56 protein-coding genes and 4 tRNA genes (2 of these 60 running past the window's edge) are annotated in these 56,880 nt (G+C 64.9%); 46 read left to right on the top strand and 14 right to left on the bottom strand.

What is annotated here, in order from left to right; genetic code table 11:
- The 5 genes from IFT55_RS11035 to IFT55_RS11055 all read right to left on the bottom strand — a co-directional run.
- On the bottom strand, positions 1 to 1,554 hold the 5' portion of the coding sequence (locus IFT55_RS11035; RefSeq protein WP_192091952.1) for a hypothetical protein. The gene continues 507 nt to the left of window position 1, outside the view; only the first 1,554 of its 2,061 coding nucleotides appear in the window; the start codon lies at positions 1,552 to 1,554; its stop codon lies beyond the left edge, outside the window.
- A 47-nt stretch (positions 1,555 to 1,601) separates the two neighbouring features.
- A tRNA-Pro gene (locus tag IFT55_RS11040) sits at positions 1,602 to 1,678 on the bottom strand.
- Positions 1,679 to 1,722: 44 nt separating this feature from the next.
- A tRNA-Ile gene (locus tag IFT55_RS11045) sits at positions 1,723 to 1,798 on the bottom strand.
- Between the two features lie 194 nt (positions 1,799 to 1,992).
- A complete protein-coding gene (locus IFT55_RS11050) occupies positions 1,993 to 2,241 on the bottom strand; it encodes a hypothetical protein (protein ID WP_192091954.1) in 249 nt (82 codons plus the stop codon).
- Positions 2,242 to 2,382: 141 nt separating this feature from the next.
- On the bottom strand, positions 2,383 to 3,750 hold the full coding sequence (locus IFT55_RS11055; RefSeq protein ID WP_192091956.1) for a M20/M25/M40 family metallo-hydrolase: 1,368 nt from the start codon (positions 3,748 to 3,750) through the stop codon (positions 2,383 to 2,385).
- Positions 3,751 to 3,913: 163 nt separating this feature from the next.
- Here IFT55_RS11055 and ettA point away from each other — a divergent pair, with 163 nt between their 5' ends.
- Complete coding sequence (ettA, locus tag IFT55_RS11060; protein ID WP_192091958.1) at positions 3,914 to 5,593, top strand: energy-dependent translational throttle protein EttA; 1,680 nt, start codon at positions 3,914 to 3,916, stop codon at positions 5,591 to 5,593.
- A gap of 25 nt (positions 5,594 to 5,618) precedes the next feature.
- Positions 5,619 to 6,050, top strand: coding sequence for a ribose-phosphate pyrophosphokinase (locus IFT55_RS11065; RefSeq protein WP_249403764.1), 432 nt, complete (start codon positions 5,619 to 5,621; stop codon positions 6,048 to 6,050).
- Here IFT55_RS11065 and IFT55_RS11070 read toward each other — a convergent pair.
- The 5 genes from IFT55_RS11070 to IFT55_RS11090 all read right to left on the bottom strand — a co-directional run bounded on the left by IFT55_RS11070 (position 6,037) and on the right by IFT55_RS11090 (position 11,882).
- Positions 6,037 to 6,813 carry an NYN domain-containing protein gene (locus IFT55_RS11070; protein WP_192091959.1) on the bottom strand — a complete coding sequence of 259 codons (777 nt, stop codon included), beginning with the start codon at positions 6,811 to 6,813 and terminating at the stop codon, positions 6,037 to 6,039. The genes IFT55_RS11065 and IFT55_RS11070 overlap by 14 nt on opposite strands.
- A 167-nt stretch (positions 6,814 to 6,980) precedes the next feature.
- Positions 6,981 to 7,526: a hypothetical protein gene (locus IFT55_RS11075; RefSeq protein ID WP_192091961.1), complete on the bottom strand. Its 546-nt coding sequence runs from the start codon at positions 7,524 to 7,526 to the stop codon at positions 6,981 to 6,983.
- 135 nt (positions 7,527 to 7,661) lie between these two features.
- A complete protein-coding gene (ybaL, locus tag IFT55_RS11080; protein WP_192091963.1) occupies positions 7,662 to 9,311 on the bottom strand; it encodes a YbaL family putative K(+) efflux transporter in 1,650 nt (549 codons plus the stop codon).
- Between the two features lie 58 nt (positions 9,312 to 9,369).
- Positions 9,370 to 9,852 (bottom strand): transcription elongation factor GreB, encoded by a 483-nt coding sequence (gene greB / locus IFT55_RS11085; RefSeq protein WP_192091964.1) that lies wholly within the window; start codon positions 9,850 to 9,852, stop codon positions 9,370 to 9,372.
- Positions 9,849 to 11,882: a lytic transglycosylase domain-containing protein gene (locus IFT55_RS11090; protein ID WP_192092114.1), complete on the bottom strand. Its 2,034-nt coding sequence runs from the start codon at positions 11,880 to 11,882 to the stop codon at positions 9,849 to 9,851. Before IFT55_RS11090 ends, greB begins: the two co-directional genes overlap by 4 nt.
- A gap of 76 nt (positions 11,883 to 11,958) precedes the next feature.
- Between IFT55_RS11090 and dapA the strand changes: the two genes are divergently transcribed.
- The 14 genes from dapA (at position 11,959) to IFT55_RS11160 (ending at position 27,160) form a co-directional block, all read left to right on the top strand.
- Positions 11,959 to 12,843, top strand: a complete 885-nt coding sequence (gene dapA / locus IFT55_RS11095; RefSeq protein WP_192091965.1) for a 4-hydroxy-tetrahydrodipicolinate synthase — start codon at positions 11,959 to 11,961, stop codon at positions 12,841 to 12,843.
- Positions 12,844 to 12,855: 12 nt separating this feature from the next.
- Positions 12,856 to 15,468 carry an ATP-binding protein gene (locus IFT55_RS11100; RefSeq protein ID WP_192091966.1) on the top strand — a complete coding sequence of 871 codons (2,613 nt, stop codon included), beginning with the start codon at positions 12,856 to 12,858 and terminating at the stop codon, positions 15,466 to 15,468.
- A gap of 103 nt (positions 15,469 to 15,571) precedes the next feature.
- Complete coding sequence (smpB, locus tag IFT55_RS11105; RefSeq protein ID WP_192091970.1) at positions 15,572 to 16,054, top strand: SsrA-binding protein SmpB; 483 nt, start codon at positions 15,572 to 15,574, stop codon at positions 16,052 to 16,054.
- Between the two features lie 76 nt (positions 16,055 to 16,130).
- Positions 16,131 to 16,616 carry a DUF2062 domain-containing protein gene (locus IFT55_RS11110; protein WP_192092115.1) on the top strand — a complete coding sequence of 162 codons (486 nt, stop codon included), beginning with the start codon at positions 16,131 to 16,133 and terminating at the stop codon, positions 16,614 to 16,616.
- A gap of 58 nt (positions 16,617 to 16,674) precedes the next feature.
- Positions 16,675 to 18,744, top strand: a complete 2,070-nt coding sequence (locus IFT55_RS11115; RefSeq protein ID WP_192091972.1) for a M13 family metallopeptidase — start codon at positions 16,675 to 16,677, stop codon at positions 18,742 to 18,744.
- 221 nt (positions 18,745 to 18,965) lie between these two features.
- Positions 18,966 to 21,350 (top strand): hybrid sensor histidine kinase/response regulator, encoded by a 2,385-nt coding sequence (locus IFT55_RS11120; RefSeq protein WP_192091974.1) that lies wholly within the window; start codon positions 18,966 to 18,968, stop codon positions 21,348 to 21,350.
- Between the two features lie 56 nt (positions 21,351 to 21,406).
- Positions 21,407 to 21,760 (top strand): response regulator, encoded by a 354-nt coding sequence (locus IFT55_RS11125; RefSeq protein WP_192091976.1) that lies wholly within the window; start codon positions 21,407 to 21,409, stop codon positions 21,758 to 21,760.
- A gap of 116 nt (positions 21,761 to 21,876) precedes the next feature.
- The gene (gene recA, locus IFT55_RS11130) at positions 21,877 to 22,962 is read left to right on the top strand and encodes a recombinase RecA (protein WP_192091978.1); all 1,086 of its coding nucleotides are present in this window, start codon (positions 21,877 to 21,879) and stop codon (positions 22,960 to 22,962) included.
- 186 nt (positions 22,963 to 23,148) lie between these two features.
- Positions 23,149 to 23,793 (top strand): glutathione S-transferase family protein, encoded by a 645-nt coding sequence (locus IFT55_RS11135; RefSeq protein ID WP_192091980.1) that lies wholly within the window; start codon positions 23,149 to 23,151, stop codon positions 23,791 to 23,793.
- Between the two features lie 50 nt (positions 23,794 to 23,843).
- Positions 23,844 to 24,581 carry a histidine phosphatase family protein gene (locus IFT55_RS11140; protein ID WP_192091982.1) on the top strand — a complete coding sequence of 246 codons (738 nt, stop codon included), beginning with the start codon at positions 23,844 to 23,846 and terminating at the stop codon, positions 24,579 to 24,581.
- Positions 24,578 to 25,453, top strand: coding sequence for an NAD(P)H-hydrate dehydratase (locus tag IFT55_RS11145; RefSeq protein WP_192091984.1), 876 nt, complete (start codon positions 24,578 to 24,580; stop codon positions 25,451 to 25,453). Before IFT55_RS11140 ends, IFT55_RS11145 begins: the two co-directional genes overlap by 4 nt.
- 233 nt (positions 25,454 to 25,686) lie before the next feature.
- Entirely contained in the window at positions 25,687 to 26,850 is a 1,164-nt protein-coding gene (locus IFT55_RS11150; RefSeq protein ID WP_192092116.1) for an AI-2E family transporter, read from the top strand.
- A 21-nt stretch (positions 26,851 to 26,871) separates the two neighbouring features.
- Positions 26,872 to 26,948: transfer RNA gene (locus IFT55_RS11155), tRNA-Asp, on the top strand.
- Positions 26,949 to 27,083: 135 nt separating this feature from the next.
- Positions 27,084 to 27,160 (top strand) — tRNA-Asp (locus tag IFT55_RS11160).
- Position 27,161: 1 nt separating this feature from the next.
- Here IFT55_RS11160 and IFT55_RS11165 read toward each other — a convergent pair.
- The 4 genes from IFT55_RS11165 to IFT55_RS11180 form a co-directional block, all read right to left on the bottom strand.
- Positions 27,162 to 27,386 carry a DUF2842 domain-containing protein gene (locus IFT55_RS11165; RefSeq protein ID WP_192091986.1) on the bottom strand — a complete coding sequence of 75 codons (225 nt, stop codon included), beginning with the start codon at positions 27,384 to 27,386 and terminating at the stop codon, positions 27,162 to 27,164.
- A gap of 13 nt (positions 27,387 to 27,399) precedes the next feature.
- On the bottom strand, positions 27,400 to 27,936 hold the full coding sequence (locus IFT55_RS11170; protein WP_192091988.1) for a 5-formyltetrahydrofolate cyclo-ligase: 537 nt from the start codon (positions 27,934 to 27,936) through the stop codon (positions 27,400 to 27,402).
- A gap of 185 nt (positions 27,937 to 28,121) precedes the next feature.
- Complete coding sequence (locus tag IFT55_RS11175) at positions 28,122 to 28,421, bottom strand: cell division protein ZapA (RefSeq protein ID WP_192091990.1); 300 nt, start codon at positions 28,419 to 28,421, stop codon at positions 28,122 to 28,124.
- A complete protein-coding gene (locus IFT55_RS11180; protein WP_192091991.1) occupies positions 28,421 to 28,609 on the bottom strand; it encodes a hypothetical protein in 189 nt (62 codons plus the stop codon). Before IFT55_RS11180 ends, IFT55_RS11175 begins: the two co-directional genes overlap by 1 nt.
- 112 nt (positions 28,610 to 28,721) lie before the next feature.
- On the opposite strand from IFT55_RS11180, the gene tkt reads away from it, so the two are divergent.
- From tkt to IFT55_RS11330, 30 genes are all read left to right on the top strand, one after another.
- Positions 28,722 to 30,701: a transketolase gene (tkt, locus tag IFT55_RS11185; RefSeq protein ID WP_192091993.1), complete on the top strand. Its 1,980-nt coding sequence runs from the start codon at positions 28,722 to 28,724 to the stop codon at positions 30,699 to 30,701.
- Positions 30,702 to 30,715: 14 nt separating this feature from the next.
- On the top strand, positions 30,716 to 31,723 hold the full coding sequence (gene gap, locus IFT55_RS11190; RefSeq protein ID WP_192091997.1) for a type I glyceraldehyde-3-phosphate dehydrogenase: 1,008 nt from the start codon (positions 30,716 to 30,718) through the stop codon (positions 31,721 to 31,723).
- 5 nt (positions 31,724 to 31,728) lie between these two features.
- Positions 31,729 to 32,190: an MOSC domain-containing protein gene (locus IFT55_RS11195; RefSeq protein ID WP_192091999.1), complete on the top strand. Its 462-nt coding sequence runs from the start codon at positions 31,729 to 31,731 to the stop codon at positions 32,188 to 32,190.
- A gap of 88 nt (positions 32,191 to 32,278) precedes the next feature.
- Entirely contained in the window at positions 32,279 to 33,469 is a 1,191-nt protein-coding gene (locus tag IFT55_RS11200; protein WP_192092001.1) for a phosphoglycerate kinase, read from the top strand.
- A 145-nt stretch (positions 33,470 to 33,614) separates the two neighbouring features.
- Positions 33,615 to 33,851, top strand: a complete 237-nt coding sequence (locus IFT55_RS11205; protein ID WP_192092003.1) for a ribbon-helix-helix protein, CopG family — start codon at positions 33,615 to 33,617, stop codon at positions 33,849 to 33,851.
- Positions 33,852 to 33,859: 8 nt separating this feature from the next.
- Complete coding sequence (locus IFT55_RS11210; protein WP_197976420.1) at positions 33,860 to 34,174, top strand: type II toxin-antitoxin system PemK/MazF family toxin; 315 nt, start codon at positions 33,860 to 33,862, stop codon at positions 34,172 to 34,174.
- Between the two features lie 25 nt (positions 34,175 to 34,199).
- Positions 34,200 to 35,105 carry a fructose bisphosphate aldolase gene (locus IFT55_RS11215; RefSeq protein WP_192092005.1) on the top strand — a complete coding sequence of 302 codons (906 nt, stop codon included), beginning with the start codon at positions 34,200 to 34,202 and terminating at the stop codon, positions 35,103 to 35,105.
- Between the two features lie 992 nt (positions 35,106 to 36,097).
- Positions 36,098 to 36,784 carry a thiamine phosphate synthase gene (thiE, locus tag IFT55_RS11220; protein ID WP_192092007.1) on the top strand — a complete coding sequence of 229 codons (687 nt, stop codon included), beginning with the start codon at positions 36,098 to 36,100 and terminating at the stop codon, positions 36,782 to 36,784.
- A 67-nt stretch (positions 36,785 to 36,851) separates the two neighbouring features.
- Positions 36,852 to 37,841 (top strand): L,D-transpeptidase family protein, encoded by a 990-nt coding sequence (locus tag IFT55_RS11225; protein ID WP_192092009.1) that lies wholly within the window; start codon positions 36,852 to 36,854, stop codon positions 37,839 to 37,841.
- A 1-nt stretch (position 37,842) separates the two neighbouring features.
- A complete protein-coding gene (locus IFT55_RS11230) occupies positions 37,843 to 38,433 on the top strand; it encodes a M23 family metallopeptidase (RefSeq protein WP_192092011.1) in 591 nt (196 codons plus the stop codon).
- Positions 38,434 to 38,469: 36 nt separating this feature from the next.
- The gene (gene efp / locus IFT55_RS11235) at positions 38,470 to 39,033 is read left to right on the top strand and encodes an elongation factor P (RefSeq protein WP_192092013.1); all 564 of its coding nucleotides are present in this window, start codon (positions 38,470 to 38,472) and stop codon (positions 39,031 to 39,033) included.
- 127 nt (positions 39,034 to 39,160) lie between these two features.
- The gene (locus IFT55_RS11240) at positions 39,161 to 39,976 is read left to right on the top strand and encodes an inositol monophosphatase family protein (protein ID WP_192092015.1); all 816 of its coding nucleotides are present in this window, start codon (positions 39,161 to 39,163) and stop codon (positions 39,974 to 39,976) included.
- Between the two features lie 188 nt (positions 39,977 to 40,164).
- Positions 40,165 to 40,539: an NADH-quinone oxidoreductase subunit A gene (ndhC, locus tag IFT55_RS11245; RefSeq protein ID WP_192092017.1), complete on the top strand. Its 375-nt coding sequence runs from the start codon at positions 40,165 to 40,167 to the stop codon at positions 40,537 to 40,539.
- Complete coding sequence (locus IFT55_RS11250) at positions 40,530 to 41,099, top strand: NuoB/complex I 20 kDa subunit family protein (protein WP_192092019.1); 570 nt, start codon at positions 40,530 to 40,532, stop codon at positions 41,097 to 41,099. The genes ndhC and IFT55_RS11250 overlap by 10 nt, the downstream gene beginning before the upstream one ends.
- Positions 41,096 to 41,941: an NADH-quinone oxidoreductase subunit C gene (locus IFT55_RS11255; RefSeq protein WP_192092021.1), complete on the top strand. Its 846-nt coding sequence runs from the start codon at positions 41,096 to 41,098 to the stop codon at positions 41,939 to 41,941. Before IFT55_RS11250 ends, IFT55_RS11255 begins: the two co-directional genes overlap by 4 nt.
- A 24-nt stretch (positions 41,942 to 41,965) precedes the next feature.
- Positions 41,966 to 43,186, top strand: a complete 1,221-nt coding sequence (locus IFT55_RS11260) for an NADH-quinone oxidoreductase subunit D (RefSeq protein WP_192092023.1) — start codon at positions 41,966 to 41,968, stop codon at positions 43,184 to 43,186.
- Entirely contained in the window at positions 43,183 to 43,515 is a 333-nt protein-coding gene (locus IFT55_RS11265) for a nuclear transport factor 2 family protein (RefSeq protein WP_342029292.1), read from the top strand. The genes IFT55_RS11260 and IFT55_RS11265 overlap by 4 nt, the downstream gene beginning before the upstream one ends.
- Positions 43,515 to 44,195: a complex I 24 kDa subunit family protein gene (locus tag IFT55_RS11270; RefSeq protein WP_192092025.1), complete on the top strand. Its 681-nt coding sequence runs from the start codon at positions 43,515 to 43,517 to the stop codon at positions 44,193 to 44,195. The genes IFT55_RS11265 and IFT55_RS11270 overlap by 1 nt, the downstream gene beginning before the upstream one ends.
- Complete coding sequence (locus IFT55_RS11275; RefSeq protein WP_192092122.1) at positions 44,192 to 44,362, top strand: hypothetical protein; 171 nt, start codon at positions 44,192 to 44,194, stop codon at positions 44,360 to 44,362. The genes IFT55_RS11270 and IFT55_RS11275 overlap by 4 nt, the downstream gene beginning before the upstream one ends.
- Positions 44,363 to 44,364: 2 nt before the next feature.
- Positions 44,365 to 45,669 carry an NADH-quinone oxidoreductase subunit NuoF gene (gene nuoF / locus IFT55_RS11280; RefSeq protein WP_192092027.1) on the top strand — a complete coding sequence of 435 codons (1,305 nt, stop codon included), beginning with the start codon at positions 44,365 to 44,367 and terminating at the stop codon, positions 45,667 to 45,669.
- 111 nt (positions 45,670 to 45,780) lie between these two features.
- Complete coding sequence (gene nuoG / locus IFT55_RS11285; RefSeq protein WP_192092029.1) at positions 45,781 to 47,796, top strand: NADH-quinone oxidoreductase subunit NuoG; 2,016 nt, start codon at positions 45,781 to 45,783, stop codon at positions 47,794 to 47,796.
- A 26-nt stretch (positions 47,797 to 47,822) separates the two neighbouring features.
- Entirely contained in the window at positions 47,823 to 48,929 is a 1,107-nt protein-coding gene (nuoH, locus tag IFT55_RS11290; protein ID WP_197976433.1) for an NADH-quinone oxidoreductase subunit NuoH, read from the top strand.
- Positions 48,926 to 49,411 carry an NADH-quinone oxidoreductase subunit NuoI gene (nuoI, locus tag IFT55_RS11295; protein ID WP_192092033.1) on the top strand — a complete coding sequence of 162 codons (486 nt, stop codon included), beginning with the start codon at positions 48,926 to 48,928 and terminating at the stop codon, positions 49,409 to 49,411. Before nuoH ends, nuoI begins: the two co-directional genes overlap by 4 nt.
- A gap of 115 nt (positions 49,412 to 49,526) precedes the next feature.
- Complete coding sequence (locus IFT55_RS11300; RefSeq protein ID WP_192092035.1) at positions 49,527 to 50,138, top strand: NADH-quinone oxidoreductase subunit J; 612 nt, start codon at positions 49,527 to 49,529, stop codon at positions 50,136 to 50,138.
- Complete coding sequence (gene nuoK, locus IFT55_RS11305; protein ID WP_192092037.1) at positions 50,135 to 50,440, top strand: NADH-quinone oxidoreductase subunit NuoK; 306 nt, start codon at positions 50,135 to 50,137, stop codon at positions 50,438 to 50,440. Before IFT55_RS11300 ends, nuoK begins: the two co-directional genes overlap by 4 nt.
- A gap of 34 nt (positions 50,441 to 50,474) precedes the next feature.
- Positions 50,475 to 52,577, top strand: a complete 2,103-nt coding sequence (gene nuoL, locus IFT55_RS11310) for an NADH-quinone oxidoreductase subunit L (protein WP_192092039.1) — start codon at positions 50,475 to 50,477, stop codon at positions 52,575 to 52,577.
- Between the two features lie 37 nt (positions 52,578 to 52,614).
- Complete coding sequence (locus IFT55_RS11315; protein WP_192092041.1) at positions 52,615 to 54,183, top strand: NADH-quinone oxidoreductase subunit M; 1,569 nt, start codon at positions 52,615 to 52,617, stop codon at positions 54,181 to 54,183.
- The gene (gene nuoN / locus IFT55_RS11320; RefSeq protein WP_192092043.1) at positions 54,183 to 55,628 is read left to right on the top strand and encodes an NADH-quinone oxidoreductase subunit NuoN; all 1,446 of its coding nucleotides are present in this window, start codon (positions 54,183 to 54,185) and stop codon (positions 55,626 to 55,628) included. Before IFT55_RS11315 ends, nuoN begins: the two co-directional genes overlap by 1 nt.
- Entirely contained in the window at positions 55,595 to 56,326 is a 732-nt protein-coding gene (locus IFT55_RS11325; protein ID WP_192092044.1) for a biotin--[acetyl-CoA-carboxylase] ligase, read from the top strand. The genes nuoN and IFT55_RS11325 overlap by 34 nt, the downstream gene beginning before the upstream one ends.
- A gap of 72 nt (positions 56,327 to 56,398) precedes the next feature.
- Positions 56,399 to 56,880: the 5' portion of a type III pantothenate kinase gene (locus IFT55_RS11330; RefSeq protein WP_192092046.1), read on the top strand. 307 nt of this gene lie beyond the right edge of the window; only the first 482 of its 789 coding nucleotides appear in the window; its start codon is at positions 56,399 to 56,401; its stop codon lies beyond the right edge, outside the window.

The raw sequence follows: 56,880 nt of genomic DNA on the forward strand, positions 1-56,880 counted from the left end.
AATGTTCTTGAGCGCGCGATCTTCGGTATAGTCGATCAGGAAGTAGGGGATCGGTTCCAGTTCGTGCACCTCCGCCAGCCCCAATCCGGCGAGTTCCGAACTGCGACCGCCATACAAGGGCAGCATGAGCGGCATCCAGTACCAGGCGTCGTGAATGATCTCGGTGCCCGGTTTCAGGCGGCGGTCGATCCCTGCCGCGCCTGTCCAGACCGGTGCGGACAAAAGCTCGGCGACCTCCTGTATCGTCCAATTGGCTCGCTTGTCGCGATCTCGTTTTTTTGCCTTGCGCGATGTCTTGCCTATGCCGGCTCGTGCCACCGTGAAAGAAAGCGGCTTCGCCGGCCGATGGGCTTCCGGATCGTCATCCTCGCCTGCCGCATGGGCGAGAACGGCCGTGACCCATGTCAGGTGCTTGTTGATGGTCGCTTGGCTGATGCCGATATCGGTCGGTGGCATGGTTGCCGCCCGCATCAAGCTGGCAGCGATGCCGCCGGCTTGCTCTTCGCGGGTGCGGCCCCAGCGATTCGGCAACGACCGACACAGGGTCGTGAAAGAGCGGAGGTGCGACTGCTCCAAGTCTTCGATGTAGATGCCGCTGCCGCAGGCATGATCGAACAGCCGCAATGCTGTGCGCACCTGCTTCATCGAGTCCGCGTCCCAGGCGCCGGCTTTCTGATAGGCCGTGACGCATTCCTCGGCCGCGTCGAGCAGGCGCTTCTTCGGGCGCTTCAGAGCCGGTGATGGGGGCGCCTCATTAATGTCGACAGCTTCCCGTGCCGTCGGCGCGGATTGCTCTGGGTTCAATGCAGTCGACGAAACGGGTCGTCGCTCGGCTTGTTCGAAGGCGAATGGCGTATCATCGACCAATGCCTCGTCGATCCATTGCGCCATGTCGTCGTCGCCAACGGGGAGGCGGGCAGTTGCCTCGCGGCATGCCGACGCACGAGCCGAGCAGATCGTCCGCGCCATCCGCGCGAGGTTGTCCCGCGTGGAGGCGATGCCGAATGCCTCACTGTAGCTGTCGAGCTGCGCCTTCGAAACCGGATTACCGTTCTGGAGATCGAACACGAGATCCGCCACTGCCTTCGCGCGCTCCTCGCTCCAGCCGGCATCGATCAATCGGTCATGCTCGTCTGGTGTCCAGCGTGCTTCGACGCCCTTGTGCCCAGGGAACGCCCAGGCTTCAGCATAGATGGAATTGATCGTGGCGTGATCTTCCGACCGGGCGGGGCTGCCGACCTGATCCTGCTCGATACGCTGCAACTGCCAGCGCAGGGCATCGCTGAACACCCGCTTCAGCTGATCGGGGGTCAGCCCCGTCGATTGACCATAGGCCACACGCAAACTCTCGACCGTCGCACCAAGTCTGTCTGCCATACACCGGGCGCGTTGATAATTCCCTGTGCCGAGCGACAGGGATAGCGGCACCGCCGCGCCGGCCACGGTGATCTTCCTGCGCCAGTGATAGCTGCCACCGCGCAGCTTGAGGTTCGGTAAGCCCAATCCATCGCCCCCAATGGGTACAACGATGGGTACAGTCGTGGGTACAACCATTCCCGATCGCCATGTTAGCGACGAGAAATCAATTACTTAGCGGATGATGGTCGGGGAGACAGGATTCGAACCTGCGACATCCTGCTCCCAAAGCAGGCGCGCTACCAGACTGCGCCACTCCCCGACGATGTTCGTGCCCTAGGCGCAATGGCGACGCGGCACAAGCGCTGGTGGGCCCGGCAGGACTCGAACCCGCAACCTAGCCGTTATGAGCGGCCAGCTCTAACCATTGAGCTACAGGCCCCGCCAGCCGCGAACCGATAGCGTCGGCGTCCCGCAATGCGCAAGTGTCTTGATCGTCGCCGCATTCATGCCATGTTCGCGCCTCCGGTCGGGCAGTTCGCATACGCAGCATGACGACACGAAAAAGGGCGCCCCGTTGCCGGGACGCCCTGATCGTTATTCCATGTCCGGTGCCGTTCGGCACCGGACATGGAATTACATGCCGTTGTGCTCGCCGGCGTTCTCGATCGCATCCGATGCGTCTTCGGCGTTTTCCGAAGCGTTGATCAGGTCGGCAGCAACTGCCTCGTTCGAGGTGTTCTCAGCGAGTGCTTCGAGGTTGTCGGCCTGCATTTCCAGGTTGTCCGAAGCGGCGTCGGCTGCGTTGTCGGCCGGGGTGTTCTTGCAAGCGGCAACCGACAGCAGGGCAGCGGCAGCAGCGGCGACGAGGGCGATCTTCTTCATGCGGGTAGCTCCCAGATAGTGAACCATTTCGCGTCCAACCGGCGTCACCGCCGTCGCGAAGTTGCCGCAATAGCGTACGCTGCGCTGCCGTCAACGTCCAATTGTGGCAGGAATGCGGCTTTGCGACGGGTGGTGAAGCGTTCACGGGGTGCGACGAACTGGTCCGATATCCTCTGGCGCGTTGGCGACGACGGCCAGCATCGCGGTCCATGCCGCTACGTTTTGCTGGAGTTGCACCGGATCGATCTTGTCCAGCGTATCGTCGGGAGTGTGGTGCAGATCGAAATAGCGCAGGCCCGATTGCGCCAGATCGACCGCCGCCACGCCGGTTGCCAGCGTCGGCCCGATATCGGTCCCGTCGCCCGCGAACGCCGACCCGCGCGCAATGCCGAGCGGGGCGAGGGCCGTGCCGAGTCGGTCGGCGATCGCTCCCGCCGACTCGGGCAGCGCGACGTCGAACTTCCAGATGCGGTCGGCACCGAAGTCGCTTTCGGCGGCCAACGCGTGGCGTTCGCCCTTGTGCGCCAGCGCATAGGCGGTGCCGCCGAACCCGCCGACTTCCTCCGCACCGAACCATACGACGCGGATCGTGCGTCGTGGCCGGCCGGCATCCATGATCCGCTTCGCGGCGGCGGCGGTGATGGCGACCCCGGCGGCATCGTCGAACGCGCCGGTGCCCAGATCCCAGCTGTCGAGATGTCCGCCGACCAGCACGATTCCGGCCGACGGGTCACGCCCCGGCACCTCCCCCACGACATTGCCCGATTCGCGCATGCCGATCTGGCGTGGCGTCAGCACCAGCCGCAACCGCACCGGCTTGCCGCGCTTCAACACGCGTTCGAGCTGTTCGGCATCGGGGATCGACAGCGCGCCCGCCGGGATCGGCGTGACGCCGGCCGGGAACGACGTGCCCCCGGCATGCGGGTTGCGATGATAGTCGGTCCCGATCGACCGGATGACGATCGCCGCCGCGCCCTTTTGCGCCGCGATGCCGGGACCGGCGCGACGGACCTGTCCGAACGGACCATAGCTCGATCCGTCCTGCGTCGCGGTCATCGCATGGCTGACGAACGCGATCTTGCCCCTCAAGCTACCCGCAGGCACGGCCTTCAGGTCGTCCAGCGTCGGGAAATAGACGATCTCCGCCTCGATCCCGGCAGCGGGCGTCGCGCCCGAATTGCCCAGCGCGGTCACGGCGAGGTTCTGCGGGAAGGGGGCGACGATGCTGGCGGTCTCCGCCCCGCGCACCCATACCGGCATCTGATAGGGTTCGATGCGCACGTTTTTGAAGCCAAGTGCCTTCATCTTCGCCACCGCCCATGTCCGGGCGCGCGCTTCGTCCGGCGTGCCGGCCAGCCGCGCGCCGATTTCGGTCGTCAGCCCTTCGGTGATGTCCCACGCGACCTGATCGGTCAGCGCGGCGTCGCGCAGACGGGCAACCTCCGCGGGGGAGGATTGCGCCAGCGCTGGCAGGGGAAGGGCGAGGGCAGCGAGAAGCAAGGCGCGCATCGGGTTCTCCGGTTGGGTGTACGCCACGTGCCCCAGCCGGATTCTTCCTGCAACGCAAAGATGCATGCGGCCATGACGCAGCGGCGTCCGCGTTGCCAATCCGCCGGGTGATCGCTACATCGCGGCGGACTTTCTTCCAGACGATCGAACGGAGCCTTCGGCAATGGCCGTGCAGTACAGCTATGTGATGAAGGGTTTGTCCAAGACCTTTCCCGGCGCGAACAAGCCGGTGCTCAACAACATCCACCTGCAGTTCCTGCCCGACGCGAAGATCGCGATCATCGGGCCGAACGGCGCGGGTAAATCCACGCTGATGAAGATCATGGCCGGCATGGATACCGAGTTCGTCGGAGAGGCGTGGGCGGCCGAGGGGGTCAAGGTCGGCTATCTGGCGCAGGAGCCGAAGCTCGATCCGACCAAGAACGTGATCGACAACGTCAAGGACGGGGTGCGCCCGGTCGCCGATCTGGTCGATCGCTTCAACGCCATTTCGGCGGAGATGGGCGATCCGCAGGACGACACCGATTTCGACAAGCTGCTCGAAGAGATGGGCGAGCTTCAGGCGAAGATCGATGCGGTCGACGGCTGGAGCCTCGACAACCAGCTTGAAATCGCGATGGAAGCGCTGCGCTGCCCGCCGGGCGATGCGTCGGTCGAAAACCTGTCGGGTGGTGAGAAGCGTCGCGTGGCGCTGTGCAAGCTGCTGCTCGAAAAGCCGCAGATCCTGCTGCTCGACGAACCGACCAACCATCTCGACGCCGAAAGTGTCGGCTGGCTCGAAAACTATCTCAAGGAATATACCGGTAACGTCATTCTCGTGACGCACGACCGCTACTTCCTCGACAACGTCGTCAACTGGGTGCTCGAACTCGATCGCGGGCGGTATTACACCTACGAATCCAACTATTCCGGCTATCTGGAAAAGAAGGCCAAGCGGCTGGAGCAGGAAGAGCGCGAGGAGCAGGGCAAGGCCAAGGCGATCCAGGACGAGCTGGCGTGGATGCGTCAGACGCCCAAGGCGCGCCAGACCAAGTCCAAGGCCCGCATCCGTGCGTTCGACGAACTGGTCAAGAACCAGGAAAACCGCGCGGTCGGCAAGGCGCAGATCCTGATCCAGATTCCCGAGCGACTGGGTGGCAAGGTGATCGAGGCCGAAGGGCTGACGAAATCCTATGGCGACAAGCTGTTGTTCGAGAATCTTGACTTCAACCTGCCGCCGGGCGGCATCGTCGGCGTGATCGGCCCCAACGGCGCTGGTAAATCGACGCTGTTCAAGCTCATCACCGGGCAGGAACAGCCCGATGGCGGCAAGATCGAGATCGGTCAGACGGTCAAGCTGGGCTATGTCGACCAGTCGCGCGACGACCTCGATCCCAACAAGAACGTGTGGGAAGAAGTGTCGGACGGGCTGGATATCTTCCGCTTCGGCAAGCAGGAACTGGGCACGCGGGCGTATGTCGGCGCGTTCAATTTCAAGGGGCAGGACCAGCAGAAGAAGGTCGGTCAATTGTCGGGCGGTGAACGCAACCGCGTCCACATCGCCAAGATGCTGAAGGAGGGCGGCAACGTCCTGCTGCTCGACGAACCGACCAACGATCTGGACGTCGAGACGCTGCGCGCACTGGAGGAGGCGCTGGAATCCTTCGCTGGTTGCGCGGTGGTCATCAGCCATGACCGCTTCTTCCTCGATCGCCTCTGCACGCACATCCTCGCGTTCGAGGGCGACAGCCACGTCGAGTGGTTCGAAGGCAATTTCGAAGCCTATGAGGAAGACAAGCGTCGCCGTATGGGCGCCGCCGCCGACCGCCCGACACGGCTGGCGTACAAGAAGCTTACCCGCTGATGCGGCCCCGCCCGGTCCGTGCCGCATGATCGATGCGGACGGACCGGGCGCGATCGCCGACGTCGAACGGGTGCGGGGTCTGCTGGTCGACGCCGCCCGCGATGCGCGGGCGATGACCTATTCCGAACTGCTGCTGGCGCTCGGCCACCGCTTTACCCGGCCGAAGATGCGCGCGCTGTGCCGGACGCTGGACGCGATCGATGCGGCGGGGGAAGCGCGGGGCGAGCCGGGCCTTGCGGTACTGGTCGTGCGTCAATCCGACAGTCTGCCGGGGCAGGGCTGGTGGATCGATACCGGCGTGCGGGACGCCTATGCCGGCGCGTGGACCGGCAGCGAGGCCGCCACGTTCGTCCGGCAACGGCAGGCCGCCGCATTCCGATACTGGCAGGATCGTCGGGGCGACGACCGGACAGCCGATCCGCCGCCCGGAACTTCGCCCTCCGTCAGATCCGCTTGACGAAAATCCCGGTGTCGCGGCGCTCGACGTCGAATTCCTTCACCTGTTCGATCAGGTCGGACAACCGCTTGAACCCATAGTTGCGCGTGTCGAAGCTCGACCGGTTCGCGGCGCGCTGTCCGACCTCGCCGAGGCTGGCGAAACCGCGCTTGTCGACCCGCGATGCGTCATACGCATCCGACAGCAGTTTCACGAACGCCGCATCGACCTTCTGCTTAGTGCGTGCCGGGGCGGGGGTGGGCTTGACCGGAACCGCCGCGACCGGAGCCGTCCCGCCGATGATCGGCGGCGGCAGCGGCATGTTCGCGACATCCTCGACGTCGAGCGACTGCACGTCGATGAAGCGGGTGCAGCTTTCGCGGAACCCTTCGGGCGTGCGGTCGGTGCCGAAGCCATAGACCGGAACGCCTTCCTGCCGGATGCGCTGCGCCAGCGGCATGAAGTCGCTGTCCGAGGACATGATGCCGAACCCGGTGATCCGCCCGCGCAGCAACAGGTCCATTGCGTCGATGGTCATGCGCATGTCGGTCGCGTTCTTGCCCTTGGTGATGTCGAACTGCTGGAACGGTTCGATGCCGTGGCGCATCAACAGCGCCTTCCAGCTTTTCAGCCCCGGCTTCTCCCAGTTGCCATAGGCGCGACGGACGTTGACCGTGCCGAATTCGGCGAGGACGGTCAGCACCGAATCGAGGTAGGCGGCGCCGGCATTGTCGGCATCGATGAGCAACGCGACGTTGCCGGTGGGAGCGGAATGATTGGACATGCACCCGTCTATCGCCTCGCCGAACGATAGGCGACCAAAACCGTCAGTCCATATCATTGCGACGATGATGCCTTTACGTCATGCGTGTCCGTACAGCACCGGCCGGTGCAATTGTGCGGGTCGGCACAACAGGCGGAATGACCACAGCACCGGAAACACGCCGCGTCTCAACACTTGCTGGGTGCAGCCATCGTTCGGTCGGGCATGGCGGACGGAGCATAGACGACGGCTTCGGTCATTGCCTTTCGCCAGTCGGACTCAGCCGACGGCGGACATGGTTCGGCGATCTGCTGTAACAGTGTCGGGGAGCCGACCGTTACGTTCAGGCGCAGCAATGGCTGCCCACCCTCCGGTCGGGCAACCTCCATCGATGCCTTTCCCATAGCACCGATCCGCATTCTCGGCATCGATACGGGTATCCATCGTCCGTTCTCTTCGGCGAACAACTCCATCGCGACGTCCGCTACGATACGACCGGCAACGGCCGTCCGTGTCAGTACGACGCGCATCGAATATCCGTGGACCCGATCGACCGAGATGATCGCCGGCCGGTCATACATCAGGCTAAGGTGCGGCGTACCAAGGGTACGTTCCTTGTACACGATGTCGATCTGCACCGGAACGGCAACGGTCGGCGGCGGGTCCAACTGCGATGCATGCGACGACGCGCTGACAAGGACGGTAACGGCAAGTATCGCGAAATATCGTCTCATAAGTATGAAGATATTCACTGCCTGATCCCCCATGTCGAACATGACGGGATCAAGGATATATTGCTGCAACGGCAGGGCCGCCAGTTACGACAGCGTAACCAGCCTATCGTATGATCGAACGTCCGCCCCGCACCTTCACGCCGGAGCCTGCCGTTGCTCCCCCGCCATCCGCAACATGGTACGCGCCAGTTCTTCCTCGCCCAGCACGACCTGGTCGACCCCGTGGCCCTTCAGATACTCGACCTCGTCCGCCGAATGCGCGCGCGACAGGATGTAGAGCGTCGGGTTCATTGCGCGCGCGTGGCGGACGATCGCGCCCGCTTCGAACCCGCCCGGGATCGCGACCAGCAGCTTGGTCGCCCGCGCCACCCCCGCCTCGCGCAGCACATCGGGGTCCAGCGCATTGCCCAGCACCACGCTCCAACCATGACCGGTCGCGGCGCGCGCGGTGTCAGGCTGGTCCTCGATCACGACGAACGCGCGACCGGCATCGCGGCACCCCTCCGCGATCAGCCGACCGACCCGGCCCGCCCCGATCAGCACGACGTGATCGACCCGTGCCTCCTCGCGCGCTTCCTCACGCGCGACCGCTGCCGGTGCGCGGTCCTTGCCCCGGCCCGCGACCGCCGAGAACAGGAACGGATTGACCATGATCGACAGGATCGCGCCGGCAAGGATCAGGTCGCGCGCCGCAGCGGGCAACACGCCCAAACCCGCGCCCAGCCCGGCGAGGATGAAGGAAAACTCCCCGATCTGCGCCAGACTGGCGGCGATGGTCAGCGCGGTGCGGTTGGGATGACCGAACGCGCGCACGATCACCCATGCCGCCACCGATTTACCGACGACGATCGTCGCGACCGTTGCCAACAGGGGCAGGGGCTGTTCGACCACGACCATCGGATTGAACAACATGCCGACCGATACGAAGAACAGCACCGCGAACGCATCGCGCAACGGCAGGGTTTCCTGCGCGGCGCGGCGGCTCAGTTCGGTTTCGCCGAGGATCATGCCGGCGAAGAACGCGCCCAGCGCGAACGATACCCCGAACGCCAGCGCCGCACCGAACGCGACGCCCAGCGCAATGGCCAGCACCGCCAGCCGGAACAGTTCGCGCGATCCGGTATGCACGACCCAGTGGAGCGTCCACGGAATCACCCGCCGCCCGACGACCAGCATCAGCGTGACGAAGCCCGTGACCCGCAGCAGCGTCGTCAGCACCGCGCCGATCACCGCGCCCGCGCCGACGGCTGCGTCGGGATCGGATGCGGTGACGATCACCGGCAACAGCACCAGCGACAGGACCATCACCAGATCCTCGACCACCAGCCACCCGATCGCGATCCGCCCGCGTTCGGTCTGGACGAGGTTGCGTCCCTCCAGCGCGCGCAGCAGCACGACGGTACTGGCGACCGACAGCGCCAGTCCGAAGAATATCCCCGCGATCGTCGGCCAGCCGAGCAGCCAGCTCAACCCCATGCCCATCGCCGTCGCCGCCGCGATCTGCACGATCGCACCGGGCACCGCGATCCGCCACACCGACAACAGGTCTTTCAGCGAGAAGTGCAGCCCGACCCCGAACATGAGCAGGATCACGCCGATTTCGGCCAGTTCGTTGGCGATGCCCGAATGCGCGACGAATCCCGGCGTGAATGGCCCGATCAACACGCCGCCCAACAGATATCCGGCGATCGGCGACACCCGAAGACGCTGCGCCAGCGCCCCCAGCAGAAACGCCACGACCAGTGCGGCGACGATCGTCCCTACCAACGGGGTATAATGCGGCATCCGGTCTCCTTTTCGATGGGGTCGTCCAGAAAACGTTCGGAGAGCAATGGGTTGCCCGTCACGGGTAACTGATTGCGATAACTTCGTATTCCTTCGGTCCGGCGGGCAACTGCACCGTCCGCAGGTCGCCGATCGCCGCCCCGCGCAGCGCGCGCGCCATCGGCGAATTCCATCCGATCCGGCCCGCCCCGGCGTCGGTTTCGTCGTCGCCGACCAGTTCGACGGTGCGGTGACGGTCGTCTTCATCGGCGACGGTGACGATCGCGCCGAACCATGCCCGCCCGCGTTCGACCTGCGCCGCCGGATCGACGACGCGCGCCGCCTTCATCCGTTTGGCAAGGAACCCCAGCCGCCGGTCGATCTCGCGCAACCGCTTGCGACCATAGATATAGTCGCCATTCTCCGACCGGTCGCCATTGCCCGCCGCCCACGCGATGACGTCGAGCAGCTTCGGACGTTCCTCGCGCAGCAACTGGTCATATTCGGCCTTCAACACGCCATAGCCCGCCGGGGTAATGTAATTGGGACGCGGCTCGTTCATCCCGGACGATTCTTCCCCAGATACCAGCTCAGATTGTTCGGCCCGCGCGATCGTGCCTTGTCGGCATGGATCAGGTCGTACACCACGGCATTTTCCAGCACGCGCTGCACATAGCCACGCGTTTCCGACAACGGAATCTTCTCGATCCATTCGATCACGTCGACACCGGGCAGGCGCGGATCGCCATTCGCGCGGATGAACTTGTTCACATTGCCCGGCCCGGCATTGTACGCCGCAATCGCCAGCGGATAGCTGCCCCCGTAATAATCGAGCATCCGTTGGATATAGGTCGATCCGAGCTGGAGGTTGTAGGTCGGATCGTTCAGCGACGCGGGGTCGTAGGACAGGCCGATCTTGCCCGCCGTCTCGCGCGCGGTGCCGGGCATCAGCTGCATCAGCCCGCGTGCGCCGGCCCGGCTGACGGCGGTACGATCGAACTGGCTTTCCTGTCGCGCAATGGCGTGGATCAGCGTGAATTGCGGCTGATGCGGTCCCGGCACGCTGACCGACGGATATCCCGCCAGCGTATAGTCGCTATGTCCGTTCAGCAACGCGCTGCGGCCGACCATCACCGCCAGATCGGGCCGGTTGATCGTCTTGGCCAATTCGACCGCCAGCGCATGGTCCGTATCACTGCGCGCATCTTCCGCAATCTTGCGGACGAACAGCCCCTGGTCGGAATATTGCCCGGTCTGCCCCAGATAGCGTGTCGCCCGCGCGACCTCGCCGTTCATATAGGCGGCACGGACGTCCGGTGCGATCGTCGCCGTTCCGGCGACCGGTGCCCGCAGCGCGCGCCCGATCCGCTCGCTGGCCAACTGGCCATAGAACAGCTCGGACAGGTCGGCTGCCTGCGCATACCACCGATCGGCGGTCGCGCGGTCGCCGGCCGCCTCCGCGGCGCGACCCGCCCAGTAATAGCCCTTGCTGCGCACCGTCGGCGTACGCGATCCGCTGGCATAGCGCGCGAACATGCCCACCGCATCGGTCGGGCGGTTCAGGTTCTGCAGCGCCGTCGTCCCGGCCAGCCACGCGAGGCTGGTATAGTCGTCCCGCTCGCCATAGGCCCCATCGGCGATGACCGTACCGGCGGGGAAGGCGTCGTCGATCTGCGACGCGATCTGATAGGCAAGGGAATATTGCCCGTCGGCCTGCGCCGCGCGAGCATTGGTCAGCAGGACCTCCAGCCAGCGTTCGGCATTGCCGGGCGTGCCCGACAACCGGCGCGGCTGCGCCAGATACGCACGCGCCGCCGCCGACTGGCCGGCGGTGCGCAACCATGCGGCGCGATCGGCGATGTACCCCGGATCGGCACGATCGACGCCCGGCTGTTCGCCGCGCACCGTCGCGTCGGCCCCTCCGCCGCGATACGACAGGCGCGCATCGAAGGTCGGCCGGCGCGCGGGCGACACGAAGCCGAACTGGCGCTGCGCCGCCGTCACCGCGCCCTGCCACAACAGCCGGTCCATCCGTACGTCGTGATCCTCGGGCCGTAGCGCGGCAGCGAAGCGCGAAAACAGCCGCGATTCGTCGGCGGTGCGCAGTGCTCCCTTGCGCCACGCGGCGCGCGCCGCCTCCTGCGCCTCGACCGGACGGCCGCTGGTCGCCAGCGCTTCGGCAAGGCGCAACTGACCGGACGAAGTGATCGGCGGGAACCGCGTGAAGTATCGCAGCGTCAGCGCCGCATCCTGTCCGCCATCGGCAAGGATCGTTTCCGCCGCCGCGCGTCGGCTGGTTTCCCCCGGAAAGCCCGGATGCGCCAGCAGGAACCGGGCATAGTCGCCGAACGGATAGCTGTCGGACTGTTGCAACCGCTTCCAGTCCGCCAGCACCGGCACGATCGGGTCATAGGCGACCGGAGTCGGCGGCGTTGGCGCACGATAGGGTGTCCCCGGCACCGGCTGGACGATCGGGGTGGCGGGAAGCGGGGCGGGCGCCGGGCGGGGGGACTGGCGCAACGCGCCCGTCGCCAAAGCGGCGCTCGCCACGCCGGCGAGCAGGAACGCGCTCTTGAACACGGTGGTCAGCATACTGGACATGATATGGAACGCCGCCCTATCTGTCGCCACCCTTTCTTACCCCTGTCGCCCACGGAGCGCGTATCTCATGTTCAGCGGATCGATTCCCGCGCTCGTCACCCCGTTCGCCGACGGCCGTTTCGACGAAGCCTCGTTCCGCGCGCTGGTGGACTGGCAGATCGAAAGCGGATCGTCGGCGCTGGTCCCGTGCGGCACGACCGGCGAAGCGGCGACGATGACGATCGAGGAACACGACCATGTCGTGCGCGTCTGCGTCGATCAGGCGGGCGGGCGCGTACCGGTGATTGCCGGGTGCGGGTCGAACGACACCGCAGTGGCGCTGCATCATATCCATGCGGCGAAGGCTGCGGGCGCGACGGCGGCACTGCTGGTCCCGCCCTATTACAACCGCCCGAATCAGGAAGGCGTGTTCCGGCATTTCGAGGTGCTGGCGCGCGACGGCGGGCTGCCGATCATACTGTACAACGTCCCCGCACGCACCGTGACCGACATCGCGGTCGAAACCGTCGAACGGATCGTCGCAGCGTTTCCGGGCGTCGTCGTCGGGATCAAGGACGCGACCGGACAGATGACCCGCGTCGCCGAACACCGCGCGCGGTGCGGCACCGGCTTTGCGCAACTGTCGGGCAACGACGACATGACGCTGGCATTCATGGCGATGGGCGGAGTCGGTGCGATTTCGGTCACGGCCAACGTCGCGCCCGCGATGTGCGCCGAATTTCAGGACGCGTGCGCTGCTGGCGATCATGCGCGCGCGCTGCTGTTGCAGGATCAGCTCTATCCGTTGCACGCCGCGCTGTTCAGCGACGCATCGCCCGGTCCGGTCAAATACGCGCTGGGGCGGGTGCGCCCGGGCTTTCCGACCACGCTGCGCCTGCCGATGACGCCGCCGTCCGCCGCATCGTGCGCGGTGGTCGACGCAGCACTCGCACATGCGGGGCTGATCGGGTAAACCCCCCGCGTTATGCCGAACGGACCTATTTCGATTCAGACAGTTACCGGCGCGGAGATCGCGGAGCGCGATTGGTCGACGACCCCGTTGGGGCCGATCGCGACATGGCCGGTATCGCTGCGCACGACGCTGGCCACGATGCTGGCCTGTCCCACCCCGATGTTCCTGGCGTGGGGTCCGGAACTGCGCTGTTTCTACAACGACGCCTATCGCCCGATTCTGGGCCACCGGGTCGAACATGCGCTGGGCGAGCGGTTCGACGTGGTGTGGGCGCACATCTGGGACGAACTGCTGCCGCTGGTCGAACGGACGCTGGCGGGCGGCAACGTCGTCGCGACCGACATGCAGCTCGACCTGCGCCGCGGCGGCGTGCCCGAGGAAAGCTGGTGGAGCTTTTCCTACTCCCCCGCCTTCGACGATGACGGCAAGGTGGCGGGGCTGCTCAACGTCACCGGAGAGACGACGGCGCGCGTCGTGGCGGAGCGCGAACGCGCGGCATCGGACGAACGGTTGCAACAGGCGCTCTCGGCCGGCAGGAATATCGGATCATGGGACTGGGACGTCGTCGCCGACACCGTCCGCGCCGATAACCGGTTCGCGCTGCTGTACGGCGTCGACCCGAACGTGGCGAGCGAAGGCGCGCCGATCGACGTGTTCTTTCGGGGGGTCCATCCCGACGACCTGCGCGATGCGCAACGGTCGATCGAACGGGCGATGGACCCGAACGGGGACGGCACGTTCATCGCCGAATACCGGTTGCTGGGCGCGGACGGCACCTGTCGCTGGGTATCGGCGCAGGGGCGTTGCGTGTTCGACGACCGTGGACGCCCGGTGCGCTTTCCCGGCGTCAGCTACGATATCGACGACCGCAAGCAGGCCGAGCTGGCGGCGCTGGCGGCAAAGGCGGAACGCGACTTCGTCCTCGCGCTCAGCGCACGGCAGCGCGCGGCCACCGATGCCGAGGCAATCCTGCGCTTCACCGCCCGTGCGGTCGGCGAACGGTTGGGCATCAATCGGACCTGCTTCGCGCGCGTGACGGGCCTGCGGATGCGCTATGTTCCAGGCTGGAACGACGGCACGCTGTCGGTGCTGACCGGCGAGGAGTCGCTGGAACGGTTCGGGCGGATCGGCGCGGGGCGGCTGCGCAGCGGATATGCCGTCGTCGCACCCGATATCCGTGCCGGATCGACGTTCGACGATGCCGCCACCGCCAGCCACGGTGCGCTGTCGGGGATCGTCGTGCCGTTGCTACGCGACGGTCGGCTCGAAGCGGTGCTGATCCTCGATCACGGCGAACGCCGGCAATGGACGCCCGGCGAAGTTGCGCTGGTCAACGAGATCGCGGAGATCACGTGGGTCGCGGTGCAGCGCGCCGACGCTCTGGCCCAGCTGGAGGCGACCGTCGGGCGACAGGGTGCACAGCTTGAGCGCGTTGCCACCGAACTGCACGACGTGGCGTCGGCACGCGCTGCGGCGGAAACGCAGGTGCGCCAGTTGCAGAAGATGGAGGCGGTCGGCCAGCTGACCGGCGGCATCGCGCATGATTTCAACAATATGCTGGCGGTCGTGATCGGCGGTCTCGACATGATCGATCGCCGGCTGGCGCGCGGCGAGATCGACGTGGCGCGGTATCTGGAGGCCGCTCGCGAAGGTGCCTCGCGTGCCGCGTCGCTGACGCAGCGTCTTCTCGCCTTCTCGCGGCAGTCGCCGCTGTCGCCCGAACCGGTCGAAGGCAATCGTCTGATCGCCGACCTGACCGACCTGCTGGCCCGCACGCTGGGCGAAGGCATCGCGGTCGAAACGGTGCTGGGTGCGGGACTGTGGCGCGCGGAGGCGGATCGCGGTCAATTGGAGAATGCGATCGTCAACCTAGCGGTCAACGCACGCGACGCGATGCCCGATGGCGGGCGGCTGACGATCGAAACCGGTAACGCGCATGTCGGCGACGATTATGCGCGCGAGGCGGATATGGCGGCGGGGCAATATGTCCTGATCGCCGTCACCGATACCGGCACCGGCATGACCCCGGACGTGCTGGCCAAGGCGTTCGATCCGTTCTTCACCACCAAGCCGGTCGGCAAGGGCACCGGGCTGGGCCTCAGTCAGGTGTTCGGCTTTGTCCGTCAGTCGCGCGGGCATGTCCGTATCTATTCGGAACCCGACGTGGGGACGACGGTGCGACTGTATCTGCCGCGCTTCTACGGCGAAGCGCCGACGCCGCGCCAGCGTGCGGCCCTGCCGCCCGTCCGTGGCGGCGAACCGCACGAAATCATTCTCGTGGTCGAGGACGAGGCCCGGGTGCGCAACTTCTCGGTCGAGGTGCTGCGCGATCTTGGCTACACCGTGGTCCACGCCGACAGCGGGCCTTCCGCACTGGAGATGCTCGACGCGGGACAGGCCGTGACGCTGTTGTTCACCGACGTGGTGATGCCCGGCATGACGGGCCGCGAACTCGCGGATCGCGCCGCGACGATGCTGCCCCATCTGAAGATCCTGTACACGACCGGCTATACCCGCAACGCCGTGGTCCATAACGGCGTACTCGATCCGGGGACCAGGCTGTTGTCGAAACCGTTCGGCGTCGACGACCTTGCCCGCAAGGTTCGCGACGTGCTGGATCACTGACGGCTCACGTAGCGCGGGGTGACGGCGATTGCGGGACGTCGCGTCGCGTGCGCTTGTCAGAGTACCGCTTTCGTTTCGCGGTGCGACCCCCTATGTCCCGCGCATGAGCCGTCCGCGTCCCCCATTGTTCGACAAGAAAAAGATCGTCGCCGAAAACCGGCGCGCCCGGTTCGATTACGAGGTCGATACCGTGTTCGAAGCCGGGATCGCGCTGACCGGCAGCGAAGTGAAATCGCTGCGCGGGGGCGAGGGGTCGATCGTCGAGAGCTATGCCGAAGTGAAGGACTGGCAGGTCTGGCTGGTCAATTCTAACATCCCCGAATTCAGCCACGCCAATCGTTTCAATCACGAACCGAAGCGTCCCCGCAAGCTGCTGCTGCACGAACGTGAGATCAACAAGATGCATGGTGCGGTCGCGCGCGATGGCATGACGCTGATCGCGCTGTCGGTCTATTTCAACAGCAAGGGGCGGGCGAAGGTCGAACTGGCACTGGCGAAGGGCCGCAAGAACCACGACAAGCGCGAGCATATCAAAGAGCGCGAGTGGAAGCGTGAGGCGGGACGGATTCTGCGCGACCGTGGCTGAACCCGCTGGCAACGACCGGCGGCTGGGTGCCCGCGCGCTGCGCTGGGTGCAAGCCAACCTGCCGACGCGCGAATCGATGGAGGCGAACCGCTTCCTTCGCCCCATCGCCCACCGCGTGCTGGCGCCCGAATTGTGGCGCTTCACCCGCCGGTCGGTGCCGCGCGGCGTCGCGCTCGGCATGTTCACCGGCATTCTGATTCCGCTTGGACAGATCCCGGCGTCGGCCGTTCTCGCGCTGCCGCTGCGGGCCAATGTGCCTGCCGCCGCGCTAACGACGTTCTTCACCAACCCGATCACGACCCCGCTGCTGTTCATCCTGTATTATCAGGTCGGTAGCTGGATGCTGCGGCTGGACACGTCGGTGCCCGGCCGGCCGTTGGGTGATGCCGTAGCGGCGCAGCCGGACTGGTTGCACTGGCTGATCGCGGATGTCGGACCGGCGACCGCCGTCGGCATGGTCGCCTGCGCGGTCATTGGCGCCGTGCTCGGCTATGCGCTGTCGGCACTGGGTTGGCGGCTGTGGATCGCGGCGAAGTGGAAACGGCGGCACGGTAGAGATTGACTATCGATATGCCATCGGTGCAGCATCGTCGTATCTCCTGATACGAAGAGGCTTTCCGATGCGGCGTAGTTTCGTCCTTACCACCCTGATGGCCTGCACCGCGCTGGCCGCGTGCTCCGTGGCGGAGCGCCCGGCGTTCAACGGCACGCCGCTTGCCGCCGCTACGCCGGAACTGCCGCCCGCGCCTGCACCCAAGCCGGAAATCGGCACGTTCGGCTTCGACGCCGCCGGCATGGATCGTTCGGTCCAGCCGGGCGACAATTTTTATAAATACGCCAACGGCACGTGGGAACGCATCACGCCGATCCCGGCCGACAAGTCCAGCTTCGGCATGTTCACCACGCTCGACGACCTGTCGAAGACCCGGACCCGCGAACTGCTCGACGCGGCGAAGGCCGATCCGGCTTCGAAGATCGGCGTCGCCTATGCGAGCTTCCTCGACGATGCGGCGATCGAGGCGAAGGGGCTGGCCCCGATCCAGCCATGGCTGACCGAGATCAAGGGCCTGTCGTCGAAGGCCGGCTATGCCGCGCTTGCGGCAAAGGCGTCGCAGGCGGGCGTGGGCACGCCGTTCGGTGCCTATGTCGGTCCCGACGACAAGCAGCCCGACGTGTACGCGCTGCAGACGTCGCAGTCGGGCCTCGGCCTGCCCGACCGTGACTATTACCTGTCGACCGACGCGAAGATGGTGGAACAGCGCAAGGCGTATGAAGCGCATCTGGCAAAGCTGCTGACGCTGGCCGGCGAGCCGGATGCCGCCGCCCGCGCCCGTGCCGTGATGGCGTTCGAAACGCAGATCGCCCGGGCGCACTGGACGCGTATCCAGAGCCGCGACGCGAACAAGACCTATAACAAGATGACGGTCGCCGATCTGGCGCGCCGCGCTCCGGGCTTCGACTTCGCGAGCTATTTCCGTGGGATCGGCGCGGACACCACGACCGTGATCGTCGCACAGCCGACCGCGTTCACCGGGATGGCGAAGGTGATCGGTGCCGCCCGGCTGCCGGTGCTCAAGGACCAGTTGCTGCTCCGCTCGCTCGACGGCTTCGCCAGCGTGCTGCCCAAGGCGTTCGATGCAGAGAGTTTCGCGTTCTACGGCACGGTCCTGTCGGGCACGCCGCAGCAGGAGGAACGCTGGAAGCGCGGCGTCACCTTCACGTCGGACGCATTGGCCGACGACGTCAGTCAGGCCTATGTCGCCAAATATTTCCCGCCCGCGACCAAGGCTGCGGCCGACGAACTGGTCCGCAACGTGACCGAGGCAATGGGCCGCCGCATCGATCAACTCGACTGGATGGCCCCCGAAACCAAGGCGAAGGCGCGGGCCAAGCTGGCCGCTTTCACGCCCAAGATCGGCTATCCCGACCGGTGGCGCGATATGACCAACCTGACGATCACGCCGGGGGACGCATTCGGCAACATGCTGCGCGCGAACCAGTGGCAGCAGCGTGACAACGTGCAGCATCTGGGCAAGCCGATCCAGAAATGGGAATGGTTCATGACCCCCATGACCGTGAACGCCTATGCGAACCCGGTGATGAACGAGATCGTGTTTCCCGCCGCGATCCTGCAACCGCCGTTCTTCGACCCGGCGGCCGATCCGGCGGTCAATTACGGCGCGATCGGCGCAGTGATCGGGCACGAGATCAGCCATCATTTCGACGATCAGGGGCGCAAGTACGACGTCAACGGCAGCCTGACCGACTGGTGGACGCCGGAAGACGTGAAGCGTTTCGACGAACGGACCGCAGCACTGGTCAAACAGTACGACGCCTACGAACCGCTGCCCGGCGTGCATGTGAAGGGCGAACTGACGCTGGGCGAGAACATCGCCGATCTGGCCGGGCTGACCGTGGCGTACGACGCCTACACCCACGCCTATCCCGGACCGCAGCCGGAGATCGAAGGGTTCACCGCCGAACAGCGTTTCTATCTCGGCTGGGCACAGGTGTGGCGTCGCACCTATCGCGAGGCGAACCTGCGCCAGCGGCTGGTGACCGACTCCCACTCGCCGTCCGAACAACGGGCGTGGGTCGTCCGTAATCTTGACCCGTGGTACGCCGGCTACAAGCCGGGCGAGACGCAGCGGCTGTATCTTGCCCCTGCGCAGCGCGTCCGTATCTGGTGACGGCCACCCCCTGCCTCGCCGAGGGTGGGGCAGGGGGGCGGCACGGGCGGTATACGCGCCGCCCGTCGTGACGCCGGGTCCTGCGTCGCGATCCGCGAGACGCGCCGCAACCGGCCGCATGCCGCTCCGCATGGCCCTCTTGCCGTGACGCCCGCGCCTGCTGCGACGGATCGCGCAGGCGCGGCTTGACGCGGGGGTGCGAACCACCGCAACAGCCGGGAATGGCGTCGCTTCCTTCCCGGTCTCCGTCCTCGTCGATCCCTGCGGCCATTGCCGGTGCCACCGGGCTGGCGGCGGGCGGGATCATGTTATGGACGCTCGATAACCTGTTGATCGCGGGTGCTTTCGTGGCGACGGCGTTGGTTCTTGCCGGCGCGATGCTGGCATGGCGTCGGATCGGTCCTTCGCGCGACAGCGGCGAAGCGACGATCGACTGGTCGGTCGCGCAGGCGCTTGCCGCCGCCAGTCCGCTCGCCTTGGCCGTGACCGACCGCGCGGGTCGGCTGATCTGCGCCAACGATCGCTATGCGCAGTTGTTCGGCGGCTACCATACCCCGCCCGGCGTCGTTGCCGAAGGCGTCGATACCGCCACGCTTTCCGGCGCGGCGCGGGCGGCGTGGCGCGACGGTACGGCGACGGCGGCGCTGCGTCAGGGCGACGCGCCGCTGGCCGCCACCCTGACCCGTGCCGGTGACGCCATGATGGTCTGGCGGTTCGAGGGCGGACAGGCGGCGGCGCAGGCGGCGGACATGCGGGCGATGATCGCGGGCGATCCGGGCGAACGGCTGGGATCGGTCGGCATCATGATCGCGCTGCTCGGTCCCGACGGCCGTATCCGCGCCGCCAATCGCGTTCTGCGCGCCCGTGCGATGGGCAGCGAGGATGCCGGGATCGAGGGGCGGGACTTCGCGCGCTTCCTCGTCACCGACAACCGTGGTCTCGTCCGTTTCGAGCGTGAGGGGATGGGCGGCGATCCGCTGCGGATACTCCAGATTCCGTTCGCCGACGATCCCGCCGGGCCGATGCTGGTCGCGATGCTGGACGAGGAGGAAGCGCCCGCCGGCCTGTTGCCGATGGCATCCCCCGGCGCATCGGGACAGGCGCGCGCACTGATCTCGCTGCTGCCGGTCGGCATGGCGCTGGTCGATCGCGACGGGCGTTTCCTGCACATGAACGAAGCCTTCGTCCGCGCGACCGGGGTCAACGCCGTCGCACCGCCACTTTATCCCGGCGACCTCGTCGTGCGCGAGGACAAGGCGGCGCTGGCCGACGCCGTCCGGCGTTTTGCGGGTGGTGCGCAGCACAGCGCCGACATGGCCGTCCGCCTAGCCGATCGTCCCGACGAACCGATCGCGCTGTCGATCGGCGGCGCGCGTGGGCTGGGCGATGCCGCCGTCCTGCTGTCGCTGCGCGATACGGGGGAAGAGGGCAAGCTCAAGCGGCAGGTGGCGCAGGCGACGAAGATGCAGGCGGTCGGCCAGTTGGCTGGCGGCGTCGCGCATGATTTCAACAACATCCTGACCGCGATCATCGGCCATTGCGATCTGATGCTGATGCGCCATTCGCCCGGCGACAGCGATTATGACGACATTCAGCAGATTCGTGCGAATTCCAACCGCGCCGCCGCACTGACGCGCCAGTTGCTCGCCTTTTCCCGGCAACAGACGCTGCGGCCGCAGGTATTGCAGCTGCCCGACGTGATTTCGGAAGTTTCGAACCTGTTGAAGCGCTTGCTGGGTGAAACGGTGCAACTGGTCGTCAATCATGGCCGCGGGCTTGGATCGGTTCGCGCCGATCCGGGGCAGCTCGAACAGGTAATCGTCAACCTTGCGGTCAATGCCCGCGACGCGATGGTGTCGCGCTCACCCAATGGCGGCGGCACGCTGACGATCGAGACGCTGTCGACCAGCGCGCAACAGGTGCGGGCGATGCACGACGATGTGCTGCCGGTCGGCGACTATGTCACGCTCAGGGTGTGCGATACCGGCACCGGCATTCCGGCCGATATCCTGCCCAAGATTTTCGAGCCGTTCTTCACGACGAAGGAAGTGGGGAAGGGCACCGGTCTGGGCCTGTCGACGGTCTATGGCATCATCAAGCAGTCCGGCGGCTACATCTTCGCCGAATCGCGTGCCGGCCGTGGATCGGTGTTCACCATCCATCTGCCGGTGCACGCCGATGCGCCCAAGGCCGATGTCGCGCTGCCCCGGGCAAAGCCCGAACCGACCGAGCCGGCATGGGGGTCGGGCACGATCCTGCTGGTCGAGGACGAGGACATGGTCCGTGCCATCGCCGAACGCGCGCTGACGCGGCAGGGCTACACCGTGCTCACCGCCGAACATGGTGAAGCCGCACTCGAACTACTTGCCGATCGCCCGCATATCGATCTGCTCATCTCCGACGTCGTCATGCCGACGATGGACGGACCGACTATGGTCCGGCACGTCCGTGACGCCTATCCGACGTTGCCGATCCTGTTCATGTCCGGTTATGCCGAGGAACAATTGCGCCGTTCGATTGATCTCGATCAAGTATCGTTTCTGCCCAAGCCGTTTTCCGTGCTACAACTGGCGACCGCAGCACGTGATGCACTGGCACAGTCGTAGCCGGTCGGCGAAAATGGTTGCGGCGTTCCCGCTTTGACCGCTAAGGGCGATATCGTATGACTTCGCCAGCGCGCATTCTCGTCGTTGAGGACGAGCCCCTGATCGCCATGATGCTTGAGGATTTCCTCGACATTCTTGGCAAGTCCGTTGCCGGGTCGGCGGACAGCGTCGCGACCGCCCTGGCCGCTATCGATGCGGGCGGGATCGATGCGGCGATTCTCGACGTCCATCTGCGCGGCGGTGAAAAGAGCTGGCCCGTCGCGGATCGCCTGACGCAGGCGGGCATACCCTTCGTGCTTGCGACCGGTGGGTCGGGCGACATGATAGAATCGACCCATCGCGACCGTCCGGTCCTGTCCAAACCGTTCACGATGGACGGCGTGGAAAAGGCGCTCGACGCGCTGGGCTGAGGTCTGCCATCAATCTTGATGTTCCGCTCTTGTTCCACGGGAACAAATGGCATACATGCCGTTCGACAGACGCGCGTTGAACCCTCGACGCGGTTGCTCTACGCGGGAGGCTGAACATGGCGGCAAACCTCAAGGTAATCGATAGCAAGATGGCGGCATCCAACGACAAGGCTGCGGGCGAACGGCAAAAGGCGCTCGACGCGGCACTGGCACAGATCGATCGGGCGTTCGGCAAGGGTTCGGCGATGAAGCTGGGCCAGAAGCAATCGATGGAGGTCGAGGTCATTTCGACCGGATCGCTTGGACTGGACATCGCGCTGGGCGTCGGCGGCTTGCCGCGCGGGCGCGTGATCGAGGTCTATGGTCCTGAATCTTCGGGCAAGACCACGCTGGCACTGCATGTGCTGGCAGAAGCGCAGAAGGGTGGCGGCACGGTCGCCTTCGTCGACGCCGAACATGCGCTCGACCCGGTCTATGCGAAGAAGCTGGGCGTCAATATCGACGAACTGATCGTGTCGCAGCCCGATACCGGCGAACAGGCGCTGGAAATCGTCGATACGCTGGTCCGGTCGAACGCGATCGACGTTCTGGTGGTCGATTCGGTCGCGGCATTGGTGCCGCGTGCCGAGATCGAGGGCGAGATGGGCGACAGCCATGTCGGGCTTCAGGCGCGACTCATGTCGCAGTCGCTGCGCAAGCTGACCGGATCGATCAGCCGTTCGCGCTGCATGGTGATCTTCATCAACCAGCTGCGGATGAAGATCGGCGTGATGTACGGCAACCCCGAAACCACGACCGGCGGCAATGCGCTGAAATTCTACGCCTCGGTCCGTCTCGACATCCGTCGCATCGGCGCGATCAAGGACCGGGACGAAGTGATCGGCAACTCGACCCGCGTGAAGGTGGTCAAGAACAAGGTCGCACCGCCGTTCAAGCAGGTCGAATTCGACATCATGTACGGACAGGGCATCTCGAAGATCGGTGAAATGATCGATCTGGGGGTCAAGGCCGGGCTGGTCGAGAAATCGGGCGCATGGTTCAGCTATGACAGCGTGCGGATCGGGCAGGGGCGTGAGAACGCCAAGACCTTCCTGAACGAGCATCCCGAACTGCGCGACAAGCTTGAGGCCGCGATCCGATCGCGCACCGAAAAGGTCGCGGAAGAGATGATGGTCGGTCCCGACGCCGAGGACGATCTGTAGGATCGTCCGGTTTGGTCGGGGCGAACGTTCAGGGTCCGTCGGCATCGTGCCGTCGGACCCTTCGCCGTTATACGGCGTTGCGGATGCATCGGGTTACCCGGAACGGTGCGGTCCGCACAGGTCGGCGAGTGTGACTTTCGTGACCTTTGGCCTGTTCCATGCCGCCAATCGATCGCAGGGGTTCGCATGATCGTCGTCCATCACCTTGAAAACTCACGATCCCAGCGCGTGCTTTGGCTGCTGGAAGAACTGGGGCTGCCCTACGCCGTCAAGCGGTACGAACGGGACAAGACGACGATGCTGGCACCGCCCGAGCTTCGACGCATCCACCCGCTGGGCAAATCGCCCGTGATCGAGGACCCCTCGGCAGGAACGGGCAATGGATCGCTGGTCGTCGCCGAGACCGGCGCGATCGTCGAATATCTGGTGGACAAGGGCGACGGCCGGCTGGGCGTGCCGGGCCACCGGCGGATGGCGCTGCATTACCGGCATTTCCTGCACTATGCCGAAGGCTCGCTGATGCCGCCGCTGCTGGTGAAACTGGTGCTGGGACGCGTGCCGCTGCTGGGCAAGGCGGCCCAGAAAAAGGTCCAGCCGATGATCGACGTGCATCTCGATTATGTCGAGGCGCATCTGGCGAGCAATGACTGGTTCGCAGGCGACGCGATCACCGCCGCCGACGTCATGATGAGCTTTCCGCTGGAAGTGGCGCGCAGCCGGGCCGGTCTGGACGCATCGCGACCCTATACCATCGCGTGGCTCGACCGTATCCATGCTCGCCCCGCCTATCGTGCGGCGCTCGCGGCGGGTGGCAGCTATGCCTATGCATAACAACGATCTTTTTATGCAACCGTGACGATGGCGGCCGCGTTCGACGACGTATGACTACTTGGCCTGCCACAATGTGGATCGTCCGGCATGGCGAGAGCGCCGGCAACGTCGCGCGCGACGCGGCGCACGCCAGCGGTGCCGATCGCATCGAACTTTCGGCCCGCGACGTCGATATCCCCTTGTCACCGCTGGGTAAGGAACAGGCGTCGGCCCTGGGCAACTGGTTTGCGGCACAGCGACCAAGCGAGCGACCCGAACTGATCCTGTCGTCGCCCTATGTCCGCGCGCAAGACACCGCCCGGACGATCGCGGCGGCGCTCGGCGATCTGCCGCTGCGGATCGACGAACGGCTGCGCGAGAAGGAATTCGGCATCCTCGACGGCCTGACGACGCAGGGTGTCGCCGCATTGCAGCCGGATCAGGCAGAATTTCGCAGGCTGCTCGGCAAATTCTATCATCGCCCGCCCGGTGGCGAGAGCTGGTGCGACGTGGTGTTCCGCCTCCGCTCGATCCTCGACACGATCGCACTCCACCATGGCGGCCGTCGCGTCCTTATCGTCGCGCATCAGGTGGTGGTGCTGTGTCTGCGCTACGTGATCGAGGAATTGAGCGAGGCGGAGATACTCGCGATCGATCGCGAGGGCGACGTCGCGAACTGCTCGGTCACGGAATACCGTACCGATCCCGGGGGTCAGCCGCGCCTTGTCGGCTACAACGTCACCGCGCCGCTGGCTGGAGAAGCGGCGGTGACCACCGAAACTGCCGAACCAAAGGGAGTGCGCGGATGACCGATCCGATCGCGATCGACAGCGCATGGCTGGCTGCGAACCCGTTGCCGGTACATGGCGATGGCACCACGAAAGACAGCCGAGGCCGCGTGCTGATCGTCGGCGGATCGCGTTCGGTCCCGGGGGCAGTACGCCTTACCGCCGAAGCGGCGTTGCGCGCCGGGGCCGGAAAGGTCCGTGTCGCGACGATCGCGGAAGCATCCACGCTGTTGGGACTGCTAGTCCCGGAAGCAGGGATCGTCCCGCTGCCCGCCGGTCCCGATGGCGACATCGCCGGCGATGCGGCGGACGAACTGGCGCAGATTGCGGAAGGCGTCGATGCCGTGGTGATCGGTCCGGGGATCGTCGACGAAGACGTTGCCGCACGTCTGATCGACGCGATCGGTCGACGCATGTCGTCGGACGGCATGCTGTTGATCGATGCGGCGGCGATCGCCGCACTGGCGCGACTCGATACCGCTTCGATCCGTGCTCGATTGATCGTGACGCCGCATCATGGCGAAATGGCCGCGTTGACCGGCCAGTCGCTCGAAACGATCGTCGCCGATCCGATCGGGATCGCCACGCGTACTGCGGAAGAGCGACACGCAGTGGTCGCGCTGAAGGGTAGCACGACGATCGTCGCCGCGCCGGGACAGGCCGCGCTCCGTTTCGGTGGCGGTGGGATCGGCATGGCGACCGGCGGATCGGGCGACGTACTGGCGGGTGCCATCGCGGCGCTGAGCGCCCGGGGCACCGATGCAGCGGTCGCGGCGGGGTGGGGCGTATGGCTCCACGGTCAGGCGGGCCGCCGCGCCGCGACGACGCACGGCCCGATCGGCTTTCTGGCGCGCGAGTTGTCGGCCGAGCTTCCCCGGTTGCTGCCGCAATAGCGATCGGTATCGATCGCGGCCTAACTCCCTGCGAATACATCCAGACCCGATATCAGGCAGTTGGATGAATCGATCCGCTGTTCCATATTTGTCCCATGGCGCCCGGAAGCGCGACGGGCTACGTCGATGGCATGGCAGATTCCGCGCACGATCCACATGCTCCCGACCCATCCGTCCGGCGTGAGGGCGCATCCGGTACTGCTGCCGAAGCGCCGTCCGACCCGGTCGACGCGATGGTCGATGCCGCGACGGAAGAACTGCGGCGCGACCGGTTGCTGGCATCGCTGACGCTGATCGCGGGGGCGGGGCTGGTGCTGGCGCTGCCGTTCGCGTTGCAGGCGGGTGCGCGGTTCTTCCTGCCGCTCACCGCCGCCGTCGTCATCGCGATCGCGCTGGTGCCGTTGCTGGAGTGGCAGGAGCGGCATCGCGTGCCCGCGCCGCTGGCAGCGTTCTTCTGCGTGATGCTGTTCCTGATCGTCGCCAATGGTGCGCTGGCGTCGATCGTGGTGCCGGCATGGGGGTGGGCGCAGATCCTGCCCGACCGGATCGATCGGGTGCAGCAGAATATCGCCCCGCTGATCGACTTTTACGCCAGTCTCGAAAAATTCGTGAACGGCCTGATCGCGGGCGTCGCCACCGCGCCGACGCGACAGACGACCAGCAGCGTGGCGCCGCCGACGTCGCTGCTCGACCTGTTCACCACCTCCGCACCGTCCGCGCTGCTCGAGATGTTCTTCGCGATCCTTGTCATCTATTTCTTCCTTGCCGGCTGGACCAACCTGCGGCGCGCGGCGATCACCGGCCGCACCAGCTTCGGCGGAGCGATGGCGACCGCGCGGGTGATCCAGAACGTCGTCGACGATACGTCGGCCTATCTGGGCACGATCACGCTGATCAACCTGATGCTGGGCATCATCGTCGCCATCGCCTTGTGGTTCATCGGCATGCCGACGCCGCTGATGTGGGGCGGACTGGTCGCGCTGCTCAACTATGTTCCGTATCTGGGGCCGATCTTCGCGGCGCTGTTGCTGGCGCTGGGCGGGCTGATGACCTTTACCGACGTGTGGTGGGCGCTGTTGCCTGCCGCGATCATGGTCGGGGCGCATCTCGTTGAAGCGAACGTCATCACGCCGCTGGTCGTCGGTCACCGGTTGACGATCAACCCCCTGATGATCCTGATTACGCTCAGCTTCTGGGGATGGGTGTGGGGCACGCCGGGCGCATTGCTGGCCGTGCCGCTGCTCATCATCATCCAGACCGTGTTGAAAGGTGCTGGCAAGCCCGACATCGCCGGGTTCCTGTTCGAGCACGGAACGCTCATCCAGGATATGCCTGCGCCGCAACGAAATGCTCCGCCGCCCAACAGCGGCGTTGACAGCCCCGGAACGGCTCCGTAAAGCCCGCCTCCTCGCTAGAGAGCGGGTGTAGCTCAGTTGGTTAGAGCGCCGGCCTGTCACGCCGGAGGTCGCGGGTTCGAGCCCCGTCACTCGCGCCACGACGCATCATATGGATGCGTCGCTCGCGAACAATCCCATCGCTGTCACGTTTTCCCGCTGCCGGATAATTGTCACGACAGGATCGTTGACAGCCCCGAATCCGTCACCTAAAGCCCGCCTCCTCGCTTGAGAGAGCGGGTGTAGCTCAGTTGGTTAGAGCGCCGGCCTGTCACGCCGGAGGTCGCGGGTTCGAGCCCCGTCACTCGCGCCACTCATGGCATGCGCCGCCAGCGGCCCGTCTCCATCCAGCGCAGCATCGGCCGCATCGGTAGCACCCATAGCCACGCGATCCCGGCGATCAGATAGAATGCGAGTTGCGCCAGCCAGTGCCAGCCGCCGACCGTGCCCGACAGCGTCGCCACCAGCACCGCCCATGCGGACAGCATCGCCAGGATGGCCAGCACGCCCGCCGGCTTGCGCCACGATGGTTCGTTCATTCGATACACTCCCTCACGACCCGACGACGCCGCGTTCGGTGACGATGGCGTGGAGCGGCATGTCCCACGGATCGGGGGCAAGCGCATCCACCTGTTGCACCGACCATGCGACACCGATGCGCATCGCGTGCGGCCACTGCGCGAACGCCCGGTCGTAGTGCCCCGCACCCTGACCCAGCCGGTTCAGCGCGGCGTCGAACCCCAGCAGCGGGGTAACGATGATATCCGGGACCAGATGCGGTGCGTCGGTTGCCGGCTGTCGCAATCCGAACGGTCCGTCGACCAGCTTGCCCTCAGCCGCAGCGAAATGGATCGACGTCGCGCGATCGATGACGACGGGCAGGGCCAGCGTGGCGCCCGCCGCGCGGACCGCCCGATCGAACCGGGTAGGGTCGGCTTCGCTGCCGATCGGATGATAGCTGGCGACGATCACGCCGGGCGTCAAAGCGTCGAGGAACGATGCGGGCGGCAGGACCGGCGAAGGGCGACCGGCGACGAACGCGTCGCGTATGGCGCGCAGCCGCGCGCGAAGGATGCGCTTGTCGCTCATGCGACGCTCCTAAATGGGTGGCGGGACCACCATGGGCCGTTTGCCATAGTATCCACCGACGCACAGTACGTCAGGTGGGGATCATGTACGTCAGACCAGGATCTGCGCAGGGACAATCCCCATGGATGAAGGAATAGCCTCAGGGATAAGTTAGGCTCGCACCGGGCAGACCCGCCAATTCCTATCTAGGCGTCCGCGGGCGGTTCCTCAAGGGCCGAAGCGACCGCTTCGAGCCGTTCGGCGATCCGTTCGAGCATCGCGGGGTCGATGCCGGCGGCGGGATGCGCCTCATGCTCGACCAGCCGATCGGCCAGCATCAACGCGATGTACAGCAACGTCCGCTCCGCCGTGCCGCCGGATGCGCGTTGCGCTGCTGCGGCATGGCGTTCGAGCATCGCGCCGAGACCGCGCAGCGTCGCTTCCTCGCCGTCCTTGCACGCAACGACGTGTGGCCTGCCGGCGATGGTCAGCGTTACCTGTGCCATCAATCCGTCCCGTCCTGGTGCAAGATCACGGCGTCCAGCGCCGTGATCGCTTCGCCCATTCGCGTGCGGAGCACATCGTGACGGTGAACGAGCGCATGCGTTTCGAACGCATTGGCCTGCGCTGCGCGTTCGATCCGGGCAAGCGCGCGGTCGATCCGTTCGATGGCGGCAAGACGATCATCGGTCATCGGACGAATCTATGCGTGATGTACATGTTAAACAAGTGGGTGCCGTTGGGTTGACGCGGCGGCTGGACAGTTCCAAAGGCTCGCCAACCTTGGCGCCCAATCAGGAGTGCGCGTGACCGTATCCCAGCTCGAACTCGCCAACGCTATCCGCGTATTGTCGATGGATGCGGTGGAGGCCGCCAATTCCGGGCATCCCGGCATGCCGATGGGCATGGCCGATGTCGCCACCGTGCTTTGGTCGCGGTTTTTGAAATTCGACCCCGCCGATCCTCACTGGCCCGATCGCGACCGCTTCGTGCTGTCGGCCGGGCATGGGTCGATGCTGATCTACTCGCTGCTGCACCTGACCGGCTTTGCGCGACCGACGATCGACGACATCGCCAGTTTTCGTCAGCCGGGCAGCCCGTGCGCCGGACACCCGGAGAATTTCGAACTTCCCGGGATCGAATGCACCACCGGCCCGCTGGGGCAGGGCGTTGCAATGGCCGTTGGCATGGCCACTGCCGAACGGCATCTCAACAGCGTGTTCGGCGACGCGCTGGTCGACCACCGTACGTGGGTGGTCGCGGGCGACGGGTGCCTGATGGAAGGCATCAACCATGAAGCGATCGGACTTGCCGGGCATCTGAAGCTCGGCCGCCTGAACGTGCTGTGGGACGACAACCGCATCACGATCGACGGATCGACCGATCTGTCGACCAGCGAGGACGTGAGCGCGCGTTTCGCCGCGACCGGGTGGCATGTCGTTGCGTGCGATGGCCACGACTTCGCCGACATCGAACGTGCGCTCGCCGAAGCGGCGGCCGATCCTCGCCCCTCGCTGGTGCGGTGCCGCACCGTGATCGGCAAGGGCGCTCCGAACAAGGGCGGCAGCCACAAGGTCCACGGATCGCCGTTGGGCGCCGACGAAATCCTCGCGACGCGCACGGCGTTGTTGTGGGAGCACGAGCCGTTCCATCTGCCCGAACCGATCACGACTGCATGGCGGCAGATCGGCACGCAGGCGGCGGCATCGCATGCGGCATGGAACGAGCAGCTCGCGAATCATTCCGATCGGGCGGAATTCGAACGGCGCATGGCGAACCGCCTGCCCGAAGGCTGGTCGCTGAAGGGTCATATCGACGGCCTTCTCGCCGAACCGAAGAAAGTCGCGACGCGCGTGGCATCGTCGCTGGCGCTGGAAGCGATCAATGCGGTGTTGCCGGAAACGATCGGCGGCTCGGCCGACCTGACCCCGTCGAACAATACCCAGACCAAGGCGCTGACCCCGCTGACCGCCGCCGATTATTCGGGACGCTACGTGCATTACGGGATCCGCGAATTCGGTATGTCGGCGGCGATGAACGGCATGGCGCTGCATGGCGGCGTCCTGCCCTATGGCGGCACCTTCCTCGTCTTTGCCGATTACGCCCGGCCTGCAATCCGTCTGTCGGCGTTGCAGAATGCCGGTGTCGTCTATGTCATGACGCATGATTCGATCGGGTTGGGCGAGGACGGTCCGACGCATCAGCCGATCGAGCATGTCATGAGCCTGCGCCTGATCCCCGGTCTCGACGTGTATCGCCCGTGCGACACGATCGAAACGGCCGAATGCTGGGAACTGGCGGTTCAGCGTCGCGATGGCCCTTCGCTGTTGGCGCTGTCGCGTCAGAACCTGCCGCAGGTCCGCACCGACGCCACAGAAAACCGGTCGGCGCGCGGCGCGTACCGGCTGAAAGCAGCGGACGGCGCACGCCGGGTGATCCTGATCGCCAGCGGGTCGGAGGTCGAGATCGCGCTGAACGTCGCGATGAAGCTGGAAGCCGCCGGCATCGGTGCCGACGTCGTATCGATGCCGTGCTGGTCGCGCTTCGACGCACAGGACGCGGCGTACCGCGAGGACGTGCTACCGCATGCCCGCCCGGACGAGATCCTGCGCGTGTCGATCGAGGCGGGGACGACGATCGGCTGGGAACGATACACGATGGTCGATGGTCTGCGTTTCGGCATCGACCGGTTCGGGGCGTCCGCTCCGGCCGACAAGCTGTATGAGTATTTCGGGCTAACCGCCGACGCCATCACGCAAAAGGTGCAGGCGCGGCTCGCAAACTGAATGGAGACGCGGATATGACGAAAGTAGCGATCAACGGGTTCGGACGCATTGGTCGTCTGGTGGCGCGCGCGATCCTCGAACGTCCCGATTGCGGGCTGGATCTGGTCACGATCAACGATCTGGCGGACGCCAAGTCGAACGCATGGCTGTTCAGCCGCGATTCGATCCACGGCAAATATCCGGGTCAGGTCGCGGCGGACGGCGACGATCTGGTCGTCGACGGCAAGCGGATCAAGGTGACGGCGGAGCGCGATCCCGCGAACCTGCCGCACCGTGAACTCGGCGTCGAACTGGTGCTCGAATGCACCGGCTTCTTCACCGACCGCGCCAGCTGCCAGAAGCATATCGATGCCGGTGCGAAGCGCGTGCTGATTTCCGCGCCCGGCAAGAATGTCGACCTGACCGTCGTATACGGCGTCAACCATGAAAAGCTGGAGGCCGGTCACACGATCGTGTCGAACGCGTCTTGCACGACCAACTGCCTCGCGCCGGTCGCAAAGGTGCTGAACGATGCCATCGGGATCGAACGCGGCCTGATGACCACGATCCACGCCTATACCAACGACCAGAAGATCCTCGACCAGATCCACCCTGATCTGCGTCGTGCACGTGCGGCGGGGATGTCGATGATCCCGACGACCACCGGCGCCGCCCGCGCGGTCGGTGAAGTGCTGCCGGAACTCAAGGGCCGGCTCGACGGGTCGGCGGTTCGCGTCCCCGTGCCGGACGGCAGCCTCGTCGACCTGACCTTCACGCCGAAGCGCGACACGACGAAGGACGAGGTCAACGCGATCCTGAAGGCGGCGTCCGAATCTGGCCCGCTCAAGGGCGTGCTGGTGTTTTCCGACGAGCCGCTGGTGTCGATCGATATCGTCCATACCCCGGCGTCGTCGACGATCGACAGCCTCGAAACCGCCGTGCTCGACGGCAAGCTGGTCCGTGTGGTCAGCTGGTACGACAATGAATGGGGTTTCTCCAACCGCATGGTCGACACCGCGACCGCGATGGCGAAGCTCGGCTGAGGCGGATGGCGGGCGGTATCCTAAAGGGCATCGCCCGCCACGCCTTTTCGCGTGGACCGATCGAATTGGTCCAGACGGTGCGGATCACCGTCGAAACCGGTCTTGACGGCGATTTTCGTGGTGCGCTGAAACCCGGCCGCAACGAGCGTCAGGTGTCGTTGATGGAAGTCGACGACTGGGCGCGTGCTATGCGCGACGTCGGCCACGACCTGCCATGGTGGGAACGGCGGGCCAACCTGCTGGTCGAAGGTTTCGATCTGCCGCAGACGCGCGGCGCGCTGCTTCGCGTGGGACCGGTATTGCTCGAAGTCACCAAGGAATGCGATCCGTGCAGCCGCATGGAGACGATCGCCGAAGGATTGCGTGGCGCGCTGATCGCGGATTGGCGCGGTGGTGCGTTGACGCGGGTGATCGAGGGTGGCGTGATCGCGGTCGGCGATACGATAGTTTTGGAACAACCCCGTTAGGTTCGAGCCTGCCGAGAACCCTTCTCGACGGACGCACTCCGGCTTCGCTCGATGCCGCTCGAACCGAACGACTTTTGGGAGGCACGACATGAGCCGCAATTTCAAGACGCTGGACGACATGGGCGAACTGACCGGCAAGCGGGTGCTGGTGCGCGAAGACTTGAACGTGCCGATGGCCGACGGCGCGGTGACCGACGATACGCGGCTGCGCGCGACGATCGGCACCGTCACCGAACTGGCGGACCGTGGCGCGATCGTGCTGATCCTCGCGCATTTCGGCCGGCCCAAGGGGCAGCCGAACCCGACCATGTCCCTGGCACCAGTCGTCCGGCCGCTCAGCGACGTTCTGGGCCGCGAAGTGCGCTATATCGACTGGGAAGGCGACGCCGCGAATGTCGCGATGCTCCGCCCCGGCGATATCGCCGTGCTGGAGAACACCCGGTTCTTCGGCGGCGAGGAAACGAACGACCCGGCGGTGGTCGCGCGGTTTGCGGCGCTGGGTGATCTATACGTCAACGACGCCTTCTCCGCCGCCCATCGCGCGCATGCATCGACCGAAGGTCTGGCGCACGTCCTGCCCGCCTTTGCCGGGCGGCAGATGGAGGCGGAACTGGACGCGCTCGACAAGGCGCTGGGCAACCCGCAGCACCCGGTCGCGGCTGTCGTCGGCGGTGCCAAGGTGTCGTCCAAGCTCGACGTGCTGCGCCATCTGGTGGGGCAGGTCGATCACCTCATCATCGGCGGCGGCATGGCCAATACGTTCCTTGCCGCGCGTGGTGTGAATGTCGGCAAGTCGCTGTGCGAGCATGATCTGACGGGTACTGCCGACGATATCTTCGCGGCGGCGGAGAAGGCGAACTGCACCATCCATCTGCCCTATGACGTGGTGGTCGCGACCGAGTTCAAGCCGAATCCCTCGACGCGCACGGTCAACGTCCACGAAGTCGCCCCCGACGAGATGATTCTCGACGTAGGGCCGGCGGCGACGGAAGCGCTGGGCGACGTGCTGAAGAATTGCCGTACGCTGGTGTGGAACGGGCCGATGGGTGCGTTCGAGACGCCACCGTTCGACGTGGCCACCGTTGCGCTGGCGCGTACGGCGGCTGCGCTGACGACCGACGGATCACTGGTATCGGTCGCCGGCGGTGGCGATACCGTCGCCGCGCTCAATCAGGCCGGCGTGGGCGATCAGTTCAGCTTCGTATCGACCGCTGGCGGTGCCTTCCTCGAATGGATGGAGGGCAAGGCATTGCCCGGCGTCGCCGCACTGGCACGCTGAACGACGGTTTTGTCGCGGGTCTCATGGGGCGTCGACCGGCAAGGTCGGCGCCCTTTCCTGTTTAATCTGACGGTTGCCCAATAACACGCTTGATCCTCACGGCCGCCCGGCTTAACCGTTCAACACGTTAAACGGCGAGGGCAGGGTGCTAGGCGTACGACTCGACAGTGAACTGGAAGAGCGGCTTGCGAACGTCGCCCGATCGCAGGGCCGGTCGAAGAGCGATATCGCGCGCGATGCCGTGCGTCGGTACGTCGAGCTGCACGACGAAGCGTTTCGTGCCGAGGCCCGCCGCCAGTCCGAACGCGCCGCTGTCCGCGACGACGGCGCCGACTGGGCGTTTTTCGACCGGGTCGAGGCCGAGGACGGGCGATGGAAATAATCCGGGGCATGATCGTGCTGGTCGAAGGACCGGAGGGGCTGTCGACCAAGCGCCGGCCGTTTCTCGTCGTCCAGTCCGATCTGTTCAACGAAGCGCACGCCTCGGTCACGCTGGTGCCGATGACCAGCCTGACCGGCGGTGAGACACTGTTCCGCGTGCCCTTCGCGCCTTCCGACACGACCGGCATCACGGTCGAGAGTGAGGCACAGGTCGACAAGCTCAAGACCCTGCGCCGCAGCCGCATCGTCCGCGTGCTCGGTCAGGCAACTGCAACATCCATGGAGCAGGTGGACCAGGCGCTCCGGCGCTGGCTCGCGCTCTGAACTCCGCGAAACGAAGGGGACCGAAATGAACAAGTCCGAAATGACCGCGAAGATTGCCGATGGACAGGGCTTCATCGCCGCACTGGACCAGAGCGGCGGGTCCACGCCGAAGGCGCTCAAGGGATATGGTGTCGAGGACGGCGCATGGAGCGGCGACGAGGCGATGTTCGGGCTGATCCACGACATGCGCGCGCGCATTATCCTGTCGCCCGCCTTTACCGGCGACAAGGTGATCGGCGCGATCCTGTTCGAACGCACCATGGACGGGCAGGCGGGCGGCGTGTCCGTGCCGCAGGCGCTGGCCGACAAGGGCGTTGTCCCGTTCCTCAAGATCGACAAGGGGCTGGAGGACGAGGCGAACGGCGTGCAGCTGATGAAGCCGATGCCCGAACTCGACACGCTGCTGGCGCGCGCGACCAAACTGGGCATCTTCGGCACGAAGGAACGCTCGGTCGTCAATCTCGCCAACCGCGAAGGCATCGCGGCAATCGTCGAACAGCAGTTCGAGATCGCGGATCAGGTGCTGGCCCACGGGCTGATGCCGATCATCGAACCCGAAGTGAACATCAAGAGCGCCGAACGCGCCGACGCCGATGCGATCCTGCTCGACGAACTGGTCAAGGCGCTCGACACGCTGACCGGCGACGACAAGATCATGCTGAAGCTGTCGCTGCCTGAGAAGGCGGGCCTGTTCCAGCCGCTGGTCGATCATCCCCGCGTGCTGCGCGTAGTCGCGCTGTCCGGCGGGTTCGCGCGTACGGAAGCCTGCGTTGAACTTGCCAAGAATCCCGGCATCATCGCCAGCTTCAGCCGCGCACTGCTCTCCGATCTTCGTGTGCAAATGAGCGAGGAAGAGTTCGACGCCGCGCTCGGACAGGCGATCGACGAGATTCATTGCGCCTCGACCGAAAAGACGCCGGTCGCGGCGTAACCGGCACGGTGCCGACCCGTATTGTGGGCGGCGACATGCGGTCGCCGCCCGTACGCATGCCGGCACCGCGTCGCTCCGTATAATCGGTGGCATTTGCGTGCCGATCGGTCTCGAACGTACGGAACAGGCAGCTGCGATCGTCGCCGCCAACGTAATTGCTTGTGGCGGAGTATGATGGGCAGTCAAATATCCGGCAGGCCTTCCTCCTGCCGACAGTTAGGGCATTGCCGCTTCGCATCGGATTTCGCCCGTATCGCTTTGCGGTTGACGTAACCCGTCGGGCATTCCTCGCGAACTTCGCGGAATGAATCAGGAATATCTTGGACGCGTCTGTTTTAGAAACAAAAACTGCTCAGTACGTGGCTGAACGATCCGTGCGACCTTCCTGCGCGATGCAAAGGCCCCCGGCGACGCGAAGACTTTCCGGGCAAGGGCGATCCGGGAAAGATTCCTATCGCGTTTTTACCCGAACCCGATTGGCCCGTTGCGCTACGGTGACGAACGGCGCCGTTGCGGGTCGGCACGAGGACTGAACTGAAGTTGCTCTCCCCAAACCGGATAGCGCCAGACGCATTCATTCCTCCACCTGCGCAGCGGGTCGGGCGACCATCCCCGCGTCAACGACGACACGCGGAAGGCGACGCATGATGCGTCTAATGCGCCGCGCTGGTTCGGTAAGGGACGGCTGCGACCGAACCGCTCCATAGGGCGGCACCGCGCGACGGATTCACTGGATCGACGCTGTCCTACACGGCTGCTTGCTGCCATCGTCGATTCTCGGACGGTCATCGTCCACGCTCTTTCGCTTCGTAGCCCGTTCGGCATCGACCGTTCCGGCGCAGCCGATCGCGTCCGCTCGCAATTGCGCACGAGTGTGACTTTCGTGACCTTTGGCCTGCAAACCCGCTCGCGCACGGCGCGCAAGTGTCGATTCCATGAACTTTGATGCGTGCGCCCTTCCGTCGCCGTCGCCGCTGGGGCAGGGAGGCACCATGACTTTGAACGAAGACCCGCTCGGCCCGCTGTCCCCCGATTTCGCGAAGCAGTTCGTCCGCGACCAGCGGCGACCGCCGTGCCAGCTCTATCTCGTATCGCCGCTCGACGTGACCGGCGCGTTTCCCGACCGGCTGGCGCGCGCGTTCGATGCCGGGCCAGTGGCGGCGTTCCAGTTCCGGGTGAAGGACGTCGACCAGCACGCCGCCGCGAAGCTGGCCGAGCCGCTGCAGCGCATCTGTGCCGACCATGACGTCGCGTTCCTCGTCAACGACAGCATCAGCCTCGCCAAGCGGCTGGGCGCGGACGGCGTCCATCTCGGGCAGGAGGATGGCGATCCGCGCGAGGCGCGCGACGTGTTGGGATTGAACGCGCAGATCGGCGTGACTGTCCACGACAGCCGCCATCTTGCGATGGAAGCGGGCGAGGCGGGGGCGGATTATGTCGCCTTCGGCGCATTCTATCCGACTACGACCAAGGAAGTGCGGCACGTGCCCGAGCCGGTGATCCTGTCATGGTGGTCGGCAGTGTTCGAACTTCCCAGCGTGGCGATCGGCGGCATCACGCCGGCCAATGCCGCACCGCTGGTCGCCGCAGGCGCGGATTTCCTCGCGGTGTCGGGCGCGGTGTGGAACGGCGACGAGGCCGCAGCGGTGCGCGCCTTCAACGAAGTCCTCGCGAAATAGGACGAACGAAACCAGCGCCGGTCCGGTTCGTTGTCTTTCCTCAACGAGATGCGGGTGAGGGCAGGACATGAAGCGATTGGCATTGGCGACGATGATGACGATGGCGGCGGGCGTTGCGATGGCGCAGTCGCCGCCGCCGGTTCCGGCGTTCGAGCCCGCCGTCCTGCATGCGCAGGTGCTGCTCGACCGGCACGGCTTTACCTCCGGCGTGATCGACGGCAAGGGCGGCGCGGCGCTGATGAAGGCGTTGCGGGGGTTCCAGACCGCGAAGGGGCTGCCGGTGACGGGCAAGCTCGACGCAGTAACGTTACGGGCGCTCAACCCTAACATGCGTCCGGCAACAGTGACCCTGACCCTGTCCGACCGTGCGCTGGCCGGACCCTATGTGAACCCGACGCCGAAGGAATATGCGGATCAGGCGAAGCTGCCGACGCTGGCCTATCGATCGCCGCTCGAAAAGCTGGCGGAGATGTTCCACACTACGCCGGCCACGCTCGTCGCGCTGAATAGCAGCGAGACGAAGTTGCGGGCCGGCACGTCGGTCGTGTTTCCCAACGTACTGCCGGCATCGCGCGCCTACCCGGGTGATCTGAGCGAGACCTATCGCAAGACGCTGGGCGATCTGAACGTCGACGCGACCCAGCCACAGGCGGACCGGGTGGTGGTGGACAAGTCGGAGGGCTGGCTGCGCGCCTATGCCGGCGATCGCATCATCGCCCAGTTCCCCGCGACGATGGGATCGGCGACCGACCCGCTGCCGATCGGCAAATGGACGATCAAGGGCGTCGCCGCCAATCCCGACTGGCAATATAATCCGGCGATCCTGAAGCGTGCCGACAAGTCCGATGAGAAGCAGGTCGTGCCGCCCGGCCCGAACAATCCGGTCGGTGTCGTATGGATCGACCTGTCGAAACCGCATTACGGCATTCACGGCACGCCCGAACCCGAAAAGATCGGCCGGACCGAAAGCAACGGATGCATCCGGCTGACCAACTGGGATGCGGCGCGATTGTCACTGATGGTGAAGCCGGGGGTGCCCGCAATCTTCCAGCCGTAAAATGAACCGCATCGGCTGTATCTTCATTGGTCTGTTCGCGGCACTGATTGCTGCGGCGATGGCGCTGGTCGATTTCGGCGGATCGGGTGCCGCCCGACCGCGCCGGGCGGCACCCGTGACGGTTGAACGCACCGCCGTGCCCGACGGCATGCTGACGCTACCGGTGCAGGGTGTCGCTTGGCGGGAGATCGCGCATAGCTGGGGCGACCTGCGTGGCGGCGGAATGCGGCGGCATACCGGCACCGACATCATGGCACCGCGTGGCACCCCGGTGATTGCCGCCGCTCCGGGATCGGTGGAGAAGCTGTTTTTCAGCCGGGGCGGCGGCGGGATCACCCTCTATGTCCGCTCGCCCGACCGGAGACTATCCTATTACTACGCGCACCTCGACGGCTATGCGGCCGGCATGCGCGAAGGGATCGCCGTGCGCGCGGGGCAGGTATTGGGCTATGTCGGCGACACGGGCAACGCCGGGCGCGGCAATACGCATCTCCATTTCGGGATTGAACGGCTGATGCCAGGTGAGCCGTGGCATCGCGGGCGCTCGATCGATCCCTATCCGCTGCTTGCCCACGGACGGCCGCAGGGCTAAGGGCGCTGCTTCGCTCTTTCCAACAGGTATGGTTCCATGAAGATCAGCGGCGTCGACATTCGCCCCGGCAACATCATCGAGTATGAAGGCGGCATCTGGCGCGCGGTGAAGATCCAGCATACCCAGCCTGGCAAGGGCGGCGCGTATATGCAGGTCGAGCTGAAGAACCTGCGCGATGGCCGCAAGAACAACGTCCGGTTCCGCTCCGCCGAAAGCGTCGAGCGTATCCGGCTGGATACCAAGGACTTCCAGTTCCTGTATCCCGAAGGCGACATGCTCGTGTTCATGGACAAAGAAACCTATGACCAGGTGTCGCTGCCGCGCGACCTGCTGGGCGAGGCCGCCGCGTTCCTGCAGGACGGCATGGATGTCGTCATGGAACTGTATGACGAGGAAGCGATCAGCGTACAGTTGCCCGACACGATCGAGGCGCTGATCGTCGAGGCGGATGCGGTGGTGAAGGGGCAGACGGCGTCGTCGTCCTACAAGCCGGCCGTGCTCGACAACGGCGTTCGCGTGATGGTGCCGCCGCATATCGGCGCAGGCGTGCGCATCGTCGTCGACGTCTATGAGCAGACCTATGTGCGGCGGGCCGACTGAGGCGCGGCGGGTGGAAGTGTTGGTGTACGCCAGTGCCTCGACCTGCCAGCCCGACCGGCGCGCATAGCGCGACCGACGATATCGGCGTCGCTCGCGGCGCTGCTTCAGAAGTAACAGGAATTCGCCAATGTCCGCCCAGTCCGGTCTGATTACCGTCATGGAACGCGCCGTCCGCAAGGCCGGCCCGCGCCTGCGCCGCGATTTCGGCGAGGTCCAGAATTTGCAGGTCAGCCGCAAGGGACCCGCCGATTTCGTGTCGATGGCCGACAAGCGCGCCGAAGAAACGCTGATCGAGGAATTGCAGCGCGCCCGGCCGGACTGGGGCCTGTTGGTCGAGGAAGCGGGCGAGATTGCCGGCGATCCCACCCGTCCGCGCTGGATCGTCGATCCGCTGGATGGCACCAGCAACTTCCTGCACGGTATCCCGCATTTCTCGATCTCGGTCGCGGTCGAGGAACCGATCGGCATGGGCGGCAAGCCGGAGATCACCTGCGCGATGGTCTATAATCCGATCACGGACGAAGGCTTCTGGGCCGAAAAGGGCCGGGGTGCATGGTTGCAGGGTCAGCGCCTGCGCGTGTCGTCGCGCCGCGACCTGTCCGAAGCGCTGATCGCGACCGGTATCCCGTTCCTCGGCCACGGCAATTTCGCCGAATGGACCCGCATCTTCGGCGCGGTCGCGCCCGAGGTTGCCGGCATCCGCCGCTTCGGATCGGCCGCGCTCGATCTGGCCTATGTTGCGGCAGGCCGATTCGACGGGTTCTGGGAATCGGGCCTGAAGAAATGGGACGTCGCCGCCGGAATCTTGCTCGTCCGCGAGGCAGGTGGCTTCGTCACCGATTTCCGTGGTGCCGATCGCGCCTATGACAAGGGCGAGGTTCTGGCCAGCAACGAACAGATGCAGACTCGCCTGCACAAGCTGGTGGCCGGCGCACTCCGCTAAACCGGCGGATTCTCCGCCCACGCACGACCTGACCGGCACCTGTCCCGGGGCCGATGTCGTGGGTGCGTGAAACGCACTCGCAGCGTGCCGGTTTTGCGAGTGATTCTCATCCTGTTCCGCCCTTGAAGCGCTGTGGTCATCGGCCTAGAAGCCGGACCACTTATTCCGCAACCGCGAGAGACCCTGCCTTGGTCGACCTGTCGCAATATCTGCCGATCCTGATGTTCCTGGGCGTCGCCCTGGTGCTGTCGACGGCCTTCGTCGTGCTGCCGATGGTGGCGTCGCGTTTCACCGGTGCGCACAAGCCGTCGGCCGAAAAGCTGAGTGAATATGAATGCGGCTTTCCCGCATTCGAGGATTCGCGCAGCCAGTATGACGTGCGCTTTTATCTGGTGGCGATCCTGTTCATCATCTTCGATCTCGAAGCAGCCTTCCTATATCCTTGGGCAGTCTCGGTTTTCGACCTTGGCTGGACCGCGTGGATCTCGATGATGGTGTTCATCGGCGAACTTGCACTGGGTCTCGTATACGCTTGGAAGATGGGAGCTCTCGAATGGGAGTAGAATTGACCACGCCGCCGCACGGCTTCGGTGAGAGCAACGCGCTTGGCGGCGCCGTACAGGCTCCCGAACAGGGGTTCTTCAACGACCTGAACGGCGAACTGACGGACAAGGGCTTCCTCGTCACGTCGACCGAGGATCTGTTCCAGTGGGCGCGGACCGGGTCGCTGTGGTGGATGACGTTCGGTCTGGCGTGCTGCGCGGTCGAGATGATCCACGTCAACATGCCGCGTTACGACATGGAGCGCTTCGGCGCCGCCCCGCGCGCCAGCCCGCGCCAAAGCGACGTGATGATCGTGGCGGGCACGCTGTGCAACAAGATGGCTCCGGCACTGCGCCGCGTGTACGACCAGATGTCCGAACCGAAATATGTCATTTCGATGGGCAGCTGCGCCAATGGCGGCGGCTATTACCACTATAGCTACAGCGTCGTTCGCGGTTGCGACCGGGTCGTGCCAGTGGACATCTATGTCCCGGGCTGTCCGCCAACCGCCGAAGCGCTGCTGTACGGCGTGATGCAGTTGCAGCGGAAAATTCGTCGTTCGGGGAGCATCGAACGGTGAGGGCACCCGCACCCCGCTTTCTGGCCAACGACGGCGTGATCGATGCCGCCGCAGCGGCGCTGGGCGATATGTTGATCCATTCGCAGGATCTGGTCGGCGAGGTTTCGCTGACCGTCGATCGCGACCGTCTGGTGACTGCGATGGAGACGCTGCGCGACACGCCGGGCCTGAAGTACGAGATGCTCGCCGAGATTGCGGGCGTCGACTATCCCGAACGCCCCGAACGCTTCGACGTCGTCTATCACCTGCTGTCGATGACGCGGAACCATCGCATCCGCGTGCGGGTGACGACCGATGAAGACGCGCCGGTGCCGACGGTGACCGGCATCTGGTACAATGCCGGCTGGCTGGAGCGCGAAGTGTACGACATGTACGGCGTGCTGTTCAGCGGGAACGCCGACCTGCGTCGTATCCTGACCGACTATGGTTTCCGGGGTCACCCGCTGCGCAAGGATTTTCCGCTGACCGGCTATGTCGAGATGCGCTATTCCGAGGAAGCCAAGCGCGTAGTGTACGAGCCGGTGCAGTTGGCACAGGATTTCCGTACGTTCGATTTCATGAGTCCGTGGGAAGGGGCCGAATACGTCCTGCCCGGCGATGAAAAGGCCGCGGTGCCCAAGCCGGCGGTCGGACAGGCGCCAGGGTCGCCGTCACCGGTAACCGCAGATCAGGTCAAGCGCGCCGATGAGAGCGTGAAGCCCGCCCGCGCCGATGCGCCGGAGGTCAAGACGACTGAAAATACCGGACAGACCGGCGCGGGCAATCCGCATCCCGGCAACCGTCCGCAGGACAAGCCGGTCGATCCCGATGTGGTGCCCGGCAAGGGGGGGCAGAACCAGTGAGCCTCTTTTCCGAAAGCCCGATCCATGGCTGATTACGATCCGCTCGAAACCGCCCATGCCGCGCAGGGCGACGTCGAGATCCAGAACTACACGATCAACTTCGGTCCGCAGCATCCTGCGGCGCATGGCGTTCTGCGTCTGGTGACCGAGCTGGATGGCGAGATCATCGAACGGATCGATCCGCATGTCGGGCTGCTTCATCGCGGCACCGAGAAGCTGATCGAGTACAAGACGTACGCGCAGGCCCTGCCGTACATGGACCGCCTCGATTACTGCTCGCCAATGTGTATGGAGCACAGCTACGTTCTTGCGGTCGAGAAGCTGCTGGATATCGAGGTGCCGTTGCGCGCCCAGTATCTGCGCGTGTTCTTCGCCGAACTGACCCGCATCATGAACCACATGCTGAACCTCGGCTCGCATGTCATGGACGTGGGCGCGATGACGCCGAACCTGTGGATGTTCGAGCTGCGCGAAGACACGATGAACTTTTACGAGCGGGCGTCGGGTGCACGGATGCACGCGAACTTCCTGCGTCCCGGCGGTATCCGGCAGGACGTGCCGCTCAAGCTGCTGACCGACATTGCGGACTGGCTCGACACCCGTTTGCCGAGGCTGTTCGGCGATGCGATCAGCCTTGTCGCAGAGAACCGCATCTTCAAGCAGCGGAACGTCGATATCGGCATCGTCAGCCGTGAAGATGCGGTGCGGTGGGGCTTTTCGGGTCCGATGATCCGTGGTGCCGGCATTCCGTGGGATCTGCGCAAGTCGCAGCCCTATGACGCCTATGACCGGGTTGAGTTCGACGTTCCGGTCGGGACGCGGGGCGATTGCTACGACCGGTTCATGGTTCGTGTCGAGGAAGTGTACCAGTCTGCCCGCATCATGAAGCAGTGTCTGGCGCAGATGCCCGAGGGGCCGATCGCATCGCTCGATCGCAAGGTCGTGCCGCCCAAGCGGGCGGAAATGAAGCGGTCGATGGAAGCGCTGATCCATCACTTCAAGCTGTACACCGAAGGCTATCACGTCCCGGCGGGCGAAGTGTATGTCGCAACCGAAAGCCCGAAGGGTGAATTCGGCATCTACATGGTGTCCGACGGCAGCAACAAGCCGTACCGCGTGAAGATCCGCCCGACGGCGTTCAGCCATCTCCAGGCGATGGATTTCATGGCGAAGGGCCACATGCTCGCCGACATTACCGCGATCCTCGGCGCGATGGATATCGTGTTTGGCGAGTGCGACCGGTGAGCCGGATCGATACCGTGACGGCGATGATGGCGCGCTACAATGCCCGCGATGCGGAGGGCTATGCCGCTTTCTTTGCTGAGGAGGGTTGCGAAGCGCAGTATCGGGGCGACGTGGTCCGCGACGGACGGGCCGGGGTGGCCAGCGGTATGGCGGCGGTGTTCGCCGAATATCCGCAGAACCACGCCGAAGTTCTGCAATCGTTCGAGTTGGGCGAACGGGTCGTGTTGCACGAACGCGTCCGCCGTTCGCCCGAAGCCGAACCGTTCGACGTGATAACCGTCTATTCGTTCAGCGGCGACCGGGTCGACCGCGTGGAGTTCATTCGCTGATGGCCGACGCCCCCAACATTCCCGACGAAGCCGAAGTCCGCGCGCGCTGGAGTAGCTTCGCATGGTCGCCGGCCAATGCCGAAAAGGCGCGCGAGATCGTCGCCCGCTATCCGGCCGGGCGGCAGCAATCGTGCACGATTCCGTTCCTGGATCTGGCACAGCGTCAGGTCGGCACCGAAACCGCGACGCAGGGCTGGTTGCCCGTGCCGGTGATCGAGTTCGTCGCCCGCGAACTGGGCATGGCGTATATGCGCGTGTACGAGGTCGCGACCTTCTACACGATGTTCAACCTGGCGCCCGTCGGTCGCTATCACGTGCAGGTGTGCGGTACGACGCCGTGCATGCTGCGCGGGTCGGACGACGTCTTCGCAGCCTGCAAGAATCGCGGGCTGGTGAAGGGGCGGACGACGCCGGACGGGTTGTTCACGCTGACCGAGGTCGAATGCATGGGCAACTGCGCTTCCGCGCCGATGGTCCAGATCAACGATGATAATTACGAAGATCTCGATTACGACCGCATGACGGTGATCCTCGAAGCGCTGGGCCGTGGTGAGACGCCGAAGCCGGGCACGCAGGAGCCGGGCCGGCATACGGTCGAACCGGTCGGCGAACCGACCAACCTGTCGGCGATGATGACCGCCAACCACGACTATCGCCCCGAATGGGGCAACGCATCGTGAGGGGGCTCGGCCGCCTGTTGCTGGCGGTACTCGTCGGCATCGTTGTGCTGTGGATCGCGCTGAAGCTGTTCATCGGCGCGCTGAAGCTGGTCGGCGTGCTGATCGCCGTGGCCGCGATGGTCGCGGTATATTTCATCGCCGAAAAGGCGATCGGGAAGGGACGATAAGGATGCTAGCCGACAAGGATCGCATCTTCACCAACGTGTACGGGTTCCAGCCATGGAATTTGGATGCGGCGGTCATGCGCGGCGACTGGGACAATACCCGGGCACTGCTGGCGCTGGGGCCGGACAATATCATCGACCGCATCAAGGCATCGGGCCTGCGCGGACGTGGCGGTGCAGGCTTCCCGACCGGGACGAAATGGTCGTTCATGCCGAAGGCCCCCAAGCCCGACCGGCCGAACTTCCTCGTCATCAATGCCGACGAATCCGAGCCGGGATCGTGTAAGGATCGGGAAATCATCCGTCATGATCCGCACAAGCTGATCGAAGGCGCGCTGGTCGCCGGGTTCGCGATGCGCGCGCGTGCGGCCTATATCTATATCCGTGGCGAATATATCCGCGAGGCAGAAACGCTCTTCGCCGCGATCGCCGAAGCCTATGCCAAGGGTTTGCTGGGAAAGAACGCTTGCGGGTCGGGCTATGATTTCGACGTGTTCGCGCATCGCGGTGCCGGCGCGTATATCTGTGGCGAAGAAACCGCCATGCTCGAATCGCTGGAGGGCAAGAAGGGCCAGCCCCGGCTCAAGCCGCCGTTCCCGGCCGGCGCGGGCCTGTATGGGTGCCCGACCACCGTCAACAACGTCGAATCGATCGCGGTCGTACCGACGATCCTGCGTCGTGGGGCGGAATGGTTCTCCAGCTTCGGTGCGGAAGGGAACAAGGGCACCAAGCTGTTCCAGATCAGCGGGCACGTGAACCGTCCATGCGTGGTCGAAGAAGCGATGAGCATCCCGTTCCGCGAACTGATCGAGAAGCATTGCGGCGGCATCCGCGGCGGCTGGGACAATTTGCTGTGCGTGATTCCGGGCGGTTCGTCGGTGCCGCTGGTCAAGGCCGAGCACATCATGGACGCGCCGATGGATTTCGACGGATTGAAGGCCGTCGGTTCCGGTTTGGGTACGGCGGCGGTCATCGTGATGGACAAGTCGACCGACGTCGTCCGTGCGATCAGCCGGCTGTCCTATTTCTACAAGCACGAAAGCTGCGGCCAGTGCACGCCGTGCCGCGAAGGCACCGGATGGATGTGGCGCGTGATGGAACGGCTGCGCACCGGCGATGCCGACCTGTCCGAAATCGATACCCTGCAACAGGTAACGAAGCAGGTCGAAGGGCACACGATCTGCGCGCTGGGCGACGCGGCGGCATGGCCGATCCAAGGGCTCATCAAGAACTTCCGCCCGGAACTGGAACGCCGGATCAACGAAAAGAACGGCACAGCCGGTCGTCCGATGCAGGAGGCCGCAGAATGATAGCGGCGCTGTACCGGATCGCAACGGCAGTCCGTCCAAGCGTGGGCGGTAGCTTCGATGGTGTGACGCACAGCGGCGGAGTGATCGCTGCATTGCATGGGAATGGCTCGAATGCCCAAGGTTAAAGTCGACGGGATCGAGGTCGAGGTGCCGCAAGGTGCCACGGTCCTGCAGGCGTGCGAAGCGGCGGGCAAGGAAATCCCGCGTTTCTGCTATCACGAACGACTGTCGATCGCCGGCAATTGCCGGATGTGTCTGGTCGAAGTAAAGCCGGGGCCGCCCAAGCCGCAGGCATCCTGCGCGCTGCCCGCCGCCGACAATCAGGAAATCCGCACCGACAGCGCGATGGTGAAGGCCGCGCGCGAAGGCGTGATGGAATTCCTGCTCATCAACCATCCGCTCGATTGCCCGATCTGCGATCAGGGTGGCGAATGCGATCTGCAGGACCAGTCGGTCGCCTATGGTCGCGGCGTATCGCGCTATGACGAAAACAAGCGCGCCGTTACCGAGAAGTACATGGGTCCGATCGTCAAGACGATCATGACCCGCTGCATCCAGTGCACCCGCTGCATCCGCTTTGCCGAAGAGGTCGCGGGCGTGGAGGAGATCGGCGCGATCTATCGTGGCGAGAACATGCAGATCACCAGCTATCTCGAACAGGCGGTGACGAGCGAACTGTCCGGCAACGTGGTCGACCTTTGCCCGGTGGGCGCGCTGACGTCGAAGCCGTATGCGTTCGAGGCCCGGCCGTGGGAATTGAAGAAGACGCTGTCGATCGACGTCATGGACGCGGTCGGCACCAACATCCGTCTCGACAGCCGCGGACGGCAGGTGCTGCGCTGCGTTCCTCGAATCAACGAGGACGTGAACGAGGAATGGGCGCACGACAAGACGCGTCACGTCGTCGACGGTCTGGTGCGCAAGCGGCTCGACAAGCCTTATCTCCGGCGGGGCGGCAAGCTGGTTGCGGTCGAGTGGGACGAAGCGTTCGCGGCCATCGCGGCGGTGAATGCCGGATCGTCGGTCGCGGCGATCGCGGGCGATCTGCTCGACTGCGAGACGATGTTCGCTGCGAAGTCGCTTGTCGAAGCCTGCGGATCGTCGCTGCTTGAAGGTCGTCAGACCGGGATGGCGTATGACGTGACGAATCTGGGCGCGGTGGCGTTCAATTCGACGATCGCGGGCGTGCAGGAGGCGGACGCGATCCTGCTGGTCGGCACCGACTTGCGCCGCGAGGCTCCGCTGATCAACACGCGCGTTCGCAAGGCGATCAAGCGCGGCGCCCGCGTGTTCGGCATCGGTCCCGAAGTCGATCTGACCTACAAGGTCGAATGGCTTGGCAACGATCTGGGGCTGCTTGGCGGATTGCCCGACCGTGCGGCGGAAGCGCTCGACGCTGCGGTGCGGCCGCTGGTGATCGTCGGACCGGGGGCGCTCACGAACGGCCATGCCGCCGCGCTGAACCTTGCGCGCGACGGCAATCTGGTCCGCACGCTTGACGACGGTACGACGTGGAACGGTTTCAACGTCGTCCACACCGCCGCCGCGCGGATGGGCGCGCTGATGCTCGGATACGCGCAGCCAGGCGGTATCGCCGATATCGCTGCTGCCGAACCGAAGCTTGTTTTCTTCCTCGGCGCGGACGAAGTCGATTTCAGCCGGTTCGCGAACAGCACCAAGGTCTATATCGGCCATCACGGCGACAAGGGCGCGCAATCGGCTGACATCATCCTGCCCGGCGCGAGCTATGCCGAAAAGCCGGGGACGTACGTCAATCTCGAAGGGCGCGTGCAGCGCGGCGACCGGGCGGTGTTCCCGCCGGGCGACGCGCGTGAGGACTGGACGATCCTGCGCGCGCTGTCCGAAGTGATGGGTCACACCTTGCCGTTCGACGACTACGCCGGCCTGCGCCGGGCGATGTTCGCGGCGGTCCCGGCGCTGGCAAGTGAGGGACTGGCCGGTTACGACTGGAACCCGCCCGCGCTCGACGCTAAGGGCAGCGGCGCGGTCACCTATCCGATCGCCGACTTCTACCTGACCAACGCGATCTGCCGGGCCAGTCCGACGATGCAGCGTTGCTCGGCCGAACTCGTCCATGGCCAGGATTTCGCGGAGGCCGCCGAGTGACTTCGTTCTTCGAAACTACCGTCGGAATGTCCTATGGCTGGGCATGGACCGTCGCCACGCTGGTAGGCATTCTCGTCATTGCGCTGCCGCTGATGTTGGCGGTGGCAATGATCATCTACGCCGATCGCAAGATCTGGGCGGCGATGGCGCTGCGCCGTGGTCCGAACGTCGTCGGGCCGTTCGGCCTGCTCCAGTCGTTCGCCGACGGGCTGAAGGTATTCCTTCAGGAAACGATCGTGCCGTCGTCGGCAAATCGCGGTCTGTTCCTGCTGGCGCCGATCATAACCTTCACCGTGGCGCTGATCGTATGGGCGGTTATTCCGTTCGACGTCGGCGTGGTTGTCGCTGATATCAACGTCGGGCTGCTCTACATCCTCGCGGCATCGTCGCTCGGCGTGTACGGCGTCATCATCTCGGGCTGGGCATCCAACTCGAAATACCCGTTCTATTCGGCGCTGCGCGCTGCGGCACAGATGGTGAGCTATGAGGTCGCGATCGGCTTCGTGCTGATTTCGATCGTGCTTTGGGCAGGTTCGTTCAATCTGACGACGATCGTGCTCGAACAGCGCGCCCATATCTTCGGCTTCATCAATGGCTTCGGGTTCAACCCGCTGCTGTTCCCGATGGCGGTGGTGTTCCTGATCTCGTCGCTGGCGGAAACCGCGCGTGCGCCGTTCGATCTGACCGAGGCAGAATCGGAACTGGTCGCAGGGTATCAGACCGAATATTCGTCGATGGCGTTCGCGCTGTTCTGGCTGGGCGAATATGCCAACGTTATCCTGATGTGCGCGCTAAACGCGCTGCTGTTCTGGGGTGGCTGGTTGCCACCGGTCGACTGGGCGCCGCTCTATGTCCTGCCCGGCATCATCTGGTTCCTGCTCAAGACGTTCTTCTTTTTCTTCGTGTTCAGCTGGATCAAGGCGACCGTGCCGCGCTACCGCTACGACCAGCTGATGCGGTTGGGGTGGAAGGTTTTCCTACCGCTCTCGCTGCTTTTCGTGTTCCTGATTTCCGGCTATCTGATGCTGAAGCGGGTCCCGTGTCCGGGCACACCCGTTGCGCGGTACACGTTACATGCGCCGGCATCCGAAGTGTCCCACGCAACCAAGTACCCGCAAGGCTGCCTGTCATGAGTGTCGCTCAAGTCATCCGTTCGTTCACCTTGTGGGAGTTCGTGAAGGCGCACGCCCTGACCCTGAGGTATTTCTTCAAGGCGAAGGCGACGATCAACTACCCGTATGAAAAGAACCCGATCAGTCCGCGGTTCCGGGGGGAGCACGTGCTGCGCCGCTATCCAAACGGCGAAGAGCGTTGCATCGCTTGCAAGTTGTGCGAGGCCGTGTGCCCGGCGCTTGCGATCACGATCGAGGCGGAACCGCGCGATGACGGGTCGCGGCGTACCACCCGCTACGACATCGACATGACCAAATGCATCTATTGCGGTCTGTGCCAGGAAGCCTGCCCCGTGGACGCGATCGTCGAAGGGCCGAATTTCGAGTTCGCCACTGAAACCCGCGAAGAGCTGATCTATCATAAGGACAAGCTGCTCGCGAACGGTGACCGCTGGGAACGCGCCATCGCCGCGAACCTTGCGAGCGACGCGCCCTACCGGTAATGGCGCGCATATTCCGTACCGTCATCCGGGCCGCACAGCGGCGCGGTGCCGGCAATTTGCTTAGCGTATCGTCCCGTGCATCCATGCGGGTCGGGCAGGGGGAAGAGCAGCGCTCGTGATCCAGACACTCGCCTTCTATCTGTTCGCCACGGTCGTGGTGGCATCGGCCGCGCTGACGATCACGTCGCGCAATCCGGTCCACGCGGTGCTCTGGCTGATCCTCGCCTTCTTCAACGCAGCCGGCCTGATGGTGCTGTGCGGGGCGGAGTTCATCGCGATGCTGCTCATCATCGTCTACGTCGGGGCGGTGGCGGTATTGTTCCTGTTCGTCGTCATGATGCTCGATATCGACTTTGCCGAGCTGCGCGCCGGCTTCGTCCGCTATCTGCCGGCCGGACTGGCATTGGCGGTGCTGTTGGCGGTCGAGCTAATCGTCGGCGCCTATGCATGGACCGCCGGCCGGATCGACATGGCGCGGCGGATCGCGCCGACGGAAGCGGCGGTGCCCAATATCGAGGCGATCGGGCGGTTGCTCTACACGCGCTATCTGTACGTGTTCGAAGGCGTCGGACTGGTGCTGCTGGTCGCGATGATCGGTGCGATCGTGCTGACTCAGCGCAAGCGAGTCGATGCCAAAGCGCAGAACATCAATCGCCAAATCAACCGGCGTGCCAAGGACGCGACGCGCAACGTCAATCAGTCCATCGGGCAGGGGGTCGAACTGTGATCGGATTGACGCATTATCTGATCGTCGCGGCGATCCTGTTCACGCTGGGGGTGCTTGGCATCTTCCTGAACCGCAAAAACCTGATCGTCATCCTGATGTCGATCGAGCTGATCCTGCTGGCGGTGAACATTAATTTCGTCGCCTTCTCGGCGCAGCTTGGCGACCTCGTCGGACAGATTTTCGCGATGTTCGTCTTGGCGGTCGCCGCCGGCGAGAGCGCGATCGGACTGGCCATCATGGTCATTTATTTCCGTGGCCGCGGTTCGATCGCGGTCGACGACGTCAACCGGATGAAGGGGTGATGCCGGTGGCATTTCGCATTTTGGGGGTGCGTCCGTGACTGCCATCCATATCATCGTGTTCCTGCCGCTGCTGGCGTCGGTGGTCGCGGGTCTCGCGAACCGCGGGTTCGGCATCGCGTTTCCGAAGGTCGTGACGACCGCAGGGCTGTTCGTTGCGGTTGCATTGTCGTGGAGCGTGTTCGTCCCGTTCCTGACCGGTACGGCAGTCGCGGGCGTCACGCCGGTGTCGACCTGGATCGTGTCGGGCAGCATGGACATTGCGTGGGAGTTGCGGGTCGACGCGCTGACCGCGGTGATGCTCGTCGTCATCACCAGCGTCTCGGCGCTCGTCCACCTCTATAGCTGGGGCTATATGAGCGAGGACCCCGATCAGCCGCGCTTCTTCAGCTATCTGTCGCTGTTCACCTTCGCGATGCTGATGCTGGTGACGGCCAACAATCTCGTTCAGATGTTCTTCGGATGGGAAGGCGTGGGCCTTGCCAGCTACCTTCTCATCGGTTTCTGGTTCCGCAAGCCAAGCGCGAACGCGGCGGCGATCAAGGCGTTCGTGGTCAACCGGGTCGGCGATCTCGGCTTCATGCTCGGTATCTTTGGCACCTATCTAGTGTTCGACACCATCTCGATCCCTGAAATTCTTCAGGCCGCGCCGTCGATGGCCGGATCGACCATCGGCTTCCTGTGGTTCCGTGCGGACACGATGACGGTGCTGTGCCTGTTGCTGTTCGTTGGCGCGATGGGCAAATCGGCGCAGCTTGGGCTGCATACATGGTTGCCCGATGCGATGGAGGGGCCGACTCCGGTCTCGGCACTGATCCACGCTGCCACGATGGTCACGGCGGGCGTTTTCATGGTGTGCCGCCTCTCGCCGATGTTCGAGACTTCACCGACCGCGCTGGCGGTAGTAACGGGGGTCGGCGCGGCGACGTGTCTGTTCGCAGCGACGATCGGGTTGGTCCAGACCGACATCAAGCGCGTCATCGCCTATTCGACCTGTTCGCAACTCGGCTACATGTTTTTCGCGGCGGGGGTCGGCGCCTATGGTGCGGCGATGTTCCACTTGTTCACGCACGCTTTCTTCAAGGCGCTGCTGTTCCTGGGGGCCGGATCGGTCATCCATGCGATGCACCATGAACAGGACATGCGGTTCTATGGCGGCTTGCGGAAGCATATTCCGCTGACCTTCTGGGCGATGCTCGCTGGTACGCTCGCGATCACCGGTGTCGGTATCTATGGCATTGGCGGTTTCGCCGGTTATCATTCGAAGGACGCGATCCTTGAAGCGGCATGGGCATCGGGGCCGGGGGGCTATGGCGCCTTCTATGTCGGTACGTTCGCTGCGCTTCTGACCAGCTTCTATTCGTGGCGGCTGATGTTCCTGACGTTCTTCGGCAAGCCGCGCTGGGCAGGGTCGGAGCACATCCAGCATGCCGTCCACGACGCGCATGGTCATGGACGTGACGCGCACGGGCACGGGCACGACGATCACGGTCATGACGCGCATCCGGCGGCGGAAGACGGGGGCCACGCACCGTCGACGCACGACGCCCATGCCAGCGACGTCGTCCAAGGCACGGCAGGCTATCAGCCGCACGAAAGCCCGTTGCCGATGCTGATCCCGTTGATCGTGCTGACGGTCGGTGCGGTGGCGGCGGGTTACGTATTCCACCATTGGTTCATCGAAGCAGAGGCGGGTGCAACGTTCTGGAAGGGCAGCCTGTTCTTCGACGAACATCTGATGCACGCGATGCACGAGGTGCCGTTGCTGGTGAAGCTGGCGGCGACGATCGTCATGGTGATCGGTTTCGTCAGCGCCTTCTATGTCTATATCGCGCGGCCGGGGACGGCGGCGGGGATCGCGGAGACGTTCCGCGTCCTTCATCGCTTCCTGTTGCGGAAATGGTATTTCGACGAACTGTATCACCTGCTGTTCGTACGACCGTCCTTCGCGCTGGGCCGTTTCTTCTGGAAGCGTGGCGACGAAGGTACGATCGACCGGTTCGGCCCCAACGGGTCGGCGGCGCTGGTCGGCTTTTCAAGCCGCCTCGCCGTACGGATGCAGACCGGCTATCTCTATACCTATGCCTTCGTCATGCTGATCGGCCTGACCGCGGCGGTCACATGGGCGATCGCGTCGTGATGCGCGTCTTCAAGCAAATGGTTCGGGGGAATAACAAGTGAACGGCTTCCCGATCCTGTCGGTGATGCTGCTGGTGCCGGCAGTCGCGGCGATCCTGTGCCTGTTCGTGTCGGCCAATGCCGCACGCTCGACGGCGCTGATCGCCACGCTGATCGATTTCGCACTGGGCGTCGTTCTGTGGACCAGTTTCGACGTTGGCGGCGCGCAGTGGCAGTTCGTCGAACGGCCCGCGCTGGGCGATTTCGGGCTGTTTCAATATGCGCTCGGCATCGACGGCTTCGCGCTACTACTCATCATGCTCAGCGTTTTCCTGATGCCGATCTGCATCGGCGCGTCGTGGAAGTCGGTGACGAACCGCGTCCCCGAATATATGGCGCTGTTCCTGGGTGTCGAAGTGCTGATGATCGGCACGTTCGCGGCGCAGGACCTGTTGCTGTTCTACGTCTTCTTCGAAGGCGGGCTGATCCCGATGTATCTCATCATCGGCATCTGGGGCGGCGCGAACCGCATCTATGCGTCGTACAAGTTCTTTCTGTACACGCTGCTCGGTTCGCTGCTGATGCTGATCGCGATGATCTATATGGTCACGACGGCGGGCACGTCCGATATCCCGACGCTGATGGCGTACGACTTCCCGGCGCATGTCCAGACATGGCTGTGGCTGGCGTTCTTCGCATCCTTCGCGGTCAAGATGCCGATGTGGCCGGTCCACACCTGGTTGCCGGACGCGCACGTTCAGGCACCGACCGCCGGTTCGGTGATCCTGGCGGGCGTGTTGCTCAAGCTGGGCGGATACGGCTTCCTTCGGTTCTCGATCCCGATGTTCCCCGAGGCCTCGGGCGAACTGACGTGGCTGATCCTGACGCTGTCGGCGATCGCGGTCGTCTACACCTCGCTCGTCGCGCTGGTGCAGGCGGACATGAAGAAGCTGATCGCCTATTCATCGGTCGCGCATATGGCGATCGTTACGATCGGCCTGTTCGCATTCAACCAGCAGGGTATCGAAGGTGCGATGATCGTGATGCTCAGCCATGGGCTGGTATCGGGCGCGTTATTCCTGTGCGTCGGCATCATCTACGATCGGCTTCATACCCGCGAGATCGCGCGCTATGGCGGTCTGGCCATCAACATGCCGCGCTATGCCGTGTTCTTCCTGCTGTTCACCATGGCATCGATCGGCCTTCCGGGCACCTCTGGCTTCGTCGGAGAGTTCCTGAGCCTTGCCGGCACCTATCGTGTGTCGACATGGGCTGCGCTGATCTGCACGACGGGTATCATCCTCGGCGCGGCCTATTCGCTGTATCTCTATCGTCGGATCGCGCTGGGCGAGCTGGTGCATGATGATGTGAAGTCGATGTCCGACGTGTCGGGACGCGAACTGGCGCTGCTGGCCCCGATCGCGGCGGTGGTGCTGTGGATGGGCGTTTATCCCGAAAGCTTCATCGCGCCGATGCGTGGCGACGTCGCGTTGCTGTTGCAGCGGATCGAACGGGCGGCACCTGCCTCTGACTCACGGCCGACTCCGGGCAATCCGGCAGCGGCGGCGGCCACGGCCGCGCACCATCAAACGGGCGGCGGCGAAGCGACGCACGGGGAATCGCACTGATGAACTACGCCGAACAATTGTCGATGACCCTGCCCGAGCTGGTGCTCGCAGCGGGCGCGATCGTCCTGATGCTGGTATCGGCATGGGGCAAGCAGGCCGCGACGCGCGGCGTCAGCATCGCGGCGGTGTTCGTGCTGGCGAGCGCGGGTGTCGCGCTGGTCGGGAACGGCACGTCGGGCGGCATCGCCTTTGACGGCATGTACCGTGCCGATGCGTTCGCGGGTTTTGCCAAGGCGCTGATTTATATTGCATCGGCAGTCGCGATCATCATTGCCCCGCGCTTTTTCGCGCGATCGACCGGTGACAATCTGAAGCCCGAATATCCGGTGCTGATCCTGTTGTCGGCATGCGGCATGGGCATGATGGTGTCGGCGGCGGATCTGCTGCTACTCTATGTCGGTCTCGAACTGCAGAGCCTGTCTGGGTACGTCCTTGCCAGCTTCATGCGGCGCGATGCGCGTTCGGCCGAAGCGGGACTGAAGTATTTCGTGCTGGGTGCGCTCGCGTCCGGCATCCTGCTATACGGTATCAGCCTCTTGTACGGTTTTGCGGGGACGACCCTGTTCGACGATATCGCGCTGGCCTATGCCGGGCCGCGGAACATGGGCCTGTTGTTCGGGCTGGTGTTCGTATTCGCGGGCATGGCGTTCAAGCTGGCGGCCGTGCCGTTCCACATGTGGACGCCGGACGTATATGAAGGTGCTCCGACCCCGGTCACGGCGTTCTTCGCGTCCGCGCCGAAGGTCGCCGCCGTGGCCATGGCGCTGCGCGTTGCCGTCGAGGCAATGGGCCCGGCGACCGATCAATGGCGGCAGATCGTGATCTTCGCGGCGCTCGCCTCGATCGTGCTCGGCGCGGTCGCCGCGATCGGGCAGACGAATATCAAGCGTCTGCTCGCTTACTCGTCGATCAACAATGTCGGGTTCGCGTTGGTCGGTCTCGCCGCCGGTACGCCGGAAGGTATCGCGGGTGTGCTGTTCTATCTGGCCATCTACGTGGTCATGACGCTCGGCTCATTCCTGATCGTGTTGCAGATGCGGGGCGAGGACGGTCAGCCGGTCGAAACGCTGGCGAGCCTTTCGGGCATGTCGCGCACCCGGCCCGGACTCGCGCTGGCGCTGGCGATCTTCATGTTCTCGCTGGCCGGTATTCCGCCACTGCTCGGCTTCTGGGCAAAGTACGCCGTGTTCGATGCGGCCGTGCGCGCCGGGCTGTTCCCACTAGCGGTCATCGGTATCGCCGCCTCGACCATCGGCGCCTATTATTATCTGCGCGTCGTCAAGACGATGTACTTCGATGAGCCGGCGCCTGCGTTCGTTCGCGAACAGGCACTGGTCGAAGGCGGTCTGATCGTGGCGACGGCCGTGCTGATCTCACCGGTCGGCATGTTCCTGATCCCGGCATTGACCGCATGGACGATGTCGGCGGCGGTCGCGCTGTTCTGACGATCCGGGTCGTCGGCGAAACCGGTTCGACCAACGCCGATCTGCTTGCCGCTGCGGCGGCGGGCGCGGCGGAGGGCAACTGGCTTCGCGCCGAACGGCAGACGGCCGGCCGGGGGCGGCAGGGGCGACCGTGGATCGACGGTGCGGGCAATTTGTTCGCCAGCACGATCGTCCGCCTGAGGCCGGGCGATCCGCCGGCACCCTCGCTCGCGCTGGTCGCGGGCGTGGCGTTGGCCGAGGTGATCGAGGACATTGCGCCGGGACTGGCTCGGATCAAATGGCCCAACGACCTGATGGTCGGAACCGCCAAGCTGGCGGGCATGCTGCTGGAACGTGGCACAGGCGACGCGGTGGTCGCGGGCTTCGGCGTCAATGTCGGACGGCACCCCGACCTGCCGGACCGGACGACGACCAGTCTGGCCGCACAGGGCTTGCGTATGGAGCTGGTGGCGCTGCTCGACGGTCTGACTGCGACCTTCGCGGCACGGCTATCCGACTGGCGCGCGTCGGGGATGGCGGTTATTCGCCAGCGCTGGCTAGCGCTCGCGCATCCGGTCGGGACGCCGCTGACAGCCCGTCTGGCCGTTGGTCGCACGGCGCAGGGGCGGTTCGACGGGCTGGAGCCTAGTGGGGCGCTCCGGCTGAAACTCCCTGACGGCGCGGTCGAGATCATCCATGCCGGTGACGTGTTCCTGTAAGACGGGTGCTTGTCGCCAGTCGCGACATTCTCTAGCGGTACTGCGACGCCGTCCGGGCGTCAGGGAGTTTCGATGCTGCTCGCGATCGATGCCGGCAACACCAATGTCGTATGTGCGCTTGTCGATGGCGACGCGATCGTGGCGCGCTGGCGGATCGCGACCGATCCCCGGCGGACGGCGGACGAATATGCGGTGTGGCTGAGCCAGCTGCTGGCATTGGACGGCCGCGACCGGTCGGTGGTCGACGCGGTGATCATCGGCACGGTCGTGCCGCGCGCGCTGCATAACCTGCAGGTGCTGGCGAGCAAGTATTTCGGCGTCGATGCCGTCGTCGCGGGACGCGACGCGGCCGAATGGGGCATCGCGCTGGACGTCGAGGAGCCGCAAGCGGTCGGCGCCGACCGTGCGCTCAACGCCATTGCCGCACATGCCGCGCATCCGGGTGACCTGATCGTCGTCGACTTCGGCACCGCTGCCACGTTCGACGTAGTCGATTACACCGGGGCGTATAAGGGCGGCATCATTGCGCCGGGCATCAACCTGTCGCTCGACGC

The organism is Sphingomonas sp. CFBP 13720 (assembly GCF_014842075.1).
In the GTDB taxonomy this organism is placed as follows: domain Bacteria; phylum Pseudomonadota; class Alphaproteobacteria; order Sphingomonadales; family Sphingomonadaceae; genus Sphingomonas.

Excerpts from the sequence above, each read along its gene's own strand:
- IFT55_RS11055 (WP_192091956.1), bottom strand. The coding sequence starts at position 3,750 with ATGCGCGCCTTGCTTCTCGCTGCCCTCGCCCTTCCCCTGCCAGCGCTG.
- IFT55_RS11065 (WP_249403764.1), top strand. The coding sequence starts at position 5,619 with ATGATCGATGCGGACGGACCGGGCGCGATCGCCGACGTCGAACGGGTG.
- IFT55_RS11250 (WP_192092019.1), top strand. The coding sequence starts at position 40,530 with ATGGGAGTAGAATTGACCACGCCGCCGCACGGCTTCGGTGAGAGCAAC.
- recA (WP_192091978.1), top strand. The coding sequence starts at position 21,877 with ATGGCGGCAAACCTCAAGGTAATCGATAGCAAGATGGCGGCATCCAAC.
- greB (WP_192091964.1), bottom strand. The coding sequence starts at position 9,852 with ATGAACGAGCCGCGTCCCAATTACATTACCCCGGCGGGCTATGGCGTG.
- thiE (WP_192092007.1), top strand. The coding sequence starts at position 36,098 with ATGACTTTGAACGAAGACCCGCTCGGCCCGCTGTCCCCCGATTTCGCG.
- IFT55_RS11325 (WP_192092044.1), top strand. The coding sequence starts at position 55,595 with ATGGACGATGTCGGCGGCGGTCGCGCTGTTCTGACGATCCGGGTCGTC.
- IFT55_RS11140 (WP_192091982.1), top strand. The coding sequence starts at position 23,844 with ATGACTACTTGGCCTGCCACAATGTGGATCGTCCGGCATGGCGAGAGC.
- IFT55_RS11210 (WP_197976420.1), top strand. The coding sequence starts at position 33,860 with ATGATCGTGCTGGTCGAAGGACCGGAGGGGCTGTCGACCAAGCGCCGG.
- IFT55_RS11050 (WP_192091954.1), bottom strand. The coding sequence starts at position 2,241 with ATGAAGAAGATCGCCCTCGTCGCCGCTGCTGCCGCTGCCCTGCTGTCG.
- nuoG (WP_192092029.1), top strand. The coding sequence starts at position 45,781 with ATGCCCAAGGTTAAAGTCGACGGGATCGAGGTCGAGGTGCCGCAAGGT.
- IFT55_RS11230 (WP_192092011.1), top strand. The coding sequence starts at position 37,843 with ATGAACCGCATCGGCTGTATCTTCATTGGTCTGTTCGCGGCACTGATT.
- nuoI (WP_192092033.1), top strand. The coding sequence starts at position 48,926 with ATGAGTGTCGCTCAAGTCATCCGTTCGTTCACCTTGTGGGAGTTCGTG.
- IFT55_RS11200 (WP_192092001.1), top strand. The coding sequence starts at position 32,279 with ATGAGCCGCAATTTCAAGACGCTGGACGACATGGGCGAACTGACCGGC.
- IFT55_RS11260 (WP_192092023.1), top strand. The coding sequence starts at position 41,966 with ATGGCTGATTACGATCCGCTCGAAACCGCCCATGCCGCGCAGGGCGAC.
- dapA (WP_192091965.1), top strand. The coding sequence starts at position 11,959 with ATGTTCAGCGGATCGATTCCCGCGCTCGTCACCCCGTTCGCCGACGGC.
- IFT55_RS11180 (WP_192091991.1), bottom strand. The coding sequence starts at position 28,609 with ATGACCGATGATCGTCTTGCCGCCATCGAACGGATCGACCGCGCGCTT.
- IFT55_RS11120 (WP_192091974.1), top strand. The coding sequence starts at position 18,966 with ATGGCGTCGCTTCCTTCCCGGTCTCCGTCCTCGTCGATCCCTGCGGCC.
- IFT55_RS11225 (WP_192092009.1), top strand. The coding sequence starts at position 36,852 with ATGAAGCGATTGGCATTGGCGACGATGATGACGATGGCGGCGGGCGTT.
- IFT55_RS11090 (WP_192092114.1), bottom strand. The coding sequence starts at position 11,882 with ATGCTGACCACCGTGTTCAAGAGCGCGTTCCTGCTCGCCGGCGTGGCG.
- IFT55_RS11145 (WP_192091984.1), top strand. The coding sequence starts at position 24,578 with ATGACCGATCCGATCGCGATCGACAGCGCATGGCTGGCTGCGAACCCG.
- IFT55_RS11240 (WP_192092015.1), top strand. The coding sequence starts at position 39,161 with ATGTCCGCCCAGTCCGGTCTGATTACCGTCATGGAACGCGCCGTCCGC.
- ybaL (WP_192091963.1), bottom strand. The coding sequence starts at position 9,311 with ATGCCGCATTATACCCCGTTGGTAGGGACGATCGTCGCCGCACTGGTC.
- IFT55_RS11195 (WP_192091999.1), top strand. The coding sequence starts at position 31,729 with ATGGCGGGCGGTATCCTAAAGGGCATCGCCCGCCACGCCTTTTCGCGT.
- IFT55_RS11270 (WP_192092025.1), top strand. The coding sequence starts at position 43,515 with ATGGCCGACGCCCCCAACATTCCCGACGAAGCCGAAGTCCGCGCGCGC.
- IFT55_RS11115 (WP_192091972.1), top strand. The coding sequence starts at position 16,675 with ATGCGGCGTAGTTTCGTCCTTACCACCCTGATGGCCTGCACCGCGCTG.
- IFT55_RS11215 (WP_192092005.1), top strand. The coding sequence starts at position 34,200 with ATGAACAAGTCCGAAATGACCGCGAAGATTGCCGATGGACAGGGCTTC.
- IFT55_RS11175 (WP_192091990.1), bottom strand. The coding sequence starts at position 28,421 with ATGGCACAGGTAACGCTGACCATCGCCGGCAGGCCACACGTCGTTGCG.
- IFT55_RS11070 (WP_192091959.1), bottom strand. The coding sequence starts at position 6,813 with ATGTCCAATCATTCCGCTCCCACCGGCAACGTCGCGTTGCTCATCGAT.
- IFT55_RS11125 (WP_192091976.1), top strand. The coding sequence starts at position 21,407 with ATGACTTCGCCAGCGCGCATTCTCGTCGTTGAGGACGAGCCCCTGATC.
- smpB (WP_192091970.1), top strand. The coding sequence starts at position 15,572 with ATGAGCCGTCCGCGTCCCCCATTGTTCGACAAGAAAAAGATCGTCGCC.
- nuoF (WP_192092027.1), top strand. The coding sequence starts at position 44,365 with ATGCTAGCCGACAAGGATCGCATCTTCACCAACGTGTACGGGTTCCAG.
- nuoH (WP_197976433.1), top strand. The coding sequence starts at position 47,823 with ATGTCCTATGGCTGGGCATGGACCGTCGCCACGCTGGTAGGCATTCTC.
- nuoN (WP_192092043.1), top strand. The coding sequence starts at position 54,183 with ATGAACTACGCCGAACAATTGTCGATGACCCTGCCCGAGCTGGTGCTC.
- IFT55_RS11150 (WP_192092116.1), top strand. The coding sequence starts at position 25,687 with ATGGTCGATGCCGCGACGGAAGAACTGCGGCGCGACCGGTTGCTGGCA.
- ettA (WP_192091958.1), top strand. The coding sequence starts at position 3,914 with ATGGCCGTGCAGTACAGCTATGTGATGAAGGGTTTGTCCAAGACCTTT.
- efp (WP_192092013.1), top strand. The coding sequence starts at position 38,470 with ATGAAGATCAGCGGCGTCGACATTCGCCCCGGCAACATCATCGAGTAT.
- IFT55_RS11165 (WP_192091986.1), bottom strand. The coding sequence starts at position 27,386 with ATGAACGAACCATCGTGGCGCAAGCCGGCGGGCGTGCTGGCCATCCTG.
- IFT55_RS11100 (WP_192091966.1), top strand. The coding sequence starts at position 12,856 with ATGCCGAACGGACCTATTTCGATTCAGACAGTTACCGGCGCGGAGATC.
- gap (WP_192091997.1), top strand. The coding sequence starts at position 30,716 with ATGACGAAAGTAGCGATCAACGGGTTCGGACGCATTGGTCGTCTGGTG.
- IFT55_RS11170 (WP_192091988.1), bottom strand. The coding sequence starts at position 27,936 with ATGAGCGACAAGCGCATCCTTCGCGCGCGGCTGCGCGCCATACGCGAC.
- IFT55_RS11135 (WP_192091980.1), top strand. The coding sequence starts at position 23,149 with ATGATCGTCGTCCATCACCTTGAAAACTCACGATCCCAGCGCGTGCTT.
- IFT55_RS11075 (WP_192091961.1), bottom strand. The coding sequence starts at position 7,526 with ATGAGACGATATTTCGCGATACTTGCCGTTACCGTCCTTGTCAGCGCG.
- IFT55_RS11110 (WP_192092115.1), top strand. The coding sequence starts at position 16,131 with ATGGAGGCGAACCGCTTCCTTCGCCCCATCGCCCACCGCGTGCTGGCG.